Genomic DNA, 57,671 nt, shown 5'->3' on the forward strand with positions numbered 1-57,671 from the left:
TCTCGAAGTTGCCGATCGCGGTGTGACTAATGGCCGCCTGATAGCGCAGCTCTGTAGCCTGCTCGTCCTGCTCGAGGTTGGGCAGCACCTCCTCCAACACGGCGACAGCACGCGTGTGCTCTTCGGCTAGATGCAGCAATGATCCGAGCCGGAGCCTCACCTCCAAATCTGCCGCTGGCACTCCCGTCGGTCGCGCGGCAGCCTCGTCGAGCAAATCAATGGCCGCATGAAGCTGCTCTTCGGCGGCCAGTGCAGCGCTACGTTCGATGGCATCGACGGCTTCATCGATCGTCATCGGCGCACGGTGCACCTTGGGTGTGGACTTGCGTGGCCCTCGCGGTGCCAAGGGGCGCAGGAACGGACGCCGGGGATCGTCGTCGTCGAGTGCCCGAGCGACGACTTGCGCAAGTGGCAGCAAAACCTCGTAGACGGCGGCCGCGGAGGGCCGAGAGGTCGGCGTCTTGGACAGCATCGCCTGGAAGAGATCATCGAGGTCGATCGGCACGTCCGGTCGGGTGGAGCGAAGCGACGGTGGTGGGGTGTTGACGTGATGGTCCCGGTAGGACCGGCTGCTGGATTCGGTGAACGGAACCCGGCCGGTGAGCATCTCGTGCAGAACGCAGCCGAGGCCGTAGATGTCGCTCGGTGGACCGACCGGATTACCGAGAACCTGTTCACGGGACATGTACGGAGGACTGCCGACGGTCATGCCGAGCTGGGTGAGTTTCGGCAGCGCCTGCACGCCCTGAAGCAACGCGACACCGAAGTCGAGGATCTTCACCTGCCCGTCGGCGTGCACCATCATGTTGGAGGGTTTGATGTCGCGGTGGACGATATCGACCCGGTGCACCTCGGCCAACGTCGCGGCGGCCTGCGCCGCGACGGCAGCGCACCATGACAGGGGCGCCGGTTCCTCCCGGGTGAAGCCGATGATGAGGTCATCGAGCGTCGCGCCCCGGATGAGCTGCATGACCAGGAACGGTTGATCCCTCGCCGGGTCCACACCGACGTCGTACACCGCGGGAACGCCGGAGAGTTCGAGTCGGGCGGTGGTGCGGATCTCCCTGAAGAAGCGCTCGCGGTCGGTGGCAGCGGCAGCCGCGAGTTCCGCGGATTCCGGAGTACCACCAGGTACAGCCGGCTGACGCATGATTTTGACAGCGACGTCACGATCCAGTTGCAGGTCGTGCGCTTCCCACACGTGCCCCATGCCGCCGCTACCGATCGGGCTGCCGATCCGGTAGCGGTCAGCCAGAATCCAGTCCTCGTCCACGCCCGGTCTCCGCTCAACCCCAGTCACGGAGCGTCCACTGTCTCATGCCTGTCAATCACCGGCCTCGTCGACACGGCGCTGAGCCTGCGCACGGAGCTGCCGCAGCGCTTCGGTCCGCGCCGGGTTCTGGATCAGCCGGTAGGCGCGGCGCCGTGCCTCGCTGCGCACAATGTTCTGGAAGTCAGCGTCATCGAAGTACCGGTTCACGAAATCGGTGTTCCGCTCGTGGTTACGGGCCACGATGTTGTCGAGTTCCGGGTCTGCGACCTGAGCGAACTTGTCGATGTCGTTGTTGAGTGCGACCTGCTGCATCTTCTCGTCCTCGGCCAGCGTGATGATCTGCTGGGCGATGAGAATTTGATCGGAGGTGGACAGGTCGTATCCGAAACGCTCGTTGAGGTCCTGAATGACCTCGCTGAGCGGCACTTCCTCGATTTCTCGTGCCGGACCCGCTACCGCCGCGAACCCGGCGATCAGCTGCTCACCGGACGGCTCCAGCGACAGATTCTCCTCGCCGATCTTCCGGATCCGCAAATGGCTCAGGGTGGTGTCGCCGATGTCGACGCCAGCGCCAGGTTCACGAGGCAGCCGGCGAGTCAGGAACCGGCAGTACTGATAGAGCCTCTCCAGGTCGGGGTCGGCGTATCCGACGACCTGGGCCAGGAACCCGTACGCCCGCACGTAGTCGCCGGCCTCCGACCGGAACGTCTCGGCCTGGTCGCGGTCGGCCTCGGCAAGCGCCTTAAACCGGTCGACGGCAGGTTCCAGCCAGCGGTTGAGTTCGGCGTGGGACTGCTGCCGCTGCTTCTCGGTGATCGCAGGGTCCTCGGCGCTGAACAGCGCGGCCACGAAGGCGTCCATCTCGCTGTCGACGATCAACTGATGATCCATGACGTTGCGCTGCTTGTCGTAGAGCAGATTCGGGTCGGTGGGCTCGGTGATCGTGGTCTCGAAGTACGGCTTGAACGCGGCCTGCACGTCCTCAGCCTTGTTCGCGAAGTCGAGCACGAACACGTCGTCCTGAGACTTGGCCGGGTGGGTGCGGTTAAGCCGGGACAGCGTCTGCACGGCCGCGACGCCGGACAGCTGCTTGTCTACGTACATCGCCGCCAGCAACGGCTGGTCGAAGCCGGTCTGATATTTCTCGGCCACGATCAGGATGCGGTACTCGGTCTGTTTGCGAGCGGCGGCCTGTGGGTCGTCGACCTGGGTATACGCGAACGCGTCCGCAAGTCCTGCCTCCGAGATCCCGTTGAGGCGTGCTTCGGTGTAGTCGATCGGGTCCTCGCCCGGCGACTCGGCGATCGACAACGTGCCGGAGAAAGCGACCAGCGGGGCGCAGTCGATCAGCCCACGCCGGTCCACGTAGCGGCGCATCGCCTGGTAGAGCTTGAGCGCGTGCTCGCGGGAGCGGGTCACAACCATCGCTTTGGCCCGGCCGCCGATCCGGTCGGCGATTTCGTTGCGGAAGTGGTCGACGATGATCTGTGCACGCTGGTCCTGCGACTCGGGGTGCAGTTCGGCGGCACGTACCAGCTTGGCTTTGGCCTTCTTGGGGTCGACCTCCGGGTCGGCGGACTCGGCCGCTTCGACGGCCGCGTTGGCCAACCGCCATCGGGCCTCGTAGGTGATGTAGTTGCGCAGCACGTCGAGGATGTAGCCCTCCTCAATGGCTTGGCGCATCGAGTAGACGTGGAACGGCTCCATCTTTTTGGTCTCCGGGTTACGGACGCCGAAGATCTCCAGAGTCTTCTGCTTCGGCGTGGCCGTGAACGCGAAGTACGACAGGTTGGCATGCTTGCCTCGGGCCAGCGCCGACGCGGTGAGCGGGTCGCCGTCGTCGTCGATGTCGTCGGAGCCAAGCCTGCCGAGCGCCTTCTTGAGGGCGTTGGCCGACTCGCCAGACTGCGACGAGTGCGCCTCGTCGATGATCACCGCGTAGTGCCGCTCGCTCAGCTTCGACACCTTGTCGAGGATGAAGGGAAACTTCTGCAGCGTGGTGATGATGACACGGGCGGTGGCGCCGGTCAGCGCGTTCGCAAGCTGCTGCGCATCCTCGTCGATCTTCTTGACCACGCCGGCGACGTGGTCGAACTGGTAGATCGTGTTCTGCAACTGTCGGTCCAGAACCACACGGTCGGTGATGACGATGACCTTGTCGAAGACCGGCTTGTTCGCCGTGTCGTGCAGCGTGGACAGTCGGTGCGCCAGCCAGGCGATGGTGTTCGACTTGCCGGAGCCGGCCGAGTGCTCGATCAGGTAGTTGTGGCCGGCGCCCTCCCGCAGCGTGTGCTCGGTCATCTGCTTCACCGCATGCCACTGGTGGAAGCGCGGGAAGATGATCGGGTTGGTGTGTGGGCTAGCTTGGCCCCGCTTCGGCACCTCGACGTGCACGAACCGGTGCAGCAGATCGAGGAAGTTGTCCCGCTGCCACACCTGCCGCCAAAGGTAGGAAGTCTGGTAGCTGTCCTCAGACGCGGGCGGGTTACCCGCGCCGCCGGACCGCCCAGGCCCGTTCGTCCCGACGTTGAACGGCAAGAACCGGGTGTCTGTTCCGGCCAGGCGCGTCGTCAGAAACGCAACGTGCGGATCAACAGCAAAATGCACGAGGGTACGCCGAGCAAAGATCAGTTCCTTCGGATCGCGCGTCTGCTGGTACTGCGCGATAGCGTCGCTGACGTTCTGCCCGGTCAGCGTGTTCTTCAGCTCGGCTGTCGCAATCGGGATCCCATTGACGAACAGCGTGAGGTCCAACTCGCCCTGCGTCTTTGCCGAGTAACGCAATTGACGGACCAAGGTAAGCCGGTTCGCGCGGTAGTTGTCGAGCGCCCCGGCCGCTAGAGTGTGCCCCGGCTTGAAGTAGCAGAGCTGTACCGTGACCCCACGATCTTTGACTCCGTTTCGAAGCACGTCCAGCGCACCGCGCTTGTCGATCTCCGAGGCGACGCGCTTCGCCAGCTCTTCCCGGGAAGTCTCGCGATCACCATAAGCCGTCTCTAGTTTGTCTAGCGCACGCTGCTGAGTCTTGCCGAGAAACGTTTTGAGCTCCCCGACGTCTAGCCCCAACTCCGGCCGGTAGCCGTTCTGCAGCCCTCGATCCCATCCTCCGGCAGGGTTAACCATCTCCGCCTCGATGGCCGCTTCGAACACCTCTTCCTTGTGCACCGCAGAGTTCACGACAACTCAGCCTCCCGCCCTGTAGTCACGTCGAGGCGCCCCGTCACGGCCGCCGTAATAAGTGCCTGCCGCCTCTCCGTCAACACCTTAATTTGAGTGTCGATTAGGTCACGCAGCTTCTCCATCAACTGCGACTCAGCCCGAAACCGCGCCACGGTTTCCCGCTGTACATCCTCCGGCGCGATCGGAATCGGCCACTCCTTGATGTCCTGCGACTTAAGGTTTGCCATTGATGGCGAGGTGCCGTGTGACATTTGGGCACACAAAGAGCGGATGCGGCTGCCGCGGCTAATCAAAGCGATAAATTCTGGGACGACCTGCTCATGCACAGCAATGCGGAAGATCTTGTCGCAGAGCAAAAGCTTGGCTGGCGGATCATGTACGACTGCTACGGAACCAACCAGATTAGGTGTGTTTGCTCGCGTTACCAGCAGGTCGCCGTCGGCGATCTCATAGCGACGTTCGGGCGCAAGGTTTGACGGCAGCATCTTGTTCTCAGCTGGGAAAAACATGCCGTCTTTCACGGCACTTACCTTGAGCACACCCCACCGGTCGGGCTCGGCCGGAATATTCTCGCATTGCGGACTATGGCCTTGCTCGATCCCTGAAATCAGACGGCGGAACGGCATGGTCCCGTGCGCCGTGCTGAGCTTTTCGCATACCTCATCGATCAAAACCGAAAACCGCTCGCCGAGTACTCCCTTTGCCGCTTGTCGAACACTTAGCGCATCGTCAATGCGGGCCATTTCAGCATCAAGGAATTCAGCGATCCGCCGTTGCTCTTCCAGGCACGGAACCACAATGTCAATGTTCCCGATTTCGCTCGGATTGATTGCGGGGTAACTGACGCCGGTTGACCTTGCCGCAATCTCCTGGACGACTGAGTCGGACTGGCATGCGTACGAGAAGAACCTTGCATCGATGAAGTCGAGCGGCTCGATCACTGCAAAACCTGTTGAGAAAATCAACGGGACGGCCGACTCTGGGACGAACGCGATGGCTCTGAGGTAAGTGCGTACTGTCGAAATGACAGTACTTCCGGCGGGTGCGATTCTCCTGGCGCGGGAAGGCGCTTGGCCGAATCCGATCGCGTTGGCGGGAAGGTTCAGTTTTCCCGTGCTGTTAGCAGCAGAGATGTCGACGTAGTGGAACTCGAAGTTTGGATCGGTGTTCTCGGGCAGAGATCTGCCATTGATGCGGCCCAAATATTTGATCTTCACTCAGTCACCTCGGACAAGAGCGTTTGAATCTGAGACTCCAGCTTTCGAAGTTCAGCGTCGATTTCGGCGAGCGGCCTCGGCGGTTTGTATACGTAGAAGTGTCTGGTAAAGGGGATCTCGTACCCGACCTTAGTTTTGGTCTCGTCGATCCATGCGTCCGGGACGTGCGGCTTGACTTCGCGCTCGAAGTAGCAGTGGATGTCCTCGTTGAGGGGGACGTTCTCGTAGTCGCGCAGGTCCGGGTCGGGGGCTGTCTCGCCCTTGAGGGTCTGCAGTTCGCCCGCGGGATCGCTGACCGAGATGCACGACCAGATGGCCTTGGTCAGCGGCGCGGCCGTGGGCCATACCGTTCCGGCTTCGACGGCGGCCGACAGCAGAGCATCCTTGGCAGCGGCTTTCGCGTGCCAAACCGTACCGGTCAAGGTCTTGAAGGCGCCGATAAGGGCGTCGCTGTGCTCGTACTTCGCGAGAGTTTTGTTCTCCACGAGCGCGGCGAGTGTGTCGTCGGTGATCTCAAACCGGAGCTTCAGCGGGCGTTCTACGGTGATTCGCTGGTAGCCGAATTCGGTAGTGTCGAAAACCTTGACCTTGGAGTGGTGCGCGTGCGTGGCATCGGAAGCGATGCTCAGGGCGTTGCTGTAGACGCTGGTGATCTGCGCGATCTGCTCTTCGTTGATCTCCTTGCGCTTGTCGCCCAGGCTCTTGCGCATCTTCTGCCACTGGTCGCGGGCGTCCAGCAAGATAACCTTGTTCTTGTGGGAAGGGTCCTTGCGGTTGGACAGGATCCAGAAGTAGGTGGAGATACCGGTGTTGTAGAAGAGCTGGTCGGGCAGGCCGACAATGCCTTCGAGCAGGTCGTTCTCGAGGATCCATCGGCGGATGTTCGACTCGCCGGACTCGGCGGCACCCGTGAACAGCGGCGAGCCGTTGAAGACGATGGCGATGCGGGAACCGCCACTCTCCTTCGGCTGCATCTTGGAGATCATGTGCTGGAGGAAGAGGAACGATCCGTCGTTGATGCGCGGCAGCCCGGCCCCGAAGCGGCCGGCGAAACCCATCAGCGCCTCGTCTTCGACCTCTGCCTTGACCTTCTTCCACTCCACGCCGAAGGGCGGGTTGGCCAGCATGTAGTCGAACCGCCGGTCGGTGTGACCGTCGTTCGTGAAGGAGTTGCCGAGATAGATGTTCGAGGGGTTCTGGTCCTTGAGCATCATGTCCGACCGGCAGATGGCATACGACTCGGGGTTGAGTTCCTGACCGAACAGATGTACCTGAGCGCCGGGATTGAGGTTGGTGATGACGTCCTCGGCGGCTGAGAGCATGCCGCCCGTGCCGCACGCCGGGTCGAGGACGTTGATAACCGGTGTCGGCTCAGTCAGATGAGCGCTGTCAGGCCCGATCAGCAGGTTCACCATGAGCTTGATGACCTCGCGCGGCGTGAAGTGCTCGCCAGCCGTCTCGTTGGAGGCCTCCGAGAAACGCCGGATGAGTTCCTCGAAGACGTAGCCCATTTCATGGGTGTCAACCACGTCTGGGCTCAGATCGAGATCCTTCTCGGTGAATCGCTTCACAACCTTGTAGATCAGCTTCGCTGTGGTGAGCCGCTCGATCTGCGCGTAGAAGTCGTACTTATCGATGATCTCGCGGGCGTTGGGCGAGAAACCGTTGATGTAGTCGATGAGGTTTTGGGCGACGTCCGACGGGGACGACACGATCGAGTCGAAGTCCTGCTGCGACGTGTTGTAGAACGGCAAGTCGGCCGCGAGCCGGAGCATCTGGTCTTTGTTGCTCATCGTCAGCTTCGCGTCGGTGTCCCAGACGGCCTGCCTGGTCGGCGCCATCACGCAGTCGAGACGGCGCAGCACGGTGAGCGGCAGAATCACCTTGCCGTACTCCGAGCGCTTGTAGTCGCCGCGCAGCAACTCGGCGATGTCCCAGATGAGACCTGGCAGGTTTTGAGGTGTGGTCAACTCAGGGCTCACTTTTCTCGCGAAGGTGGTGCGAAGGTTCCGTTGGTCAGGCCTTGGATGGTGGTGCGGGTGACCTCCTGGGCCGTGTGTGCGACCGCGGTGGCTGCGGCGTCGAAGGCCATCAACTCGCGGAACGCAACACCGTATCGGTGTTGGTCAGGCAGTGGCATGCGCGGCACGCGGGCACGTTTGACGTCCAGCCGGTAGGTGCCGCCGGAGGTACCGGCCGCATGACGCCGGTTGACATCTGACCGGAGGAATCCGGCCAGGAAGTAAGGGTCTAGGACGTCTGGCTGGCAGCGCAGCACCGTTGCGCCGGCCGTGTCACCAACCGCTTCGGTGGCCACCGTGGGCATGAACTCTCCATGTTCGGACCGGACCAAGACGTCGCCGGGTTCCGCTTCCCCACGCGAGATGGTGACCATTCCGGTACGCATGAGTTCGACAACGGTGACCAGTGGCCACGACGGTGCGCCGGTGGCGTCGGTCGACGTGGGCGCTTCTCGCGCCAGCCCGTTGACCGCACGGGCGTAGGAGACGCGGGCCGTGTCGAGGTGACGCCGGACGTCAACGGTTTCACCGGCGACGTGCCCGGACGGCACCAGCAATACCTCCTCATCCAGCAGTTCGATTGAGGGCACGGTTCGAGTGCACAGCTCATCCGCATAGATGGCGTCCCAATCGGCTGGCGAGTTCGGCAGTTGCCCAGCTGTACGGTCGAAGAGGTCGACCATCCGCACCTGGTATGTCGGCCGTCCGCTGGGCCGGGTGAGCACCCAGATCTGCCATAGCCCACCAGGGAGCTCCGGCAGTCCGACGACCTGGCGAAGCACACCAGCCCGCAGCAGTTCGGCGCGGATGCGGCGGCCTGTCGTGCGTACAGCCGCCGAGAACGGCACGGCCACGACAGCGGTGCCGCCCTTTGGGGTGTACGCGAGACAGACTTGCACCCACGCCAGGGCGACATCGTTGCGTCCCGGCAAGCCGAACTCGCCGATGGGAGCATCTGGAGGCGGCGCCTCCTGCGGGGCGATACACGCCACCACTTCGGCGCTGCCCGGCCGGTGCGACGGCAGCCCTGCCGGGCCGGCCGGATCGAGGATCGTCCGGCCGTCGGGTATCAGCGAGCGGAGGACCTGTGCAAGGACGTCGTCGCCTTCCCCTGTAGGTGCTGGCTTGGAGGCGGGCTGGCCGCTGATGGCCCGGCCGTTCGCGGCGAGCCATTGCTCAACTTCTCTCCGGCTGAAGGTAGGACTGTTTGCCGATCCGCCGACCGGCTGCGGGAAGTCGGCGTGGCGCTTACGCCAGTTCGATACCGCAGCTCGGCCTACGTCGGCGAGCCGAGCTATCTCAACTGCTGTCAGTTCGTCGCCGCTCACCGTCACCTGCTCTCTGCACTAGTTCACAAGAGCGTACACACTTGCCCGTTTTCACGGAAGGGGCAACACTGTCACTGTGAACACGTGAACTGTGTACTGTGTTCACGACGCTAACCGAAGGAGCACTGTGGACAACACCCCCGGAGTGCAGCAGTTGACGCTGCCGTTCGTACCGCTTCAGGTGACGCCGGCCAAGGCAGGCCGCGCCGTGGAGGTACACCGCACAACCGTCTACCGCCTCACCACGCCCGCGAACCGTGACGGATTGCGGGCTGCGCTGAACTGGGATTACCTCGATGAGAAGGACTTCACCGTCGAGGACGACGTGATGATCGCGGGACTTCCTGCCCTGCTCGTCCACGGCACCGTGCCGTGCGAATCCGCCGATTGGTGCCATGTCGTCACCAGCCTGACCAGTGTCGAGGTCGCCATCGGCTACAGCAGCGCGGGCAGCGCCATCCTGCTTGCCCTCGACGACAACGTGTACGGGCTCGCCTTTGGTCACGTCGGCCGTCATCTCTTCCGCTCCGACCTCGTCGAGCCCGGCTTCGGGATTCACTTCGCGATCCGCAGCATCGATCCCCGCACGATCAAGGCCCTCCAGCGCCGCGTCTTCGACGCGAGAGGGCGCGTCGACCACAGCACCGTGCTTGGCGGCCAGCCGATTCGTGCCTTCGCGGTGGAGACCTTCGGCGAGATGATCGGCCAGATCAAGGGTGGGCTCACCGAGGCTTCCACCCTGGCCGCAGTCCGTTCGGGCCGGCGGCTGCCGACCGTTACCGGTAGCGACTCGTTGCAGGTACCGCTGAGCACCGATCCGGATGGGCTCGTCGCAGACTTGCGCAGCATCGGCTGTGTCTGTGCCACGGCCTCCCCCGACCCCGAACTCGAATTCATCGCCCAGGTGCAGCCGGTCAAAGCCGGACTCCGCACTGAGCGCCTGAACAAGGCGCTCGACGAGTTGCTCGGCCAGGACGATCCGGTACGGGCTGGCTTGTCGCTGCCCTCCGGCCTGGCCGAGTACGTCGCCTCGGCGGATGCTTTCCGGATCGCCATCCCCGGATTCCGTCCGGCTATCGTCGACGACATCGACCTCGACGATGTGCTGCGTACGGTTCGCACACGCGGCGACGGAAGGCGCCTGAACACGCTCAAGACCGGAACGATTGGCATCGCGATCGACGGCCAGCCGGAGCCTGTCGAGGTGTCCGCGCACCGGTGGCTGACAGCGGAGATCCCGTCGGGCGCATCCCGCATGATCTACCTTGACGGGCAGTGGTACGAGATCGGCGAACGGTACCTTGATTTCCTCCGCGCTGAGATCAACACGCTCTTGACCACGCCGTCCTCCATCACGCTGCCGCCCTGGGACTCGACCGTCTCTGAAGAGGTCTACAACAAGATTGCCGCCGCACAGCCCGGCTACCTGTGCCTCGACCAGAAGTTCGTACGCTCCGGGCTGCACAGTTGGGGCCAGGGCATAGAGGTGTGCGACCTGCTCGGTCCCGCCGACGAGTTAATCCACGTCAAACGCGCCGATCGTTCGTCCCTGCTCAGTCACCTCTTCGCCCAGGGCGTCGTCTCGGCGGACACGCTGCAGACCGAGCCGCAGGCACGTGAGCGGTTCGCGGCGCGTGTCGAGGAAGTCTCCGATGGCAAGCGCACGGTTCCGCTCAATTTCATGCCTACGAAGGTCGTATACGCGATCGCGTTGAAGTCCGGTGACCCTCTGACGCCGCAGACACTGTTCACCTTTGCCCAGGTCGCTATGCGGCGGGCGGTACGTCATCTGCGCGCCTCGATGATCGACGTTGAGGTCGTGGCCATCCCCTCGGCATAGAGGAGACAACGAACACCCATAGAGATCCTCCGATGACGCGGCGTGCCTTCGTCCGATAGGGTGACGGCCGGTTGATGCCGCATCGCTACGGGAGGGCCGCGATGGGTTCGATCGCGCAGTTTCTTGGGCGAGCGGTGGATTTGCATCGGCAGGCCGCGTCGTTGCTACTTGACGCGGAAGCGGCGGTCGGAGGGCTGGAGAATGACCAGTTCGCGGGTGCGGCGGCCGATGGTGAACTGCGGCGACTGGTAGCTCAGTTGCAGGCCGTGGCCCAAGCCGGTCTGCCCGGCTGGCTCGGCATGCCACTCGACGGGCGGATCGTCAGCATCCTTCGGGCGTCGGCTCGATCAACGCCTTGCTGTGGCTAGTTTCCGCAGGTGGCGAGCGGCTTCGGTGAGGTCGGCGAAGGTCGCGGCGGGGAGCAGCCGGTCGCAGAACCCGAGGGCGGCGGCCATGCCGCCCACACTCGGGGCGAATCCCGGCACGCCGGCGCGAGGGTTCAACCACAGGATTCGGTACGCGCGGCGGCGCAACCGAGCCATCGCGGCGGTCATCGCGGCGGGTGGATCGCTGTCCCAGCCGTCCGAGGCGATCAGGACCACGCCGCCGCGGACCGCGTTGCCGTGGTGGGAGTCCAGCAGGGCGGCGATGTTGGCGGCTATCCGGGTGCCGCCGAAACGGTCGGCGACCGCGGCGCCGGCCTGGTCGACGGCCTCCCGGGGGGACGTGTGGCGCAGTGGGACGGTCAGGCGGGTGAGGCGGGTGGCGAACGCGAACACCTCGGCGTCGGCGACCGTCGTGAACGCGCGCATCATCTGCAGGTAGGCGGCCGCCTGGGCGCGCATCGACTCGCTCACGTCGCAGAGCAGGACCACCCGGCGAGGGCGGGCGACCGGGCGCTCCCGTACCACCGTGATCGCCTCCCAGCCGGTGCGGCGGGCCCGGGCGATGGTAGGACGCAACGCCACCCGGCGGCCGGTGGGATCGGGACTGTGGCGGCGGCTGCGGCGCTGGGGCCAGTGGGTCAGGGCGGCCCGCAACGCCTCGCCGAGGGCTGCGGTCTGGGCCTGGTCGAGGTCCTCGAACGGGCTTGCGGCGAGGGCCGCGAGGGCGCTGGGGCGCGGCTCGGGCAGGTGGGTCTCATCGTCGCCGGTGGATGGCCCGCCGGCGGACACGATGGTGGGCAGGGTGGCCCAGGGCAGGCCTTCGCCTCCGGCGGCGGGCTCGTCGCCGGTTCCCGGGACGGTGACATGCACGCCGTCGTCACGGCGATTCGGGGGTACGGCGGAACGGGTCAACGGCAACGGCGGGCCACCGTCGAAGACCGTCGCGAAGACGCGGTCGAAGATTGCCAGGTCGGCGTGGCGGCGGACCACTGCCACCCGGGCCGTCCAGTACAGAATGCTCCGGGACGCCGGCGGGCTGACCGCCAAGGCCCGGACCAGGTCGTCGGTTTCGGTGAGGCCGGCCGGCAGGCCCGCACGGCGCAGCCGGGCCACGAACGCTACGGCGAACGCGGCCCGGTCGGTGCCCCGGAGCAGTCCCGGGGCGGGCTCAGTCGCGGGCAACGAACCAGACGATGACAGCGGCGGCGGCCACCACGACACCGACGGCTACCGGGATGACCCGCTTGTAGATCGAACCGCCGGCGATGTCGAGCAGATCGAGCGGCTCCGGCTCCTCGCTCCGCACGAACCGCCCGGTGGACGCGGTAGCCGCGTCCACCGGGGCGGCGGCCACCGGAGCAGCAGCCGTCGAGGCGCCGACAGCGGCAGGTGCGGCGGCATCGCCCCGTGCAGTGGCAGCCTCGGCAGCGGCCGCCGGCAGATCGGCAATCGGGGTGCGCAGCGGCGCGACCGGCTCCGGCGTGCCCTCCGCCACCTCGATCCTGCCTGCCGCCGGCTCCACCTCGCCCGCGGAAGGATCCGGCACGACCGGTGGGGCAGGAGCGGCGCCGGGCTCGAGGGCAGACGCCGGAGCGGCCGCGGCCAGCGGCACCGCACTGCCCGGCGCGGTGCCGACAGCGGCGGTGCCGGATGTCGCGGAAACATCAGCGGCAGCGGCGGGCAGGTCCGCATTCGGGGTACGGAGCGGCGCGACCGGCTCCGGCGTGCCCACCGCCGTCTCGATCCGGCCCGCCGCCTGCTCCACCTCACCTGCGGATGGATCCGGAACGACCGGCGAAGCCGAAGCAGCCGGCGAAGCTGGAGCGGCCGGAGCCGCGCCCGGCTCCATCACGGCGGCGAGGGCCGGATCCGGATCGGTAACGGGAGTGGGTTCGGGGTGGGGAACGGCAGCGGGACCAGACGTGGAGGTGGAGGTGGAGGCAGCAGCGGGAGCCGGGTTCGAGGCGGAACCTGGATCGCCGGCAGGAGCGGGGTCGGCGGCGAGCTTGGCTTCGAGGTTGGTGACGAACTGGGCCAGCAGCTTCGCCGACACCTCCTTGATCATGCCGCTGCCGAACTGGGCCAGCTTGCCGCTGATCTTCAGGTCGGTGTCGACGGCGACCTTGGTGCTGTTCTCGCCGTCGGCCGTCAGGGCGGCGCTGATCACGGCGGCCGCGTTGCCGGCGGAGCGGGCGTCGCGGCCCTTGGCGTCGATGACCGCACGGTAAGCGGTGGGGTCCTTCTCGACGAAGCGGGCGGTTCCGGAGAAGTCCGAGATCACCGGGCCGACCTTGACCTTCACTCTGCCCTGGTAGATCTCGCCGTCGACGCCGGTGAGCCGGGCGCCGGGCATGCACCGGGCGACGCCTTCGAGGTCGGTCAGCACCCTCCAGGCCTGGTCGATCGGGATCGGCACGGTGAACTCGTTGGTGATCTTCAATGGACTCTCCTGACTTGCGGCCGCAACGACGGTTGCGGCATCAGCGAGGAATCGCGGCGAAAGCGAGGGGTCACAGCGGAGGCGGAGATGCAGCGGAAGCGAGTGTGCGGCGACAGCGGACATCCAGGCGGAAGGGATGTGGGGCGGGAGCGTTGGGTCACGGCGTCGGCGGAGCCATCGGCCCACCGGCCGGCGATCCGACACCCGCGGACGACGACGCGGACGACGGGGCGGACGGCGAAGCGGACGGCAGGGCGCCGCCGATCAGATCGCGGTCGTCGGGGGTCTTGGCGATGGCGCCGATCGTGCGCAGCACATCCCCGGCCACCAGTTCGGTGACGCCGAGCGCCGCCAGCGCCGAGACCCAGTCGATCGTCTCCGCCAGCCCGGGCGCCTTGTCCAGGTCGAGCCCCCGCACCCGGCCGATGAACTCGCACGCGTCGCGGATGAGCGGGTCGGAGGCGCCCTCGACCGCGCGACGCACGATCGACGCCGCACGGTCCGGGGTGGGAAAGGGAATCCAGTGGTAGAGGCATCGGCGGCGCAGCGCGTCGTGCAGGTCGCGGCTGCGGTTGGAGGTCAGCACGACGACCGGCGGCCGGGTCGCGGCGAAGGTGCCGAGCTCGGGGATGGTGACGGCGGCCTCGCCGAGGAACTCGAAGAGCAGTGCCTCGAACTCGTCGTCAGCCCGGTCGATCTCGTCGATCAGCAGGACGGGCGCGGTCGGCCCGTCGTGTCGGACAGCGCGCAGGATGGGCCGTTCCTGCAGGAACTCGGTGGTGAACAGGGAACTGTCATCCAGTGCGGCGCCGTGGGACTCGGCGAGCCGGATGTGCAGGAGCTGGCGCTGGTAGTTCCACTCGTACAGGGCTTCGCCGGCGGTCAGCCCCTCGTAGCACTGCAGCCGGAGGAACGGGGTGTCGAGGGCCTGGGCGAGGGCTTTGGCGGCCGCGGTCTTGCCGACTCCGGGTTCGCCCTCGAGCAGCAGCGGCTTGCCGAGCCGCAGGGCCAGGAAGATCGCCATGGCGAGGCCGTCGTCGGCCAGGTAGTCGACGGCGTCCAGGCGCTGGATGACCTCTTCAGGATTGTTCACTCGACAGCAGCCGTTCGTAGTCGTCGATGGTGTCCACGTCGATCGGCACGGCGCCGGCGGCGTCCATCTCGGTCACCGGGTGCCGGCCGGAGTGCAGCAGTCTCCACACCGCCTTGTCGCCGTGCGGGTTCGCCAGTTCATGGAAGACCGAGCGGTGGAACAGGAACGGGTGCCCGAGGCCGTCGGCATAGCGGCACACCCCGAGGGGCGCGGAGAGCAGAGAAAGGCGGCGGACGTCGTACGGGCGGACCAGCGGCTGGTCGCCGAGGAGCAGAACGAGCCGTTCCGATGAGACGAAAGGAATCGCCGAACTGATCGACGAGCCGCAGCCGGTGGAGAACGAAGGGTTCTCGATCACCCGTACCCCGGAAAGGTCGACGGTGGCCCGGATCTCCTCGGCCGAAGCGCCGACGGTGACCAGCAGTTCGTCGAAGCCGCAGGCCCGGGCCATGTCGAGGGTCGCGTCGAGCAGCGTGCGGCCGCGGAACGGCAACAGCTGCTTGGCCCGGCCGAGCCGCCGCGAGCCACCCGCGGCCAGCACCAGACCCCTGACCGTCATGACCGACCGCACCGCGGCGAAGCAAGGGCCAGGAGGTCATGACCGGAAGGCCCGGTCATGACGTTCGGCCGCGTGTGTGCTTCTCGAGGCAGCCGGGGCAGCAGAACCAGAAGTCCTCGCCGTCGACGACGCCGTGCGGCGTCTCCGGGCCGATGACCACGGTCATTCCGCAGGCGGGATCGACGGCGGTGGCCGCGGGGACTTCCGGAGGAGCAGTGGTGGCCGGCCCGACGGGCAGGGTCGGGCCGGCCACGAATTCGGGCCCGGTTTTCGCGAGGGCGGCGGCCTCGGCATGGGCCGCGGCCTTCGGCGCGGGCGTCACCGCGGGCGCGGCGAGGCCGCCGGTCCGCATTTCCCGGACCACTTCCGCCAGCACCGACAGGGCGATCTCCTTGGGAGTACGGGCACCGATGTCGATTCCGGCGTGCGGGCGGATCCGGGCGCGCTCGTCGGCGGTCAGGCCCATCGCGTCGAGCAGGAGCGCTGCCCGGCGGTAGCCGGCGACCAGCGCGATGTGGGCGACCGACGCGTCCAGGGCTGCCCGGATGGCCTGTTCCTCGTCGCGGCCGAGCCCGGCCACGACCACCGCCGTGGCGCCCGGACAGGTGGACGTCACCGTGAAGTCGAGGAATTCGGCGAGGGCGGCGACGGCCGTACCGATGGGGGTGTCTCCGGTGACCGCGATCAGCGGTTTCGGCAGCACCGGCCGCAGGAAGATCTCGATGGCCCCGCCGGAGTGGCAGGGGTTGACGACGACGCGCGCGCCGGGGGTGTCCGGGAATGCGGCCGAGTCCTCGGGCAGCACCCGCAGCAGGACGGTGTTGCCGTCGCGCAGCGTGTCCATGGCCGCGGCCCGCACCGACGTCTCCGCGCAGACGCCGCCGACGAAGCCCTCGATGGATCCGTCGGCGAGGATCACGGCGTCGTCGCCGGCCCGGGCGGAGGTGGGTTCCTGTGCGCGGACGACGGTGGCGTGCACGAACGGCCGGCGCGCGACGGTCAGCTCATGCGCCCGATCGGCGATCGGCGTCATCGCGTACTCCTCATGAAGGTCTGCGGGGGGGCGGCGGGGGGCCCGGGGGGGGGGGGGGGCCCCCCGGGGGGGTGGGGGGGGGGGGGGGGGGGGGGGGGCGCGGCCGGCCGTTCGGGGAGGGGCGTCAGCGCTTACCCCTCTTTCCGGCCTGGGGGGGGCCGCCGGGGGCCACGGGTGGGGCGTGGCCCCCGGCGGGGGAATGCCTAGATCGGCGGGGTGGCCTGGCCGCGCATGGCGTCCCACACCCGGCTGGGGGTGAGCGGCATGTCGGCGTGCCGGACGCCGAACGGTTTGAGCGCGTCGACGACCGCGTTGACGATCGCCGGCGGCGATCCGACGGTGGCCGACTCGCCGACGCCCTTGGCGCCGATCGGGTGGTGCGGCGACGGGGTGACCGTGAAGCCGGTCTCCCAGTCGGGCACCTCCAGGGCGGTGGGGAGGAGGTAGTCCATCAGCGAGGCGCCGAGGCAGTTGCCGTCTTCGTCGAAGGAGATCATCTCCATCAGGGCCATCCCGACGCCGTCGGTGAGACCGCCGTGGACCTGCCCCTCGATGATCATCGGGTTGATCCGGGTGCCGCAGTCGTCGACCGCGATGAACCGGCGGACCTTGACCTCGGCGGTGCCGGGGTCGACGTCGACGACGCAGATGTACGCCCCGTGCGGGTAGGTCAGGTTCGACGGGTTGTAGCAGATCTGCGCCTCGAGACCGCCCTCGACACCGTCCGGCAGGTCGCCCGCGCCGTGCGCCCGGAACGCGATGTCCTGGATCGTGACCGACATGCCGGGGTCGCCCTTGACCTGGAACGAGCCTTTGACCCAGTCCAGGTCGGCGACCGACACCTCGAGCATCGCCGAGGCGATCAGTTTCGCCTTGTCGCGCACTTTGCGGGCCACCAGGGCGGCCGCGGCGCCGGAGACCGGGGTGGACCGGCTGCCGTAGGTGCCGAGACCGAAGGGGGTGTTGTCGGTGTCGCCGTGCACCACGTCGATGTCGGCCGGCGGGATGCCCAGCTCCTCGGCGATGATCTGGGCGAACGTGGTCTCGTGTCCCTGGCCCTGTGTCTTCACCGAGAGCCGCACGACGGCCTTGCCGGTCGGGTGGACCCGCAGCTCGCAGCCGTCGGCCATGCCCAGGCCGAGGATGTCCATATTCTTGCGCGGGCCGGCGCCGACCGCCTCGGTGAAGAACGAGATGCCGATGCCCATCAACTCGCCCCGGGCACGCTTCTCGGCCTGCTCCTTGCGCAGCTCGTCGTAACCGGCCATCTCCATGGCGAGGCGCATGGTGGGCTCGTAGTTCCCGGAGTCGTACACCCAGCCGGTCTTGGTGGTGTAGGGGAACTGCTCGGGCTGGATGAAGTTCTTCAGCCGCAGCTCGGCCGGGTCCATCTGCAGCTCGTAGGCGAGCACGTCGACGATCCGCTCGACCAGGTAGACGGCCTCGGTGATGCGGAACGAGCAGGCGTACGCGACACCGCCCGGCGCCTTGTTGGTGTAGACGGCGGTCATCTTGCAGTGCGCGGCCTGCAGGTCGTAACTGCCGGTGAAGACGCCGAAGAAGCCGGCCGGGTACTTCACCGGGGCGGCCGTGCCGTTGAAGGCGCCGTGGTCGGCCAGCACGTTCGTACGAATCGCGAGGATCTTGCCCTCGTTCGTCGCCGCGATCTCCGCGCGCATGATGTAGTCGCGGGCGAAGCCGGTGCTGATCAGGTTCTCCGAGCGGTCCTCCATCCACTTCACCGGTTTGCCGGTGACGATGGAGCCGACGATGGAGTGCACGTAACCGGGGTAGATCGGCACCTTGTTGCCGAAGCCGCCGCCGATGTCCGGCGCGATCACCTGGATCTTGTGCTCCGGGATGCCGGCGACGATGGCGTAGAGGGTGCGGTGCGCGTGCGGGGCCTGGGTGGTCGACCAGAGCTTGAGCTTGCCCTCGACCGGGTCGAAGTCGGCGACCGAGCCGCACGTCTCCATCGGGGCCGGGTGCACACGCGGGTAGACGATGTCCTCGGTGACGATGACGTCGGCGGAGGCGAAGACCCGGTCGGTCTCGGCCTCGTCGCCGGTCTCCCAGTCGAAGACGTGGTTGTTCGTCTTGCCTTCGAGGTCGGTGCGGATGATCGGGGCGTCCGGCTCCAGCGCCTTGCGGACGTCGATGACCGGATCGAGCACGTCGTACTCGACGTCGATCAGTTCGAGCGCGTCGCGGGCCTGGTACCGGTCCTCGGCGACGACGAACGCGACCTCCTGGCCCTGGAAGCGCACCTTGTCGGTGGCCAGCACGGCCTGCACGTCGTTGGACAGGGTCGGCATCCAGGCCAGGCCGAGGCCCTTCAGGGTCTCGCCGGTGACGACGGCCTTCACACCGGGCGACGCCTCGGCCGCGCTGGTGTCGATGCTGACGATGGTGGCGTGCGCGAACGGCGACCGCAGGATCGCCAGGTGCAGCATGCCGGGCAGTTGCACGTCGTCGACGAACCGGCCCCGGCCGCGCAGCAGGCGGGCGTCCTCCTTGCGGAGCATCCGGCCGAAACCGATCGGCTTCTGGTCGTTGTCGTCGAACTCGGTGAGTTTGGCGTCCTGTGTCGTGCTCACTGGGCCGCCACCTCCTGCTGTTCCCGGGCCGAAGTAGCCTCGTGGACCGCGGCCCAGCGGACCGAGCGGATGATCGAGGAGTAACCGGTGCAGCGGCAGATCTGGCCGGAGATGGCCTCGCGGATCTCGCCCTCGGTCGGGTCCGGGTTCTTGTCGAGCAGCGCCCGGCAGGTCATCAGCATGCCCGGCGTGCAGAAACCGCACTGCAGACCGTGGCACTGCCGGAAGCCCTCCTGGATCGGGTCCAGCTCGGCGCCGTCGGCCAGGTCCTCGACGGTGCGCACCTCGTGGCCGCCGGCCATCGCGGCGAGCACGGTGCACGACTTGACGGGCTCACCGTCCATCCACACCACGCACACGCCGCAGTTGCTGGTGTCGCAGCCCCAGTGGGTGCCGGTCAGGCCGAGCACGTCGCGCAGGAAGTGCACGAGCAGCATGCGGCCTTCGATCTCACGGGAGTACTCGACCCCGTTGACGGTCATCGTGACCTGCATGAGTTCAGCTCCTCGCCCGTTCCACGGCCTTACGGAGGGTGCGCCGGGTCAGCTCGTCCGCCAGGTGCCGCTTGTAGCCGGCGCTGCCGCGGGAGTCGGTGACCGGGTCGCAGCTGCGCGCGGCGATCGCGCCGGCCAGCTCGTACAGGCTCTCGTCGGGCTCGTGCCCGCGCAGCGCCGCCGAGATCTCCGGGAGGCCGGTGGTGTTCGGGCCGACCGCGGCCAGCCCCACCCGGGCGTCGCGGATGCGGCCGCCGTCCAGCCACACGGCGGCGCCCGCGGAGACCACGGCCCAGTCGCCGGCACGGCGCTCGACCTTGGCGTACGCGCTGCCGACCGGGAGGTTCTTGCGGGGGATCCGGATCTCGGTGAGGATCTCGTTGTCCGCGACGGCCGTCTCATAGGGCCCGACGTAGAACTGCTCCATGGTGACGAGCCGCTCGGAGCCGCCCGGGCCCCGGATGACACAGCTCGCGTCCAGGGTCGTGCAGACCGCCGACAGGTCCTCCGACGGGTCGGCCTGGCAGAGCGAGCCGCCGAGCGTGCCACGGTTGCGCACGACCGGGTCGGCGATCACCTTCTCCGCGTCCGCGAAGATCGGGAACACATCGGCCAGGACATCCGATTCCAGCAGCTCACGATGCCGGGTCATGGCCCCGATCCGCACCTCATCGTCGCTGAGCCTGATGTAGCCGAGCTCGGTGTGCAGATCGTTGATGTCGATGAGGTATTCGAAGTTGGCGAGCCGGAGCTTCATCATCGGCAGCAGACTGTGGCCACCGGCTACCAGCCGCGCCGAACCACCCAGACGTTCCAGCAGCCCAATGGCTTGATCCACGCTTGTGGCACGTTCGTATTCGAATGGAGCCGGCACCTGCACCCTGCACCTCCAGCGAGTCGCGCAGACCCTCCCGCCCTCGGCGTCCAATGTCAACAGCGACCTAAGGGATGTCTTAAGTCGCCGTTGACTACCGAAAGATGATCACGGAAGGTGCTGGGATGCGCGAGATCGTGGACGGCCTGCTGGCCTGGCGGGCCGCCGGTGTCGATTTCGCCGTGGCCACGGTGGTGCGCACCTGGCGGTCGGCGCCCCGGCAGCCGGGCGCGGCCATGGCCGTCAACGAGCACGGCGAGGTCATCGGCAGCGTCTCCGGCGGCTGCGTCGAAGGCGCCGTCTACGCGGCGGCGCAGGACGTGCTCGCGAGCGGGAAAGCCCAGTCCCAGACGTACGGCGTCAGCGACGGTGACGCCTTCGAAGTGGGCCTGACCTGCGGCGGAACCATCGAAGTCATGATCCAGCCGTCCTCGGCCATGCCGTTGGCCGACGCCCTTCTGCCGGACATCGCCGCCGGCCGGCCGGTCGCCACCGTCTCCCTGCCCGGCGCGCAGCTGGTGGTGTGGCCCGACCGGGCCGACGGCACCCTCGGCGACCTCTCACTCGACCGCGTCGCCGCCGAGCAGGCGCGTGGGCTGCTCGCGCACGGCCGCAGCGCCGTCGTCACGGCCTGTGAGAAGGAGGTCTTCGTCCAGTCCTGGGCCGCACCCGCTCGCATGATCGTCTTCGGGGCGATCGACTTCGCGGCGGCGGTCGCCCGGATCGGCAAGTTCCTCGGCTACCAGGTCACCGTCTGCGACGCCCGGGGCGTCTTCGCCACACCGGCCCGCTTCCCCGACGCCGACGAGGTGGTGGTCGAGTGGCCGCACCGCTATCTCGAGTCGACCCACGTCGACGAGCGGACCGTGCTGTGCGTGCTGACCCACGACCCGAAGTTCGACATTCCACTGCTGCGGGTCGCTCTGCACACCTCGGCCCGCTACATCGGCGCCATGGGCAGCCGCCGCACCTGCGCGGACCGGGTGCGGCGGCTTCGCGAGGAGGGCGTCTCCGAGGCCGCCCTCTCCCGCCTGCGCGCCCCGATCGGCCTGGACCTGGGCGCTCGCACTCCGGAGGAGACCGCCGTGGCGGTGGCCGCCGAGATCGTCGCCCTGTCGTGGGGCGGCTCGGGCAGCCCGCTCACCGACCTGACCGCCCCGATCCACGGCCCCGCCTGACTCCCGGCCGGGCCTGCCGAGTCCTCCCGTCGGCCGCCCCGGCCGGCCCACGGCGCGGCCGGGCCGGTGTCAGCGGTCGGGCCGGTGTCAGCGGTCGGCGAGAACCTCGGTGATCACGTGCTCGTGCTCGGCGGCCAGATCCGCATCGCCGTCGGCGAGGGCGCCGGTGAGGACCAGCATCGCCTTCCACAGCGCCCAGCCGCGGGCGCGCGCCCACATGCCCTCGTCCTGAGCGACGGCCCGCCGGAACGCCTCGCGGCTGTCGCCGGCGAACGTGGTCCAGGCGATGACCAGGTCGCAGGCGGGGTCGCCGACGCCGGCCGTGCCGAAGTCGATCACCGCGGCCAGCCGGCCGTCCACCACCAGCAGGTTTCCCGGGGCGATGTCGCCGTGGAACCACACCGGGCGCCCACGCCAGGGCGCCTCCAGCGCCGCCGCCCACACCCGGGCGGCGTGAGCGGTGTCGATCCGGCCGGTCAGCGCCGTCAGGCAACGGCGGGTCTCCTCGTCATAGGAGGCCGGGGAACAGCCGCGGTGGAAACTGTGCGCGCCCGCGCCTGGCCCTCCGGTGGCGTCACACCGCTGCAGCGCCCGGATGAACCCGGCCACCTGCCGGGCGAACCCCGGCATGTCGGGGATCCGCTCGGGCGCGGCGGTCTCGCCGGGCAGCCAGCCACGCACCGACCAGGGGAACGGGTAGCCCTCCCCCGGCTCGCCCGTCGCCAGGATCGACGGGATCGTGACCGGCAGGTGTGGCGCCAGTCGCGGCAGCCACGCGTTCTCCTTGGCCACCGCCGGGACGTAGCCGTCCGCGGTGGGCAGGCGCACGGTCATGTCGTCGCCGAGCCGGTAGGTGCGGTTGTCCCAGCCGTCCACCGCGACCGGTGTCACCGGCAGGCCGCTCCATCGGGGGAACTGGGCCGCGATCAGCCGCCGCACGAGAGCCGCGTCGATGCCGGCCCGTCCGTCGGCGATGTTCGTCGTCACGCCCGGATCATCGTCGCCGGGCCCGGGTCCGCCAACCGATTTAGGCGCCGTCGCGTGGGTCGCCCGAGGTCGCGGCGTGGTCCAGGCGGGCGGCCGCCGACGGGCGCCGCCCCTCGGCCACCGTCGTCCACCAGGTGAGGACGCGGTCGACGACCGGGCCGGGATGACGGGCCCAGGAGGTGTGGTCGTTGCTCGCTCCGGGCGGCACGTCGGCGTCGCGGTAGAGCCAGGTGGTGAGGCTCTGCGGCGCGACGAGGCGGGCGGCGAAACGCTTGACGGCGATCTCCGGGGCCAGCCGGTCGCCTTCCAGCGCGACCACCAGTGACGGCGTGGTGATCGGTGTGGCCGAGGGGAACGGGGTGCGGCCGGTGCGGGCCATCCGGGCCCACTCCCGCATCAGGGTCCGGGCACCCGGGCCGCCGAACGCGGGCTTGGGCAGGAAGCCGAACAGACCGGTCAGCACGGGCACGATCAGCGAGCCCATGATCAGCAGGTGCGGGCCGCCGCGCGGGTAGTCCCGGTGGAACGGCAGGCAGCCGCCCACGGTGACCAGGCCGTCCGCCGGCGGGTGGCTGTGCTGGTGTCCCACCGCGAGCTGGGCACCGAGGCTGTGGCCGAGAAGAATCACGGGCCGGTCCGGCGCCTCCGCCCGTGCCGCGGCGACCGCCCGTGCCATCTCGTCGACCTCGTCGCCGTACGACCAGTCGTGGCCGCGCGACGCCGGCGGTGAGTCCGGTTCGAACCCCCGGCGGGGCAGTGCCCGCGCGTCCCAGCCGCGGGCCCGGAACGCCTCGGCGAGCGGCCGGTAGTAGCGGGATCCGATTCCCATCGCGGACGACACCAGGACGAGAGGGGCTGGCTGCGTCATGTTCGTCCCTGTCTGCGGCGGCCGACCGCTCTGTTACCGACCGGTATCAGCAATCTTCGGGAGCGGGCGCCGGACGACAAGAGGTTATGGCGCACATCACGAAGGCGCCGAGTGGCCGAAGGTCCGGGTGGCCCGGCCGGAAAGCCGGGCCACCCGGGAGACGTCAGCCGGTGACGTCAGTCGAGAACGGCGGTGGCGGTGCCGGCCGCGACCGTGCGGTTGCCCTCACGGACGGCGAAGCCCAGGCCGGGCTCCAGCGCGACCGGACGGCCCAGCGTGACCGTCACCTCGTCCAGGGTGTCGCCCGGCATGACCAGGTCACGGTCGCCGAGGTCCATCCCGCCGGACACGTCGGTGGTGTGGAAGTAGAACTGCGGCCGGTAGTCCGCCGCGAACGGCGTGTGCCGGCCACCCTCGGCGCTCGTCAGGGCGTACATCCGCGCCGTAAAGACCCGGTGCGGCCGCACGCTGCCGGGCGCGGCGAGGACCTGGCCCCGCTGCACCTGCTCGCGCTTGACCCCGCGGAGCAGGACGGCGGCGTTGTCACCGGCCTGCGCCGACTCCAGAACCTTGCCGAACGTCTCCAGCCCGGTGGCGACGCTGGCGACGGTCGGGCCGAGGCCGACCACCTCGACGGCCTCACCGGCGCGCAGTTCGCCACGCTCGACCTTGCCGGTGACGACCGTGCCACGACCGCTGATCGACAGCACGTTCTCGATCGGCATCAGGAACGGCTCGCCCAGCTCACGCGGCGGGACCGGCACGTAGCCGTCGACCGCGTCGAGCAGTTCGACGATCGACGCCACCCAGCGCGGGTCGCCTTCGAGCGCCTTGAGAGCGCTGACCCGGACCACCGGCACCTCGTCGCCGGGGAATCCGTAGGCCGACAGCAGCTCGCGGACCTCCAGCTCGACCAGGTCGAGCAGCTCCGGGTCGTCGACGGCGTCGCTCTTGTTGAGCGCGACCACCAGGTGCGGCACGCCGACCCGCTGGGCGAGCAGCACGTGCTCGCGGGTCTGCGGCATCGACCCGTCCTGCGCCGACACGACCAGGATCGCGCCGTCCACCTGCGCCGCCCCCGTGATCATGTTCTTCACGTAGTCGGCGTGGCCGGGCATGTCGACGTGGGCGTAGTGGCGGTGGGCGGTCTCGTACTCGACGTGGGCGATGGTGATGGTGATGCCGCGGGCGGCCTCTTCCGGGGCCTTGTCGATCCCCTCGAACGCGACGTACCGGTTGGAGACCGGGTCGCGGTCGGCGAGGACCTTGGTGATCGCGGCGGTCAGGGTCGTCTTGCCGTGGTCGACGTGACCCATCGTGCCGATGTTCAGGTGCGGCTTCGTACGGATGAACTGGCTCTTGGCCATGGTTGATCAATCCTCACTGGATGCGAGGCGTGGGGGTGGTGCACGTCCCGATGCCAGCCGGGCCGCGCCAGAACCGCGCACGGAGCAGCCACCCCTCCCCTGGGTTCTGCTGCTGGTGGGGAGGGGTCAGAGTCGCGAATCAGCGCCCGGAAGAACGCACACGGGAGCCACCACGAGAGGCAGCTGCAAACCGGGCGCGAACATGAACAGCACGGTAGGCCCCCACCCTCGGCCGCGCTACCGGTTTTCCGCTCCCACGCCGGTCTCGGCGAACCGGCGGCTCGGCCGGCGCGCCGGATGTCCCCGGCCGGCTCCGACCCACCGGTTCGTCGATTTAAGGATCTTTAAGGTTCCCGCCCGATCCAGGCCTGCGGGAGGTCCCGTAGTTCTCGGTACTGCATCGAGGCAGCACTGACGGCGAAGGAGCGGAGCATGTATCGCACCCGGCGGAACAAGATGTCCGGCACCACCCGCAAGGTGATCATCGGACTGTCCACGGTGACTCTGGCAGGGGGCGCGTTCGCCGTCAGCACGGGACTGAGCAGCGCGGCGGAGAGCTGCGCCGGTCTGGACCAGGCACTGCGCCAGAACCTCCAGTTCATCGCGGCTCAGCAGGCGAACCCGGACGCGCAGTCCGCGGCGCGGATCGCCAACCGGCAGGCGGTCGTCGATCTGATCAACCAGCGACGCGGGGCCGCCGGGTGCACCGCGGACGTAGCCGGCGAGGTGGCACAGCCGGCTCCCGCCCAGCCGGAGCAGAAGCAGCCGGAGGCCGCGCCGACGACGGCCGCGCCCGCGGCTGAGGCCGGCGCGGCCGGCGACGTGGTCTGCGCGGGCTCGACCGTCACGCTCTCCGGCGAGGGCGGCGCGCCGGCCGCATCGAGCGGCGACTTCCCGATCGGCACCGTCCTGAAGGTCACCAACCTGGACAACAGCAAGAGCATCACCGTCGAGGTGGCCTCGGCGTCGGGCAGCTGCATCCTGCTCAACAACGCCGCGTTCGAGCAGGTGCGCGAGCCGGGCAAGTTCCTGATCCGGCGCGCGGTCATCGAACGCGTCGGATGACGTCCGGGCCGGGCCACCGCCGGGCGGCCCGGCCCCGACCCCGGTCACGCCGACCCCGGTCACGCCGGCCGGGGGATCGCCGGCCGGGGGATCGCCGGCCGGGTGAGGCCGGATGCCGTCGAGGACGACCGGGTCGCTTCTGACGGTGGCGCGGGATCGGTCATGCGGCCACGATCTTCTTGGCGACCTCCACCCGGTTGCGCCCTCGGCGCTTGGCCGTGTAGAGGGCCGCATCGGCCGCCGCCAGCAGAGCGCCCGGATCCTGTTCGCCGCTGGAGTCGGCCAGGCCCGCGCTGAAGGTCACCGAGAAGCAGGCGTCGCCGACGGCCACGGGCGTATTCGCCAACTGTTGCCGCAGCGCGTCGACGCGCTGCCCAGCGCTGTGCGGCTCGGCGTCGAAGAAGACCATGACGAACTCCTCGCCGCCGTACCGGGCGACGATGTCGTCACCGATGTCCTCGGTGAGAAGGCGGCCGACGTGGCAGAGAACCTCGTCGCCGACGTGGTGCCCGTACGTGTCGTTGATGTTCTTGAAGTGATCGATGTCGAGAATGGCGAGGGCGAACGGGGGTCGGCCGCCGTCCATCGCCTGGCGCATCGCGGTCATGAGGAACCGCCGGTTGTGCAGACCGGTCAGTGGGTCTCGCAAGGCCTGCTCGGCGAGGTCGGCCCGGAGCAGCTCAATGGTGTGAAGCTGACTGCGCAGTTGTGTATTCACCCGCTCCAGCTCGTCGCGCTGCCGGTCGGACGCACGCTGTCGCCGATTGGCCTCCGTGCTGTCGCGGACGACGAACGTCCAGCCGAGGTGACCCGCCTGCGGGTCGTCGAGCACACTGACCCGCACGTTGAGATCGATGCCGCTGCCGAGGGCGTCCACCACGTCGTTCTCGGGCCCGATGTCGCCGAGTCGCTGCACGCCCGGGAACGTGTTGACCGGCAGGCCGACGAGAGTCTTCGGAAGCCCCGCGATCAGCCGCCGGGCCAGCCGGTCCGCTGTCCGGTTCAGGTCGATGACGCGACCGGTGACATCCACCACGATCACCGCGTCGTCGATGGTGTCGAGCACCCACTGCCGCGCCACGGGAACGAGGTCCACGAACACCCGCCGGGCCAGGCCCCAGAGAAGCAGAGCGGTGGAGAAGGAGAACAGCACGGGGGTGGGATCGACGACGGGGACGGGTGCGACGTTCACCAGGATGTTGACGATGGGCGCGGGCAGCACCACGGCGAGCACCAGGTCGAGCACCCGCCGGTGGGTATGCGACGCATGCCGGCGCGCAGCGATCAGGCGCGCCAGCGTCGTGATGACAAGGACGTTGGAATAGGCCACATGCACCCAGAACAGCGGACCGAACGTCGTCGCCGGCAAGCCCGCCGGCCCGGGCCGCACCTCGGCCAGGACGAACTGGTGGTGCCACGGATTCGTCACGACCGCCGCCACCACCAGCACGGGTTCGACGGCGAGTAGCGCGACGAGGCGCCGCGACGGTTTCCATCGCCGGTCGATCACCGCGCTGCAGAAGCAGTACAGGCCGGCGACGGCCGCGCAGACACCCGGGAAGATCGCCGCCTTGAACAGCACGATGAGCGCCGGGTCGTCGGACAACAGGCCGCACAGATCGGCGGCCGACCAGAGCAGCGTCCCGCCGCATGCGACCACGAGGACGCGCACCGCCACGCCGGAGTGCCGCCGACGCCAGCTCGCGGCGGTCGCGGCCGCGGCGACGAGGGTGGAGAGAGCGAACATGACCTCCATCGCGTACCGCCACATCACCGAGCTCTCGCCTCCCCTCCCGTCCTCTTTCGTCTCTATCGGCAGCGCTTCACGGGGAATGAGGGAGATCGGCCGGGCGCCGCCTCAGGGCAGGAGGGGACGGCTCACATCCCAGTGCTCGACGATCAGGCCCTCCTCGAAGCGCCAGATGTCGACCACCGTCTCGGACGGGCCCTCGACCGGGACCAGGGTGTAGTGGGCCACCACGAACCGGGCGTCCGCGATGACGTGCTGGAGATCGAGCCGGGCGCCGGCGATCGGCGAGTTGACGATGAACGCGATCCAGGCGTCCCGGCCGGCCGGCGCGCCCGGGCTGTGCGACACGAAATCCTCTCGGATGATCTCGCGGAGCACTTCGATCTCCCCGGCCGCGAAACGACCGAACGCATCGAGGAACCTTCTCTTGTTCTCTTCAGCGACGTCGATGTCAGTCATGTGCCCACCGTCGCATCGCCCCGGCCCGGTGTCGAGGCGCCTAGCATTGATCGAATCGATCTGTGCCGGGTTGGCGCAAAGTCTGCCCGGACGGCCGGGCGCGGAGCGCCCGGATGGGCAATAAACGATCCCGGGCACCACCGGCAGGCGTTTCCATCGCGCTATCTCCTGCGGCGTCCAACCGCCGAAAGTACGTTTCTCTGCGGCGCCCCTTCCACGCAGGCGACTGGCCGGGCGCGCAATTGACGTGCGAATTCCCAGCAATTTCCAGGAGGCCTACGATGCTGAACGCGATCACCGCCGGAACCATGATGCTGTCGTCCCTGGGCGCGCCGGTCACCGGCGTGCATACCGTTGCGCCGCCACCGGAACACATGACCATCCAGGTGGTGTCGGCGAACGGGTCCGGCTGCCCGGAGGGCTCCGCCGAGGTGAGCGTGTCCCCGGACAACAAGGCGTTCACCATCGCGTACAGCAAGTTCCTCGCGCAAGTGGGGCCGGAGGCGAAGGCCCTGGACTTCCGGAAGCAGTGTCAGCTCTCGCTGAACGTCAACGTGCCGTCGGGCTACACCTACGCGATCGCGCGCGCCGACTACCGCGGGTACGCCCGCCTGGAAGAGGGGGCCAGCGCGACCGAGACGGCGTACTACTACTTCCAGGGCATGCCGACGAACACCCGCAGGCAGCACTACTTCAAGGGATTCATGGACAAGCAGTGGCAGGTCACCGACCAGGTCGCGGTGGAGTCGTTGTCGTTCCTGCCGTGCGGCGATAAAAGGTATCTGAACGTGAACACCGAACTGAAGGTCGACGCCGGCTGGGCCCCGAAGACAACAACCAATTTCATGACCATGGACTCGGCCGACGGCAATCTGGAAACCATCTACCGGGTGTCCTGGCAGGCGTGCCCCGCCTAGGGCCGGTCAGCGTGGGCGGACCAGGCCCGCGTTGAAGGCGGCGATGACCAGTTGAGCGCGGTCACGGGCGGCCAGCTTGGCGAGCAGATGCGTGATGTGGGTCTTCACCGTCTTGGTGGAGATGACCAGAGAGGCCGCGATCTCATCATTCGCGAGACCGTTTCCGATCAGTGCGAGCACCTCCACTTCGCGGGGGGTGAGCCGCCGCAGGGCCCCGGCCGGGCGTTCCGGCCGGGGCGCTGCCACGTAGTGCGCCACCAGCCTGGTCAGGATCGACGGCGCGAACAGCGACTCGCCCCGGCCGGTGCGCCGGACCGCGTCGACCAGATCCTCCGGGCGGGCGTCCTTGAGCAGGAACCCGGACGCCCCGGCCGTCAGCGCCTCGTAGACGTACTCGTCCAGCTCGAACATGCTGAGCACCAGCACCCGGGTGCCGGCCAGGGCCGGATCGGCGCAGATCCGGCGGGTCGCCTCCAAGCCGTCGAGGCCCGGCATCCGCACGTCCATCAGCACCACGTCGGGCCGGGTGGTCCGGGCCCGCAGCACCGCCGCGGCGCCGTCACCGGCCTGCCCGACCACCTCCAGGTCCGGTTCGTGACCGAGGATCACCGCCAGGCTCTGCCGCAGCAGCGGCTGATCATCAACGACCAGGACCTTCATCGGTACGGCCACCCCGCCGGCAACCGCACCATCGGCGTGCCCGGCTGCGCCGCTGCCGCGCGTCATCGTGCCGTCCCGTCGGGGATGCGGGCCACCAGGCGGAACCCGCCGTCCACCGGCTCAGCCGTCAGCGTGCCGCCCAGGCTGCCGACCCGTTCCCGCAGCCCGGCCAGGCCGTGCCCGGCGCCCGGTGTGGGCCGCCAGGCCCCGGCGGGACCGTTGTCGGCGACGCTGACCACCACGACCGGGCCGTCCCGGCGCACCCGCAGCGCCACGTCGGCGGGCCCGGCGTGGCGGGCCGTGTTGGCGAGCCCTTCCCGCACGGTCCGGCAGATCGCGACCTGAACGCCGGACGACACCACGCCGAGCGGCTCGACCGTGAGCCGTGGCCGCAGCCCGGCCCTCTCCGCGGCCCGCACGATGTCCGGCAGCGCCTCCAGGCCCTCCACCGGAGCACGGGGCCCGGGGACGCGCGGGCCGGGCGACGCCGGCTCGCGCAGCACGGTCAGCATCCGGCGCAGCTCGCCGGTCGCGTCCCGGCTGGTCCGCTCGATGTCGTCGAGGGCCGCCCGCATCTCGTCCGACGTGGGCAGGTGCCGGGTCGCCGCCGCCCGCACGGTGATCAGCCCCAGCCCGTGCGACACCAGGTCGTGCAGGTCCCGCGCGATCCGCAGCCGTTCGGCCAGCACCGCCTCGGTGGCCGCCCACTCGGTGAGCCGCCGCTCGTACGCCGCCCGGTCGGTCCGCCACCGCCGCACCGCCCAGACCGCGGCGGTGGCCGCGCCGCCGCCGATCGCCACCGGGATCATCCGGGCCAGTGGTCCCGACGTGCCGACCGTGCACATCGCCATGATCACCACGACGGCGACCACCGCGATGACCGGGACCGCCCGGTTGCGCCATGCGGGGCGCGGATGCGCGTTCACGGGGCCGACTGTATTCCTACGACCTGGGTCCTAGACGGGCCGCGGAAGCCCGAGCACGGTCCGATGTCCGCGGCGCGGTCCGGCGGTTGACTGCCCCTATGATCACGATCGATGGCGTCACCAAGATCCGCGGGCGCACCCGGATCCTGCACGAGGTGAGTTTCACCGCCCGGCCCGGCCGGGTCACCGGATTCCTCGGCCCGAACGGGGCCGGCAAGACCTCCACCCTGCGGGTGCTTCTCGGCCTGGATCGCCCACAGGCCGGCACCGCCCTGATCGACGGCCGCCGGTACGCCGACCACGACCGCCCGCTCACCGTGGCCGGAGCGCTGCTCGACGGCAGCGGGGCCCACCGGTCCCGGTCGGCGCGGGCCCACCTGCGCTGGGTCGCCGCCAGCAACGGCCTGCCCCGGGCGCGGGTGGAGGAGGTGCTCGACCTGGTGGGACTGAGCGCCGACGCCGGCAAGCGGGCCGGGCGGTTCTCGCTCGGGATGGGCCGCCGCCTCGGGCTGGCCACGGCGCTGCTCGGCGATCCGCCGGTGCTGATCCTGGACGAGCCGGTGAACGGCCTGGACCCGGCCGGGATCCGGTGGATGCGCACGTTCCTGCGGGACAGCGCCGCGACGGGCCGGACCGTGCTGCTGTCCAGTCACCTGATGGGCGAACTCGCCGAGACCGCCGACGACGTGGTGATCATCGACCGCGGGCGGGTGGTCGCGGCCGGGACGCTGGCCGAGGTGGTCGGCGAGCACGCGACGCTGGAGGACGCGTTCCTGGACCGCACCGCGAGCGAGGGGGTGTCGTGGTGAGCCTCGTCCGCGCCGAACTGCGCAAGCTCCTCGGGCTGCGTACCGCTTGGGTGGGCATGGTGGCGGGTCTGGTGGCCGCGCCGGCGCTGGTGTTCGTCAACGCGCCGGCGACCCGGCGCGCGCTCGCGGACGGCACCTGGGGCGACCCGTCCGACCTCGGGTTCCAGAGCCTGGGGATCGGCCTGCTCGGCGCGATGATCCTCGGGGTGGTGGCGGTGAGCAGCGAGTACACCTCGACCGGGGAGGACTCGCCGGACGGGCGGCAGCTCATCACCACGCTCACCGCGGCGCCCCGGCGGCACCGGCTGCTGGCCGCGAAGGGCGCGGCGCTGACGCTGGTGGTGGCGGTGCAGGGCACGCTGACGGCGGTGGCGACCCTGGGCCTGGTCGAGATGGTGCACGGCGCGGCCATCCCGTCGCCCGCGCCGGCCCGGGTGGCCGGCGCGGTCCTCTACTGGGTGCTGCTGGGCCTGCTCGCCTACGCCATCACGCTGATCTTCCGGAACGGCGTCGTGACGCTGACCGTCCTGATCGTGAACAGCTCGATGGTGTCGGTGTCGTATCTGCTGACGAAGGTGACGCCGCTGGCCGCCTATCTGCCGGACATCGTAGGAGCGCACATGTTCCTGCGCGATGTCGGCGACGTCAGGATCGCCCCGGTGACCGCCGGCCTGGTGATGACCGCATGGGTGGCCGCTCTGCTCGGCCTGGCCGCCTGGCTCTTCCAACGGCGCGACGCGTGACCGGGCCGCGACGCGTGGCCGGCGCCGTCCATGCCGAGGCGATCAAGCTGATCACCCTGCCGTCGCTGGCCCTGACCGTGGCGCTGACCTGGGCGCTGACCGCTCTGCTGGGCCTGACCGGCCGGCCCGGCGGGGTGCTGGTCTACACCCAGGTGGGCTTCCTGGTGCTGGGCGTGCTGGCGGCGACCCACGAGTACCAGGGCGGCGGCCAGATCCGGGCCAGCCTACTGGCCGTCCCCCGGCGGCCGCTGCTGGCCGTGGCGAAGATCGTCGCCCTGGCCGGCATCGCCGCCCCGTTCGCCCTGGTCGCGGCGGTGCTGGCGGGGCGGCCGGGGGCCACCGGCGGTCTCCTGCTCGACCTGGTTCTGGCCGCGGGAGTGGGAATGCTGGTGAAGCACTCGGTGGGAGCCACGGGGCTGGTGCTCACGGCGTACGAAATCGTGTCGCCCCTGGTCCGCACGCACCTGCCGGAAGTCGCCCGGCTGCCGTCGTCGGCATGGACCGCCGCCGTCCTCCTGGTCGCGATCGCGATCTTCGCTCGCCGGGAGGCGTGAGGCCCGCGGGCGCTTGACGGCCCGTTGTTGAATGCCGCATGGCGCGGGGGCGCCTCCATTGTGCACGTGCCGTTCACGGGTGACCTCCGCGCTGGACACCTCAAGGAGAAGCAGCGATGGTAGAGCGCCCCCCTCTCGCGGAGATCCGTGAGCGTACGTACAAGCGACGGGATGCCTGGTGGACGGTGTGGCTGGTCGATCCGCTCGCGTCCCGGCTGGTACGGCTCGTGGCGCCGTGGAGCTGGGCCACCCCGAACCGGTTGTCACTCGCCGCGTTCGCGATCGGCCTGGGCGCGGCGGCCTGTTTCTGGCAGGGCGACTACGCCTGGCTGCTGGCCGGCGCGCTGCTGTTCCACCTGGGTTTCGTGCTCGACTGCATGGACGGCAAGATCGCCCGCCTGAACGGGACGGGCTCCGTGTTCGGCTCCTGGCTCGACTACGTCTTCGACCGCCTGCGGGTGGTGACGTGCGCGATCGCGATGTTCGGCGGGCAGTGGCAGCGGACCGGGGAGACCTATTTCCTCTGGCTGGCCACGTTCGTGGTCTTCCTGGACATGTTCCGCTACCTGAACGCGCTCCAGATGCAGAAGGTCAAGGAGACCATGAAGGGCCGCCTGCTGGAGGCCGCCGGGATCAGCGTCGCGGCGTACGCGGCGAGCAAGGACGACGTGGTGGGCGCGCCGGAGGAGTCCCCGGTCGACGTGCACGGTGACTTCCGGTCGCGGTTCGGCGCGTTCCTGCGGCTGCGGCACTTCCTGCAGGGCCAGCGGATCCGCCCGCACCTGTTCAGCGGCATCGAGTTCATGATGTTCGTCTTCATCATCGGCCCGGTGGCCGGCCAGATCGAGGTGGTCACGGTGGCGTCCGGGCTGCTGCTGCTCGCGTTCGAGGCGCTGCTGATCTACAAGCTCTGGACCACCACACAGACCTTCCAGAGGCGGCTCGCCGCCCTTGGTGCCTCCCAGGCCCCGGCGGTCGCCTGACCGCGGCGCAGCACACGGCGGCCGTCCCCCCGGCGGGCGCCGGCGGACCGCGCCCCGGGCAGCTGATCCGCACCGGGACCACCTCGGGAGCGCCGAGACGGGCAGCGTCGGCCGTCTCGTCGTCCTGCTGCTCCTGGGAGGCGCGTTCGGCTTCGACGCGCAGGCGGTAGTTCTCGATCTCCCGCTCACGCTGTGAGGGGGTCCAGCCGAGGACCCGGCCCATCAGTTCGGCGGCGTGCGGGGCGGCCACGACACCCCGGTCGAAGGTCTCGATGGAGATCCGGGTCCGCCTGGTCAGCACGTCCACCAGGTGGCGGGCGCCCTCGGCCGCGGCCGCGTAGACGAACTCGGCCCGCAGGTAGTCGTCGGCGCCCTCGATCGGCCGGCCCAGGTCCGGGTCCTCGCGGATCAGGTCCAGGACCTCGTGGATCAGCGAGCCGTACCGGCCGAGCAGGTGCTCGACCCGGGCCACGTGCAGGCCCGACTCGGCGGCCAGGATGCCCCGGCGGTTCCACAGCGCCGCGTACCCGTCGGCGCCCAGCAGCGGAGTCCGGTCGGTGACCGACTTCGGCGCCGCCCGGGCCAGGTTGTAGACGCAGGCGTCGATCGCGTCCCGGGCCATCACCCGGTACGTCGTGTACTTGCCCCCGGCCACCACCACCAGCCCCGGGACCGGGCTGCCCACCGTATGCTCCCGGGACAGCTTCGACGTCGACTCCGACTCGCCGCTCAGCAACGGCCGGAGCCCGGCGTAGACACCCTGCACGTCGGCCCGTTCCAGCGGTGTCGCCAGCACCTTGTTAACCTCGGTGAGCAGGTAGTCGATGTCCTTCGCGGACGCGGCCGGGTGCGCCTTGTCCAGCGACCAGTCGGTGTCGGTGGTGCCGACGATCCAGTGCCGGCCCCACGGGATGACGAACAGCACGCTGCTCGCGGTCCGCAGGATCAGCCCGGTCGACGACTGGATCCGGTCGCGCGGCACGACCAGGTGGATGCCCTTGGACGCGCGGACGTGGAACTGGCCACGCTCGCCGACCAGGGACTGGGTGTCGTCGGTCCACACACCGCTCGCGTTGACCACCTGCTGGGCGCGGATCTCGAACGTCCGGTCGTGTTCGAGGTCGTGCACCCGTACCCCGGTGACTCTCTCGCCCTCCCGGAGGAAGCCGGTGACCTCCAGCCGGGAGGCGACGTGGGCGCCGTAGGCCGCCGCGGTCCGTGCCAGGAACATGGTGTGCCGGGCGTCGTCGACCTGCGCGTCGTAGTACTGCAACGCGCCGACCAGCGAATCCCTGCGCAGCGCCGGGCAGGCGCGCAGCGCGCCGCGCCGGGTCAGGTGGCGGTGCCGGGGCAGCCCGCCGGACAGGGCCATCGTGTCGTAGAGGGTGACCCCGGCGCCGGCGTAGAGCCGCTCCCAGGCGCGGTGTTTGAGCGGGTAGAGGAACCGGACCGGCCGGGCCAGGTGCGGCGCGAGCCGCTGCAGGATCAGTCCGCGCTCCCGCAGCGCCTCGCGCACCAGCCCGAAGTCCAGCATCTCCAGATATCGCAGCCCGCCGTGGATGAGCTTGCTGGACCGGCTGGACGTGCCGGAGGCGAGGTCGCGCGCCTCGACGAGGCCCACGGAGAGTCCCCGTGTCACCGCGTCGAGCGCGCAACCCGCCCCCACCACTCCCCCACCGATCACCAGCACGTCCAGCTCGCGCCCCGCGAGAGCGGCGAGGGCGGCGTCCCGGTAGGAAGGAGACAAGGCAGTCATGTCAGTCCACGTCCACCCAGTCGAGGGTCCGCTGCACCGCCTTCTTCCACTTCCCGAAGCCCTGCTCGCGCTGCTCGTGCGACCAGCTGGGCTGCCAGCGCTGCGACTCGTTCCAGTTCTCCCGCAGTTCGTCGGTGTTCTTCCAGAATCCGACCGCCAGCCCGGCGGCGTAGGCGGCGCCCAGCGCGGTGGTCTCGGCCACGACCGGGCGGCTGACCGGCACCCCGAGCACGTCGGCCTGGATCTGCATGCAGAGGTTGTTGACGGTGATGCCACCGTCGACCTTGAGCACGTCCAGGGTCACGCCGGAGTCCTGCGCCATCGCGTCGACCACGTCGCGGGTCTGGTAGCAGATCGACTCCAGGGTGGCCCGGGCGATGTGCGCGCCCGTGTTGAACCGGGACAGCCCGACGATCGCGCCGCGCGCGTCGGACCGCCAGTACGGCGCGAACAGGCCGGAGAACGCCGGCACGAAGTAGACGCCACCGTTGTCCGGCACCTGCGCCGCCAGCGATTCGCTCTCCGCCGCCGAGTTGATGATGTGGAGCTGGTCGCGCAGCCACTGCACGGCGGAGCCGGTGACCGCGATCGAGCCCTCCAGGGCGTAGACCGGGGCGGCGTCGCCGAACTTGTAACAGACCGTGGTGAGCAGGCCGTTCTCCGAGCGCACCAGTTTCGTGCCGGTGTTGAGCAGCATGAAGTTGCCCGTGCCGTAGGTGTTCTTGGCCTCGCCGGGGCTGAAGCAGACCTGGCCGACGGTGGCGGCCTGCTGGTCGCCGAGGTCGCCGGTGAGCGGCACGTCCCCGCCGAGCGGGCCGTCGATGTGCGCGACGCCGTAACCGTTCGGGTCCGACGACGGCCGGATCTCGGGCAGCATCCGCCGGGGGATGCCGAAGAACGACAGCAGTTCGTCGTCCCAGTCGAGGGTCTCCAGGTTCATCAGCATGGTGCGGCTGGCGTTGGTCACGTCGGTGACGTGGCTGCCGCCCTTCACCCCGCCGGTGATGTTCCACAGCAGCCAGCTGTCGGTGTTGCCGAAGAGGGCGTCACCGCGCTCGGCCGCCTCCCGCACCCCGTCGACGTTCTCCAGAATCCACTGGATCTTGCCGCCGGAGAAGTAGGTGGCCGGCGGCAGCCCGGCCTTGCGGCGGATCGTCTGACCGCGCTCGTCCCGGTCCAGCGCGGAGGCGATCCGGTCGGTACGGGTGTCCTGCCAGACGATCGCGTTGTAATAGGGCCGCCCGGTCCGCCGGTCCCACACCACCGTGGTCTCGCGCTGGTTGGTGATACCGACCGCGGCCAGGTCGCTCGCCGAGAGGTTGGCCTTCTGCATCGCGGTCCGCACCACGGCGACCGTGCGCTCCCAGATCTCGATCGGGTTGTGCTCCACCCAGCCGGCCCGCGGCAGGATCTGCTCGTGTTCGAGCTGGTGCCGCCCCACCTCGTTGCCACCATGGTCGAAGATCATGAAACGGGTGCTGGTGGTGCCCTGATCCACGGCGCCGACGAAGTCAGCCACGGCGAACCTCCACATTCTCGTCAGTCTGGTTTCCATCACGCGGGGTCGGGATCTCGCCCGGTTCCTGGGGCGCGTCCGACGGCAGGAAACGTCCGATCAGAGTCTGGTACAGCCCAGCCCCGACGACGCCACCGATGATCGGCCCCACGATCGGGATCCAGAAGTAGAGATACCCTGTCTGATCGCGGAACGCGCCCCCATAGCCGGTCAGGAAGCTGGCGAGTCGCGGCCCGAAGTCGCGGGCCGGGTTGATCGCGTAACCGGCGTTGGTGCCCCAGGCCATACCGATCGCCACCACGAGCAGGCCGATCACGACCGGGCCGAGGTTGGCCGCCGGCGCGGTGTTCGCCATGTCGGTCAGCGCCAGGATGACGAAGAGCAGGATCGCCGTACCGATGATCTGGTCCCGGAACGCGCCCCACTCGCCCACCGGAAGCGTCCCGTTGCCCGGCAGCGTCGAGAAGACGCCCTGCGTCTTGATCGTGAGGCCGGGGTCGGCGGCGTTGAGCACCTCGGTGTAGTTCCAGCGCACGAGCAGTGCGGCGACGAACGCGCCGAGGAACTGGGCGATCGAGTACGGGGCCACCTTCCGCCAGGAGAAGCCCTTGAAGACGGCGAGCGCGATGGTCACCGCCGGGTTGAGATGCGCGCCGCTGACCCGCGCCGCGACGTAGACGCCGAGTGTCACGCCCAGGCCCCACGCCCAGGCGATGCTGTCGTGGTCGCCGATGCCGGCGGCGGAGACCTGCGCCACCACTCCCACGCCGAAGAGGATGAGGATCATCGTGCCGGCGAACTCCGCCGCGAGCTCACCGATGAGTCCTGGAGTCTTGAATCGGGTAGCCATGCTCCCTCCAATCGATGTCCCGAAGCTAGAAGCGGGCTCGGCACGGGGCAACGAACGTCGGTCGGCATTGTCGAACATCAATCACGGCGGGTCGTCTCGCGGTGGCATAGAGTCCGAAACATGCCGGGAACAGTGCAGGCGATCGAACGAGCGGCCGCGATCCTGCGGACCCTCGCCGGCGGCCCGGGCCGGCTCGGTCTCAGCGAGATCGCCCGCACGCTCGACCTGGCGAAAGGCACCACCCACGGCATCCTGCGCACCCTCCAGCTGGTCGGCTTCGTCGAGCAGGACCGGGTGTCCGGGCAGTACCAGCTCGGCGGGGCCCTGCTGCACCTGGGCAGCAGCTATCTGGACATCAACGAGCTGCGCTCCCGCTCGATCAACTGGGCCGACCCGCTCGCCGCACGCAGCGGCGAGGCGGTCCGGATCGGCACCTGCCTCTCCGGTCAGGTGCTGGTGGTGCACCACGTCTTCCGGCCGGACGACACGTTCCAGACCCTCGACGTTGGCGCCCTGCTGCCCCTGCACGCGACCGCCCTCGGCAAGGTGCTGCTCGCCTACCGGGCCGGCGGGCCGGTGCCGGACCTGGAACCGTTCACCCGGCTCACCCTCACCGATCCGCGGGCGCTCACCGGCGCCCTGGAGGCGGTGCGGGACGCCGGCTGGGCGTACGAGGTGGAGGAGTTCCTTCTCGGGCAGGCCGCGGTGGCCGCGCCGATCCGCAGTTACGGCGGCCTGGTGGTCGGAGCGATCGGCATCTCCGGCCCGGTCGACCGGATCTGCGACAGCCGCTACCGGCCGCGTCCGGCGCTGGTGACCTACGTCCGCGACGCCGCACGCGCGATCTCGCGGGATCTGGGGGCAGGCCGATGACCGAGAAGTACGTCGTCGCGATCGACCAAGGCACCACCTCCACCCGGTGCATCGTGTTCGACCGCCGGGGCCAGCTCGTCTCGCTCGCCCAGCAGGAGCACAAGCAGTACTTCCCGAGACCCGGCTGGGTCGAGCACGACGCCACGGAGATCTGGCGCAATGTGGAACGGCTCGCTCCCCGGGTGCTGAGCCGGGCCGGGATCGGACTCGACCAGGTGGCCGCGCTGGGCATCACCAACCAGCGGGAGACCACCGTCATCTGGGACCGCGTCACCGGCGTCCCGGTCGGCCGGGCGATCATCTGGCAGGACACCCGGACCGACGCGCTGGTGCACTCGCTCGCGGCCGGAACCGGCGCCTCGGAGGTCTCCGCGATATCCGGCCTGCCGTTCTCCACCTACTTCTCCGGGCCGCGCCTGCGCTGGATGCTCGACCACACGCCCGGCCTGCGGGAGCGGGCCGAACGCGGCGAGGTCATCTGCGGAACCATGGAGACCTGGCTGATCTGGAACCTCACCGGCCGGGCCCAGCACGTCACCGACGTGACCAACGCCAGCCGCACCATGCTCCTCGACGTGCGCACCCTCGACTGGTCACCGACGGCCCTCGACTTCTTCGGGATACCCCACGCGATGCTGCCGTCGGTCCAGCCGTCGATCGGCGGCTTCGGCACCGCCCGCGAGGCCTTCCCCGGGGTACGGATCGGCGCCGCGCTCGGCGACCAGCAGGCGGCCCTGTTCGGCCAGACCTGCTTCACCCCGGGCGAGGCCAAGTGCACCTACGGCACCGGCAGTTTCCTGCTCCTCAACACCGGCGCCGAGCTGGTCCGGTCCGAGCACGGGCTGCTCACCACGGTCGCCTACCAGATCGCCGGGGAGCCCGCGGCGTACGCCCTGGAAGGCTCCATCGCCATCACCGGGTCGCTGGTCCAGTGGTTCCGCGACCAGCTCGAACTCATCTCCACCGCACCCGAGATCGAGACGCTGGCCCGGACCGTCGCCGACAACGGCGGCTGCTACATCGTGCCCGCCTTCTCCGGCCTCTACGCCCCGCACTGGCGCAGCGAGGCCCGCGGCGTGATCGTCGGGCTCACCTCCTACATCACCAAAGGCCACCTGGCCCGGGCGGTGCTGGAGGCGACCGCCTGGCAGACCCGTGAGGTGGTGGACGCGATGAACACCGACTCGGGTCTCACCATGACGACCCTCAAGGCCGACGGCGGGATGACCGCCGACAACCTGCTCATGCAGATGATCGCCGACGTGCTGGACGTGCCGGTGGTCCGGCCGCTCGCGGTGGAGACGGTGTCGCTGGGCGCGGCGTACGCGGCCGGCCTGGCCGTCGGTTACTGGCCCGACCTGGACGGTCTGCGCCGCAACTGGCACATCGCCGGCCAGTGGATACCCGCCATGGAACCCGCGGCCCGCGAACGCGAGTACGCGAACTGGCGGCGCGCCGTGACCCGCACCCTCGACTGGATTCAGCCGCCCGGTTGACCCGGTGAGCCGCCGACCGGCTCAGCGAGCCGGGACCAGGCGCGGGTCGGCCTTGCGGAAGCCCTGGCAGTGACCGCAGACCATGTAGTAGCTGCTCGGCTTGACCGGGAACAGCGGCACGAAGAACAGCGTGAACTTCGTGGTCCTCCTCAGCAACTGCTGGGGCGCCTGCCACCCGCAGATCTCACAGTTCATCACCGGCGCGCCCACCAGCTGATCCTTGCTTCGCAACCCGAACAGAAAGAACACCGGACTTCTCCCTCCACCGACCCTGGCCTCGAGGGTTTCACCCCCGCGCCATCCTCTTACCCACCGCGGCCGCCGTTGCGCGAAACTCCGGAGTATTCCGGTGATCATGACGACGTGCCGAGCGTCACGGTTTCCGGGGGCGTGGAATCGACCCGCTCGGATGGAGGTTCGCGATGACATGACGACGATCGGACTCATCGGCAGCGGGAACATCGGCAGCACCGTCGCGCGGCTGGCCGTGGCGGCCGGGCATGACGTGGTGCTCAGCAACTCCCGTGGGCCGCAGACACTGCAGGAACTGGTCGCCGGGCTGGGCCCGCGAGCCCGCGCGGCGACGCCCGCCGAGGCGGCCGCGGCCGGCGACATCGTGGTGGTGACCGTGCCGCTGCGGGCCTACCAGGACATCCCCGTCGCGCCGCTGGCCGGCAAGGTGGTCGTCGACACCAATAACTACTACCCGGACCGTGACGGCGTCTTCCCTGAGCTGGAGGACGGCTCCACCACCACCGGTGAGCTGCTCCAGAAGCACCTCGCCGAGTCTCACGTGGTGAAGGGCTTCAACAACATCTGGTTCGAGCACCTGCGGTCGCTGGCCCGCCCGGCCGGCAGCGCCGACCGGTCGGCGCTGCCGATCTCCGGAGACGACGCGGCGGCCAAGCGGGCGGTCACCGAGTTCCTGGACTCCATCGGGTACGACACGGTCGACGTCGGGCCGCTGGCCGAGAACCGGCGCACCCAGCGCGACACGCCGGTCTACGTCAACGCCTACGGCGCCTACGGCGACCCGGTGGGCTCGCCGGCGAGCGCGGAGTCCGTCCGGAAGCTGGTCGCCGCGGCCGGCTGACCGGAAGGAGGCCGGCGGACCCGGAATGGGGGGGAGTTTCTTCCGATGCCGGTGGCCGGTCGCGCTCGGTAGCGTCGTAACGGCGTTCCGAGCGGCGGGAGGACTCGTGCAGGACCCTGAGCTGGACCTCACCGTCACCGTGGAGCGGACCGGCCCGGGCGAGGCGCTGGTCCGAATCACCGGTGAGCTGGACATCCGGACCTCCTCGCCGATGCTGCGGCCACTGGGCGTGCTGATCGGCGAGCCCGGCTTCGAACTGATGCGACTGGACCTGACCGGGGTCGGCTTCTGCGATCACGCCGGGCTGCGTGCGCTGCACGCGCTGGGCATGGCCGCCGGCCCCGGCCGGGTCCGGATCGTCGCCGCGCACCCGTCGGTCGACACGATCCTGCGGCTCTGCGGGATCAGCACGTTCCTGGGCTACAACGCGGGGGCGGCGACCTGTCCCGGCTGAGCAGCCGACCCCGGGCGGGCGCGTCGGGATCACGCCACGAGGGGGCCATGATCCCGGAGGAGTTCCGCAGAGCGCGCTAGTCGGCCTTGAGGATCGCCCACACCATCTTCCCGGTACGGGTCGGCAGGGCGCCCCACCCGTGCACGGCGGCCTCGACGATGCGCAGGCCGTACCCGCGTTCGGTGAGCAGACTCGCCACCTCGGGCCGGATGTCCGGCAGTCGCGGGTCCTCGTCCATCACCGCCAGGTGCAGCTCGGTTCCCCCGTTGCGGCGGGAGATCAGTACGTCGATCGGGGTGCCGGCGTGTTCGGCCGCGTTCACCACCAGTTCGGAGACCACCAGGCGGGCCCGGGGCACGAGCCGGCCCAGCCCCCACTCCTCGCAGGCGGCGGTCACCATGAACCGGGCCCGGGCGGCGGCGGCCGTGTCCGGCGGCAGTTGCAGGCGGACCCGGTCCATCCGCGGGCGGCTGCTGGTGAGGAAGGACCGGGCCAGCGAGACGGTCGGGAAGGCGGGCACCAGCCGGCGAGCGGTCACGCTGTCGAGGCGGGCGGAGAGGTCGGTGCGGTGGTCCGGCAGGCATGCCGCGACCCGGACGGCCGGTTCCATCCGTTCCCCGTGGGTGGCGGCGGTGAGCCACAGCGGCGCGCTGATTCCGCCGGGGTCGTGCAGGCCGCGCAGGTCGAGCAGCAGGCCGGCCGGGTGGTGGGCCACGGATTTCTTGAGCAGGCCGATGGTGTGCTGCCAGAGCGGGCGGCCCCAGGAGCCGCTCACAGTGAACTCGACGAGCCAGGACTCGTCGTCGATTACCGCGGTGACTGCTGGGCCGGGCATGCCCTCTATACGCCTCGCCGTGATCTCGCGCCTCGCCGTGATTTTCCGAGTGCTTCCAGAAACGTATAACCGGCGATGGACCCCTGACAATCACCGGCAGGGGTGGCCACCCCGTTGCCGGACGGGATGGCCACGACTGACCTGCGGAGCCGAGGGTCAGTACCCCCCGGGGATCAGTGCGCCCCGAACGTGTCGTGCGTGATGTAGGTGCCGGACGGCGGAGTCACCGTGGTGCGGTTGGCGCCCGGCTCCCAGGTGACCGTCCCGTCCGGATCCTTCTTCAGGTACTTGAACTCGACGGCCGTGTTCGGCGGCAGGGTCACACCGCCCGACCACACCGGATAGCCGGCGGCGCCGAGGGCGACGGCCCGCGCCGGGTCCCAGGCGCCCAGTTCGGGCAGGTTGCCGGCGACGAACACGTTCTGGCCGAACCAGGTCTCGGCGGTGACGTTGAAGGTCGCCGCGATCCGGTTCGCGGGGCCGGACCGGAAGGTCACGCCCAGCCCTTCGGTCACCGCGGCGGCATCGACCGAGTAGGCGAGTCCGGCCGTTCCCGCCGCGTTCTCCAGACCGATGGTGGCGCCGAGGCCGGGCGCCCGATCTCCGGACAGATCCTGGTATCGGTAGGTGACGGTGCCGTCGGAGTGCAGGATCGCACTGATCGAGATCCGTCCGCCGTACCCGAAGAACCGCACGTTGCGCCACTCCACCACGAAGGTGTCCGCGCCGGCCGAGGTCCAGACGCCGGCCTCCTCGTCGACGACCAGGTCGTCCCAGAAGGCGTAGAACGCGTCGTTGGGTTCCGCGCTGTTCGGCAGGGCCGTGTTCTGGTAGGCACTGGTCGGGCTCGCGAAACCGATCACCCCGTTGGTGCTGATCCAGGCGCGGTCGCGGGCGACGCCGTAGAGCGGCACCGCGAACGGCAGCGTCACCTCGGTGTGCGCGTCGTCGCCGCTGAGCGCCAGCCGCTCGGTTCCGGCACGGTAGGCCTCGGTCGCGGGGGCGCAGGCGTACCCGTACCCGTCCGTGATCTGCCGCAACGCGAGGTCGAGGGTGACGTCACGGCTGACGGTGAGTGAGCGGGTCTCGGCGGCGAAGCAGCCGCCGAGCGGGCGTGCGGTGAGCTCGTAGGCGCCGGTCGGCGCCGCCAGCCGGAAACGGCCGTCCGCACCGGTGGTGACCGACACCGGGGTTCCGGTCAGCGCCACCGTCACTCCCGGCAACGCCGCGCCCGCGCCGGTGACCTGGCCGGTGATGATCCCGGAGTTGCTGGCCGTCAATGCCGCGTCGAGCACGGCGCCGGCGCCCGCGGTGACGGTCACGTCGGTCTCGAACGTGTCGTAACCGAAGGCGGCCACCCGGACCCGGTAGGCGCCGGCCGGCAGGCGGGCGAAGCGGTAGGCGCCGTCGGCGGCGGTGGTCACCGTCCGCGACGCGGCTCCGGTCACCGACACGGCCACCCCACCGAGGGGCACACCATCCGCGCGCACCGTTCCGGTGAGGCTTCCGGCCGGGCTCACCGCCGACTGCACGGCGGCGTACGCGTCCAGCCGACCCTGCCCGAACACGTTGTTGTCGTCTGCCGTCCCGCCGCAGCTGGTGTCGGACGTGTCGATCGCCGTCGCGTCCAGGATCTCCCTGGTGGCGGTGATGTCCCGGCGCAGCGAGGGCGCCGCGGACCAGATCAGCGCCACGGCCGCCGCGGTGTGCGGGGAGGCCATCGAGGTGCCGCTGAAGGAGGCGTACCCGCCCGGGATGCTGGACCGCACGTCCACGCCCGGCGCCGTGATGTCCGGCTTGACGCCGCCGGCCTGCCCGGTGCCGCGGCTGGAGAACGGGGCGATCACGTCGTTGACGTCGGTCGCGCCGGACGCGTAGGTGTCGGTGTACGACCCCGGCGTGCCCGAGGTGTTGCAGCCGGGGCCGGCGTTGCCGTTGGAGAACGCCGGGAAGATGCCCGCCGCCACCCAGGACCGGACCACGTCGGAGTACCACGGGTCGAAGCCGGGCGCGCCGCCCCACGAGTTGTTCACGATGTCCGGCGCCAGCTCCGGCCGCGGGTTCTGTCCGTTGCGGTCGGTCGGCGCGACGATCCACTGCCCGGCCGCGAGCAGCGCCTCCACCGAGCAGGAGTTGGACTCGCAGCCCTTCGCCGCGATCCAGGTGGCGCCCGGCGCGACGCCGATGCCCTCGGCGCCGGCCATGGTGCCCATGGTGTGCGTGCCGTGGCCGTTGTTGTCGCACGGGTTCGCGTCGGCGCAGATCCGCGCCGGGTCGAACCAGTGGTAGTCGTGCGAGACGCTGCCGTCCGCCTGCCGCCCGCGGTAGTTCGCGGCCAGCGCCGGGTGGTCGAACTGCACACCGGTGTCGATATTGGCGATCACGATGCCCTGGCCTCGGCTGCCGCGTTCGTTCCACAGCCGGGGCGCGCCGATCCGGTCCACGTTCCACTCGACGGCGTCGACGGCGGCCCGCACCGCGCCGGCCGCCGGCGCCGGCAGGGTGACCGGGGTGTCCGGCAGCACCGCCTTGACCTCGGGCCGTTTCGCCACCTCGGCGAGCAGCTTCGCGTCACCGGTCACTTTGATCGTGTCGGCGATCCAGAACGTCGTGAAGTCGGCCTTGCGGCTGGTCAGAAGTTTGCGCAAGCCCTGCTGGCTGCGGGAGGCGCTGTCTCGCGCGGCCTGATGAACCGCCTTGGCGCGGGCCTTGCCCTTCGCCTTCGCCGCCGGGGCGAGGTCGGTCTCGCCGCGCAGCAGCACCCAGAAGGAGGCTTCGCGCCCGCCTTCCACGGCCGCGGTCACCGCGTCGTCGATCTTCGGGTCGCCAGTGGGCTCGGCCGCCACCGCGGGCGCGCTCAGCAGAGTGGACAGTGCGAGTGCGAGGGCCGTCAGGGCGGCTGATCCGCGCCGCCTGAGTCCGCTCGGGTCCTGCCTCATGGGGGTCTTCCTCCGGTCGTTCCACGGTTCGGGTTGCTCGGGTCACTCCGCCGCGACGGAGTTCACCTCGACAGCTCTGGCGAGGACATGGGCCGGCCGGACCACGGAACTGAACGCTATTTATCTCCTTCTCTTTGTGCAAGTTCTTGCAGATCTTTCATATGTTTCAGGGGCGTGACAATATCGGCGATCCGTACCGGGCTCCGCAGGTGGAAAGCCTGAAGGGGGCGAATGTCCCGAGTGCGTAAAGCGCGCCCAGACGCGAATGGCGAACATCCCGGCCGTCGATTCAGGCCGGGACCGCGCACCCAATATTTCGGCAAGAAGTTGTGAATGTTTCAGGAGCTTGCACGCTCACTTGGCGGCGCTGGTGAACCGGGCGACGGTGCGCTGCTTGAAGGCGAAACCCTGTTTGGCGGCGTCCCGCAGATGGGCGACCAGCGGTGACCGCGACCGTCGCGCCCACGGCACCGCGACCTCGGTGGTGCCGTACTTGGTCTTGTAGGCGTTGCCGCCGACGAAGTCGAACTCGGTGACGCCGCGCTCCCGGGCCCATCGCAGGGCGTGCCAGATGAGCGTCTCGTTGGGGCGCAGGTGCTGGTGCTCGCGGTAACTCGCGCCGCCCCAGAAGTACATCGTGCGGTGGTACCAGGGCAGGACCGCGGTGGCGATGCCGCGCCCCTCGGCGTCACGGGCGCGCAGCAGGAGGAGATTGCCGGCCGGGCCGATGTGACGGATCAACGACCGAACCCTTTCCACTGAATAGGTGGGTACCAGATTCTGTTTGGCGAATACGTCCCGCAATTGATCGTAGAATTCGTCGGCGAATGCGGGACCGGGGGTCACCTCCTCGACGGTGACCCCCGACTTCGCGGCCTTCCGGATGTTCCGGCGGCACGCGCTCGCCATCGCGCCGAAGAGCGCGTCCTCGGGCGGATTCAGATCGATCACGGCGGTCGGGGCGTCGTCCCAGCGCAGTCCCAGCCCGGTCAGATCGGCGGGCACCAGGCCACGGTCGCGGATCTCCAGGTGAGCGGCGCCGGCCTCGCCGAAGGCGAACGGGATCAGGGCTTCCAGCGCGGCGCGGCGGGACACCCCGGGCCGCAGATTGAAGCCGACGTACGAGGTGGTCCACCCGGCCATCGGGCTGCCCAGGATGCGCATACCGAACCGCCTGGTCAGCAGACCCGTGAAGTGGCCGACCACCTGACCCGAGTCGGTGACCGTGGCGAGCAGCGGCTCGGCGTTCTGACACTCGGCGACGAAGTTCAGCCACTCGGGAGTGTGAAAGATCAGTCGATCCGGGTAGGTGGCCCGGTCCGCCCGGAGGGCGGCGTCCGGTTCCACCCGGTGCAGTCGCAGCATGAGGGGTCCCCGATCGAATTGTGGCCCGGCGGGCACGATGATGCTCAACCCTAAGCGCATTCCGCAAGGAGCCGATCGGGCTATTCTTAATTGACGCGAATAATACTCGCGTTCCTTATGACAATTGCTACTGCCACACCCGTCACGCATTTGCAAAGGTTGGTGTGAGCCGCGGGGCGAAGCACCGTGGCCCCGGCCTGTCGGACGAGCGGGAGGGTGCCGGTCGCATGCAGACGGCGATCAAACGACGCCTGAACGAGATGGGGCTGCGCAGCCGGTTGCGCGCCCGTCCCCGGCTTCAGGGCCGGATCCTGGCGCCGGCCGGGCTCCGGCGCAGGCTTCCCACCGCTCCCGGCCTCTACTTCCCCTTCTACCACGACGTCCTGCCGGAGTACGCCGGCGATCTGCGCCGCCATCTGCGCGCCCTGCAGCGGGTCGGCCCGATGGTCTCCTGGGCCGAGGCGCTCGCGATCCTGGCTGGTGAGCGCCCGCTCACCGGGCCGGTCTTCTGCCTGTCCTTCGACGACGCACACCTGTCCTGGCGGGACGTGGCCGCCCCGGTGCTGCTGGAGATGAAGGTTCCGGCGATGTTCTTCCTGACCTCCGGGATGGTCGGGCAGCCGGGCAACCTGACCTGGCACGACTGCCGGGGCCTGGTGGCGGCCGGCTTCGACTTCGGGTCGCACACGGTCACCCACCACCGGCTCGCCGACCAGGACGACGAGACCGCGGCCCGGGAGATCACCGGCTCCAAACAGGAGATCGAGGACCAGCTGCAGGTGGAGATCCGGGACTTCGCGGCGCCGTACGGCCACCCCGCGGTCGACTTCCACGAGCGGGACGTCCGGTGCGCCCGCGACGCCGGCTACCGCAGCTTCTCCACCACCCTGCGCCCGGCCATGCACCCGGGCGACTCCCCGATGTTCATCCACCGGCAGGGGCTGCACCCGGCCTGGCCGATCATGGCAGTGAGGACCCGGGTCCATGACTGACACCGACGCGCGCATCTGGCTCTCCCCGCCGGACGTCGGCGATCTGGAGCGCAAGCTGCTGCTGGCCGCCTTCGACTCGAACTGGGTGGCCCCGGTCGGCCCCGACCTGGACGCCTTCGAGGCTCAGGTGGCGGAGCTGGTCGGTGTGCGGCACGCGGTGGCGCTGAGCAGCGGCACGGCGGCCCTGCACCTGGCCCTGATCGCGGCGGGGGTGCGGCGTGGCGACACCGTGCTGGTGCCGTCGTTCACCTTCGCCGCGACCGCGAACGCGGTGGTCTACCTGGGCGCCCGGCCGGTCTTCCTGGACAGCACCCCGGACAGCTGGAACGTCGACCCGGCCCTGGTCGCCGAGGAACTGCGGGCGCGAGCCGAGCGCGGCGCCCTGCCGCGCGCGGTGATCGCCGTGGACATGTACGGCCAGTGCGCCGACTACGACCCCCTGCTCGACGCCTGCGACCGGTACGGCGTGGCGCTGATCGAGGACGCCGCCGAGGCCCTGGGCGCCACCTACCGGGGCCGGGCGGCCGGGTCGTTCGGCCTGGCCGGGGTGCTCTCCTTCAACGGCAACAAGATCATCACCACGGGGGGCGGCGGCATGCTCCTCACCGACGACAGCCGGGTCGCCAAGCAGACCCGGCACCTGTCCACGCAGGCCCGCGAGCCGGTCCCGCACTACGAGCACCGCACGGTCGGCTACAACTACCGGCTCAGCAACCTGCTGGCCGCGGTCGGCCGGGGCCAGGTGCAGCGGCTGGAGCAGATGATCGCGGCCCGGAAGGCCACCTTCGAGTACTACCGATCCGAACTCGACGGCATGACGTTCATGCCGATCGCCGACTACGGCGCCCCCAACTACTGGCTGACCTGCGCGCTCGTGGACGGCGACCGGGACCGCCTGCTCGCCGCGCTCAACGCGAAGAACATCGAGGCCCGCCCCGCCTGGAAACCGATGCACCTGCAGCCCGTCTTCGCCGACTGCGTGATGCGCGGCGGCGACGTGTCGGCCGACCTGTTCCGCCGCGGGGTGTGCCTGCCCAGTGGATCCGCTCTGACCGAACACGACCGGAAACGCGTCGTGGACGCGATTCGGGAGGGCTGAGACGTGCGCGTCGTCTACATCCATCAGTACTACTGCAATCCAGGCATGGCCGGCGGAATCCGCTCCTACGAGCAGGCCCGCCGGCTGGTCGCGCGGGGCCACACCGTCGACGTGATCACCACCGACATCACCCCGGGCACCCGCGAGCTCGGCTGGCGGACGACGGTGGAGGACGGGGTGACCGTCCACTGGTTCCGGGTCCCCTACAACAACAACATGTCGTACGCCCGCCGGCTGCGCGCCTTCGCCGAGTTCATGGTGCTGGCCGGGGTGAAGGCCGCCAGGCTGAAGGCCGACCTGGTCTTCGCCACCAGCACCCCGCTGACCGTCGCGGTGCCCGGCGTGTTCGCCGCGAAGCTGCGCCGGGCCCCGTTCGTCTTCGAGGTCCGCGATCTGTGGCCCGAGGTGCCGATCGAACTGGGCGCGCTGCGCAACCCGATCGCCCGCAGACTGGCCGGCGGCCTGGCGAACTTCGCCTACCGCAACGCCTCCGAGGTGATCGCTCTCTCCCCCGGCATGGCCGCCGGCGTCGCCGCCCGCCGCCCGGGAACCCCGACCACGGTCATCCCGAACGCCGCCGACCTCGACCTGTTCGCCGTCGATCCCGAGGAGGTCCGGCGGTTCCGGGACTCCCACGACTGGCTCGGCGACCGGCCACTACTGGTCTACACCGGCGCGCTGGGCGTGGTCAACGGCGTGGAATACCTGGTCCGGGCCATACACACGGCCGCGACGGTCGACCCTGACCTTCGGTTGCTGATCGTCGGGCACGGCAAGGAGTGGGAGCAGACGTCGGCGCTCGCCGCCGGCCTCGGGCTGCTCGGCAGCGTGGTGCACATGTGGGAGAAGGTCCCCAAGTCGGAGCTTCCGGTGATCCTCGGCGCGGCCACCATGTCGAGCAGCACGGTCCGGCCGGTCCGCGGGCTGTGGGACAACTCGGCCAACAAGTTCTTCGACGCCCTCGCCGCGTCCCGGCCGATCGCCATCAACTACGGCGGATGGCAGGCCGACCTGCTGCGCGAGACCGGGGCGGGCCTGGTCCTCGACCCGGTCGACACCGACACCGCCGGGCTCGAACTGGCCCGGCACCTGCGTGACGAGCTGTGGCTGAAACAGGCCCGGGACGCCGCGCACCGGCTGGCCGTGGAGCAGTTCTCCCGCGACCTGCTCTTCGAGAGGTTCGAAGCCGTGCTGAACCGGTCGGCCCGGCTGGACACCCAGCCCGCCCGTCTCTGACAACAAATCGGGGGAAGTCAGCGTGGAACTGCGTGCCTATGTGCGGGCGTGCCGCCGCCGATGGCTCTGGCTCGTGGTGCCGGTGCTGGTGGCGACCGTCGTCGCGGCCGGCCTGACCCTGGCCGGCGCACCGGGTCACAAGTCGTCGATGGTGCTCTTCGTGAGCTCCGGCACCGGGGATCCGGATGCCGGGGCGCGACGGCTCAACTCGTACATCGCGCTGCTCACCGGGCCGCGGGTGGCGCAGGCCGTGGTCGACCGGATGGGCCCGGACATCACCGGAGAAGAAGTGCGCAAGAGCCTGTCCGCGCAGATGCGCGAGGGCACCGACCTGCTGGAGATCTCGGCGACCGACCCGTCCGCCGAACGCAGCCGGCAGATCGTCACCACCGCCGCGTCGGTCCTGGTCGGGCTGGCCCGCCAGATCGGCGCGCCCGCCGACCCGGACGACGGCCCTCCCCCGGCGGTCTCCATCGTGCAGGACGCGGTCACCGTCGCCGAACCGGACAACCTGGCCCGCAACACCGGATTCGCCGCCGTGCTGGGGCTGCTCCTGGGCGCGGCCGCCGTCGCGGTCAAGGAGGCCACCGGGCGCACCGTCGGCGAGGAGGACGACCTGCGCCGCCTCGGGCTGGAAGCGGTCGGCGCGATCTCGATCGGCGGCCGGTCCCGCTCCGGGCACCCCGACCAGGCGCTCGCCGAGGCGTTCCGGCGGCTGCGCAGCCTGCTGCCGGTGCTGGGCGAGCCGCAGGCCGCCGCCCGGTCGGGCCGCGGCCGGTCGGTGCTGCTCACCGGGGCGAGCCGCAAGGAGGGCACCACGGCCGTCACCTGCGGCCTGGCCATCGCGATGGCCGAGACGGGCGCACGGGTCGTGCTGGTGGACGCGAACATGCGCACGCCGGGAATCGGGCGTTACCTGTCCCTGGACACCTCGCCCGGCCTGGCCGAGGTGCTGGCCGGCACGGCCAGAGTGCCGGACGTGCTGCAGGACTCGCTCGGCGGCCGGGTCACCGTGCTGCCGGCCGGCGAACACGCGCCGGACCCCGGCGAGTTGCTGGCCTCGCCCCGGCTGGGCGCCACCGTCCGCACGCTGACCGAACGCTACGACATAGTGCTGGTGGACTCGCCGGCCCTGAACGGGGTCGCCGACGCGGCCGTGCTCGGGCAGGTCACCGACAGCGCACTGCTCGTGGTCCGGGCCGGGCGGACCCGGGCGGCGGACGTGGAGAAGTCGATCGACCTGCTCCAGCGGGTCGGGGCCAAGCTGGCCGGAGCGGTGCTGAACGCGCTGCCGCGCAAACTGCCGGCCAACGGCTCCTGGCACGGCCCGGCCGAGATGAGCACCGGAGTGGACAGCCCCGATCTGATCTTCGGGTTGGCCCCTGATCAGCCCACCGCCCGCATGGACGACACCTTCGTCTCGCTGCCGGTGGTCGGGCCGGCTCGCGGCCGGGCCCGGGTGATCGCCCCGGACATCGAGGCGCACGACCCCGGCGAGCCCGCGGGTGCGGAGAAGGCCGAGGACAAGGTGCCGGCACAGCGTAGCGGCGAGGACGAGGATGTCGCGGAGACCGCGCCCGCCGGAACCGACGAGGAGCAGCGGCGCGGTGAGTGAACTGCGAGTCGGCGGCACGGAGGCCGGTGAGGTCGGACCGCCACGGCGGGGCGACCCGTTCGCCCTCGCCGGGAAGGTGGTGCGCGAGCCGTCCGTCCAGTTGCTCGCCTCGCAGGTGCTGACCGGTGTGGTGGCGATGGCCGCGAACATCCTGATGGTCCGCTCGCTCAGCCCCACTCATCGTGGTGAGGTCGCGCTGATGCTCCAGGTGGTCTACCTGGCCACCCAGGTGCTGCTGCTCGGCACCGAGCGCAGCTTCGTCGCGAGCTACCACAACGTGTCACCGGCGCCGGCCGTCCGCGCGTACGCCCGGCTGCTCGCCGTACCGTGCGTGCTGTTTCTCGCCGGCGCGGTGATCTGGCAGGTGGCGGCGCCGGACCGCCTGACGCCGGGCCCGGTGATCGTCGCGATGCTCGCCTGGTTCGCGCTGATCGAGGCGATCAGCCTGGCCACCCGGTCGATCGCGATCGCGGTGGGCCGGGTCCGGGACTTCCTGCTGGCCCGGGTGATCGAGGCGCTGCTGCTGCTCGGCATGCTGGTCGGTCTCTATGTCACCGGAGCGGCACGGCCGGAGATGTGGTTCCTGGCCTACCTGTTCGCCGGGGCCACGCCGACGGTGATCTACCTGATCATCTGGCTGCGGCTGCCGGTCCCGGCGGGTTCGAGCCCGGCCGGCCCGGCACAGAACCGTCAGGTGCGGCGGGAGGGTCTGTCGCTCTTCCCGGCCGCGCTGTCCAACATGGCGATGCTGCGGGTGGACCGGCTGGTCATCCCGGCCCTCGCGTCGACCGCGGCCCTGGGCCACTACACCGCGGTGGCCACGATGACCGAGCTGCTGGCATGGCCGGTCCGCGCCTACGCCGACTCCCGTCTCGGCAGGTGGCGGGCCTCGCACAACGACGGCGGCCTGAAAGCGTCGCCGATCCTGGTGGTGGCCGCCGTCTACGTGCTGGTCGTCGTCCCGCTCGTGGCCGGTGGCCTGTATCTGCTGGTCGAGCCGCTGTTCGGCCACGAGTACGCGGACGCCAAGGTGGTCGTGCTGCCGCTGGTGGTCGCGGCCGGCCTCTACGCGGTGTCCCGGATCAGCCTGGGCCTGCTGATCGCCAAGGGCCACGGCGGCCTGGTGTCGGCCGCCGAGATCACCGGTTTCGTGGTGAGCTTCGCCGTCTACCTGCTGCTCATCCCCCGGCTCGGGATACTCGGCGCCGCTTACGGGTCGCTCGCCGGTTACGGGGCCTGCCTCGTCTTCGCGATGGTGGCCACCCGGATCGTGAGAGCCAGGTGAACCGCGCGTTCCTGGCTCCCGGCCTGCTGCTGATCCTGGTCGCGATCGGCGGCCGGTACACGCTGGACCGGGCCGGGCTGCTGGACCTGGCCTGGGTCGACCTGCGGGTGATCGGCCTCGTCGTCGCCCTGGTGGCGCTGGCCGTCGACGCCTCGTACCGGCCGCGTTCCCTCACCCGGCCGCGAGAGGGCTGGCTGCTGGCGGCTCTGCTGTTCTTCCTGTTCCAGATCGCGTCGGCGCTGTGGGCGCCGCCGGCCGCGCGGATCGGTCCGCAGACTCTCGACCTGGTGCTGCTGGGCGTGCTGGTGATCGCCTTCTACCAGTACTCGATCGGCGATCCGGAAACCGTCACCCGCTTCACGTTCCATCTGTTGTTCATCACCGCGATCGTCTACGCCCTGGCCGCGATCTTCATCAGCGGTCCCGGTGAGCAGGGCCGTTACTCGGCGTTCGGCGGCGGGCCGAACGTGTTCGCCCGGATCGAGGTGCTCGGGGTGATCAGCGCGGTCGCCCTGTTCATGCTGACCGGCCGGGTCCTGCCGCTGCTGGTGATCCCGCTCTTCCTGCTGGCCACGGTGCTGTCCGGCTCGCGGGGAACCCTGGTGGCCGGTGCGGTTGTCGGTTTCGCGGCCCTGCTGAAGCTGCGGCACCGGCTGCGTGCCGGGGCGATCGTCGCCGCCGCGGTGGTGTCGGTCGTCGCGGTGGGCGCGATCTGGGCCTTCGCCCCGCCGGCGTTCACCGACCTGTTCCAGGAGCGGTTCGTTGAACAGACCGTGCAGGAACAATATCTCTCCGGGCGTACCGACATCTGGATGGCCGCCCTTCAGCTTTTCGCCGACCATCCGATCGGCGGCTCCGGCCTCGACGGCTTCTACGGCCTGATCGGGGTGAACCAGGCCGTCGAGTACCCGCACAACTATGTGCTCGCGGTCGCCGCCGAGGGCGGGCTGGCCGGGCTCGGCCTGCTCACCGCCTCGATCGTGCTGTGGACCAGGATCGTGCGGGGCGGCGGCGTCCGTCCCCAGGCCACCGGCCTGGCCGTGGCGGCGGCCGTCTTCGTGGCGCTGAGCGGTCTGTTCTCCGGCGACTACTACGACTCCCGGCTGGCGTGGATGTTCGCCGCGCTGGCCGCCGCCTCCGCGTCGGTGCGGGCGCCGGCCGTCTCGAAGGAACTGGCGGTGGCCCGGTGAAGCGGCGCACGGTACTGGTCGCCGGGATCGGCGGCGCGGTGGCGGCCGCCGCGGCCGGGCTGCACGCCGTCCGCGGCACCGCCGACGACGTTCCCGAGGTCCGCGAGCCGGTGCCGGCCGCCCCGCCGGCGGTCGAGGACGCCGCCCGGATCAGGACGGTGGAGTACTGGACCGGCGTCTTCATGAAGAGCTGGGACTTCGCCGACTCCAACGCCACCCCGCTGAGCCGGTCCAAGGACAGCCGGGACCACTACGACCTGGCGTACGACGTCGACGCGTGCACGGCCATGTTCCGCGCAACCGGCCAGAACCGGTACCTGGACCGGGCCCTGACCTGGATGGAGAACGTGGCCGCCGCCGCGGTCCCGTCCACCTCGCTGAAGGACAGCTCGTTCAAGGACCGCTTCCGGGGCTGGCCGTCGAGCAAGTCCGGCGAGGGCGGCAACGAGGTGCCGCTCTACGAGAGCTACCTCTGGCGGTACGGCACCACCCTGCTCGTGGCCATGAAGGACCTCAAGGATCCCGGCTACCAGGACCGCTATGCCAGGCTGCTCGCCTTCGCCGAGACGGACGTCTTCGACAAGTGGTACTCGCGCGGCGCCGGCGACAACATCTACCGCGAGCGCACCCACATGGCGTCGCACTGGGCGCTGATCGCGATGAACCTCGCCCACCTCACCGCCGACCAGGCCCGCAAAGCGCGCTGCAACGCGGTCGTCGACGAGATCAGCAGCCGGCTGCGCGGGCAGTTGCGCCGCAACCCGGCGGAGCCGACCGCGTGGTTCTGGAGCGACGTCTGGGAGTCGGCGAAACGGCCCGGACAGGACGTGGGGCACGGCAACGCGGTCATCACCTATGTGGTGGAGGCCCGTGATCGTGGCCAGGGATGGTCGGACACCGACATGGCGGCGTTCTCCGCCCTGCTCACCAAGGTGATCTGGCCGGGTGACACGACCTATCGCAAGTTCGTCGACGGCACCGGCGCCGACAACGGCTGGTGGTCCGACGGTTTCGTGAAATTGGGCCGCTACGACCCGGCCGTGCAACTGCGGCTGGAGAAACACCAGGTGGTGAACGATCAGTTCGCCGCGAACATGGCGCTCAACGCCCGGCTCCTGCGCCCCTAGGCGGGCCGGGACCGTCGCAGCGCGGAAGGAGACATGCGAGATGACGGCAACGCTGCTGGATCCGGCGGCACGGGAGTGGAAGGAGACTCTCCAGCACGTCGGGCACGACATGTATCACGTGCCGGACTACGTCGTCCTCGACGCCCGGTTGTACGGCGGCACGCCCGCCGCCTTCCATTTCGAGCAGGGTGGGCGACGGTTGCTGATCCCGCTCATCCTGCGGGAGATCCCGGATTCGGATCTCCAGGACGCGATCTCACCGTACGGCTACCCCGGCCCGGTCAGTTCCTCGGACGACGCCGTCTTCTGGGAGGCGGCCTGCGCGGCGTTCGTCCGGACGCTACGTGACGAGGGCGTCGTCTCCGCGTTCGTGCGGATGCATCCGCTGTTCAGCGCCCCCTCGCCGGTCCTTGCCGGGCAGGGCGCGCTGGTCCATCACGGCGAGACCGTGTCGATGGACCTGACCGTCTCGGAGGACGAGATGTGGAAGCAGACCCGCAGCGACCACCGCAACCACATCAACCGGGCGAAGCGGGCCGGCACCACCATCGTGTTCGACGACTGGGACCGGCTCGGTGAGTGGGTCGAGGTCTACCACGACAACATGCGACGGGTCGGTGCGACGTCGTACTACTTCTTCACCCGGGAACACCTCGCGGCGCTGCACGACGCGGTCGGCGACCGCATGCACCTCGCGGTCGCCCTGGAGGGCGACGAGGTGGTCGGCGGCAACACCTTCTTCGAGTACGACGGGATCGCCACCGGGTACGTGTCGTCCACCCGCCGCGCGCCGAAGCGGTACGCCGACGAGCTGCTCTACGACCAGGTGCGGCGCTGGTGCAAGAACCGGGGCGCCGAGGTGTTCCACCTGGGCGGCGGCAAGGGCGGAGCCAACGACTCGCTGTTCTCGTACAAGGCGGGGTTCTCGCCGAGCCGGCACCCGTTCCACACCTGGCGGGTGGTCGCCGACCCGCCCGCCTACGAGCGGCTGGTGCGCGAGCGCCGCCCGGAGGCCGACCCGGCCGACCTGACCGCCACCTTCCCGTCCTACCGCTGAGGAGTACGCCATGCGGATCACCTGTGTCGGCGGCGGCCCCGCCGGCCTGTACTTCGCGACGCTGGCCAAGCTCGCCGACCCGTCGAACGACGTGACCGTGCTGGAACGCAACCCGGCCGGCGTCACCTGGGGCTGGGGCGTGGTGTTCTGGGACGACCTGCTCGACGACCTGTTCAGGTACGACCCGGTCAGCGCGCGGCGGATCTGGGACGCCGCCTACAAGTGGGACGAGTACGAGGTGCGCGCCACCGGAAAGCCGGTCACCCACCTGGCCGGGTACGGCTTCAGCCTGGGCCGGCACCGGCTGCTGCAGATCCTGGCCGAGCGGGCAGCCGAGGTCGGCGTGCGCATCGAGTACTCCGACGAGGTGGCCGACCTCGCCGATCTGCCGCCGTCCGACCTGGTGGTGGCATGCGACGGGGCGCGCAGCCGGATCCGCGACGCGCACGCCGAACACTTCGGCGCCGAGGTGGAGACGGCCCGCAACAAGTACATCTGGCTGGGCACGCCGAAGGTGTTCGACACCTTCACCTTCGGGTTCGAGCAGACCCCGGCCGGCTGGATCTGGTTCCACGCCTACCCGTTCGACGCGCACACCAGCACGTTCATCGTCGAGTGCACCCCGGCGACCTGGGAGGCGCTGGAGTTCGACCGGCTCGACGCTCGCAGCGGGGCGCTGAAACTGCAGGCGATCTTCGCGTCGCATCTGGACGGCGCGCCCCTGATCGATCACCGGGCCGAGGTCGGCGGCACCGGCTGGCTGAACTTCCGGCGGGTCACCGCGCAGCGCTGGGACCACGGCAACGTGGTGCTGATGGGCGACTCGGCGCACACCACCCACTTCGCGATCGGCTCCGGCACCAAGCTGGCGATACAGGACGCGATGGCTCTGGCGGACGCGGTCGCCTCGGGCGACGATCTACCGGTGGCCCTGGAACGCTACGAGCATCGCCGCAAGGCGGCGCTGGCTCCGCTGCAACGCGCGGCACGGGCGAGCAGCGCCTGGTTCGAGCACATGCCGGAGTACGCCCACCTGCCGGCCAGGCGTTTCTCCTACGCGCTGTCGAACCGGCGGGGCGAGTATCCGGCCTGGCGTTATGCGCTGCACATGGCGACGCAGAGCACGATCCCGCGGATGTTGCTGCGGTGGACTCTGCAGGCGCGCCGGTCGAGCCGGGCCCGGCGCCGGACCGAGACGACCCCGATGGGCACGGCACAGGCGATCCCCCACACCGCGTGATCCAACTGAAGGGATGACCGATGACCGAAGGCGCCCTGCTCGAACCCGGCGA

Annotated in this window: 49 protein-coding genes and 1 pseudogene (2 of these 50 only partly in view); 23 read left to right on the top strand and 27 right to left on the bottom strand. The window is 69.8% G+C overall.

Annotated elements, in window-relative coordinates; translation table 11 throughout:
• The 5 genes in view from QLQ12_RS01335 to QLQ12_RS01355 are tightly spaced (at most 51 nt apart) and all read right to left on the bottom strand, a layout consistent with a single transcriptional unit that may run on beyond the window.
• On the bottom strand, positions 1-1,273 hold the 5' portion of the coding sequence (locus QLQ12_RS01335; protein ID WP_282756544.1) for a protein kinase domain-containing protein. Its footprint begins 230 nt before the window's first position; the window shows 1,273 of its 1,503 coding nt (coding positions 1-1,273); its start codon is at positions 1,271-1,273; its stop codon lies off the left edge, out of view.
• Between the two features lie 51 nt (positions 1,274-1,324).
• Positions 1,325-4,450: a type I restriction endonuclease subunit R gene (locus QLQ12_RS01340; protein ID WP_282756546.1), complete on the bottom strand. Its 3,126-nt coding sequence runs from the start codon at positions 4,448-4,450 to the stop codon at positions 1,325-1,327.
• Positions 4,447-5,670, bottom strand: a complete 1,224-nt coding sequence (locus QLQ12_RS01345) for a restriction endonuclease subunit S (protein ID WP_282756548.1) — start codon at positions 5,668-5,670, stop codon at positions 4,447-4,449. Before QLQ12_RS01345 ends, QLQ12_RS01340 begins: the two co-directional genes overlap by 4 nt.
• Positions 5,667-7,652 (bottom strand): type I restriction-modification system subunit M, encoded by a 1,986-nt coding sequence (locus QLQ12_RS01350; RefSeq protein ID WP_282756550.1) that lies wholly within the window; start codon positions 7,650-7,652, stop codon positions 5,667-5,669. Before QLQ12_RS01350 ends, QLQ12_RS01345 begins: the two co-directional genes overlap by 4 nt.
• On the bottom strand, positions 7,649-9,019 hold the full coding sequence (locus QLQ12_RS01355) for a hypothetical protein (RefSeq protein WP_282756552.1): 1,371 nt from the start codon (positions 9,017-9,019) through the stop codon (positions 7,649-7,651). Before QLQ12_RS01355 ends, QLQ12_RS01350 begins: the two co-directional genes overlap by 4 nt.
• 127 nt (positions 9,020-9,146) lie before the next feature.
• On the opposite strand from QLQ12_RS01355, the gene QLQ12_RS01360 reads away from it, so the two are divergent.
• Both QLQ12_RS01360 and QLQ12_RS01365 read left to right on the top strand, forming a co-directional pair.
• Positions 9,147-10,859, top strand: coding sequence for a DUF6119 family protein (locus QLQ12_RS01360; RefSeq protein ID WP_282756554.1), 1,713 nt, complete (start codon positions 9,147-9,149; stop codon positions 10,857-10,859).
• Positions 10,860-10,960: 101 nt separating this feature from the next.
• Positions 10,961-11,227: a hypothetical protein gene (locus QLQ12_RS01365; protein ID WP_282756556.1), complete on the top strand. Its 267-nt coding sequence runs from the start codon at positions 10,961-10,963 to the stop codon at positions 11,225-11,227.
• Here the strand turns inward: QLQ12_RS01365 and QLQ12_RS01370 are convergent.
• The 8 genes from QLQ12_RS01370 to QLQ12_RS01405 all read right to left on the bottom strand — a co-directional run bounded on the left by QLQ12_RS01370 (position 11,207) and on the right by QLQ12_RS01405 (position 20,341).
• Entirely contained in the window at positions 11,207-12,427 is a 1,221-nt protein-coding gene (locus tag QLQ12_RS01370; RefSeq protein WP_282756558.1) for a vWA domain-containing protein, read from the bottom strand. The genes QLQ12_RS01365 and QLQ12_RS01370 overlap by 21 nt on opposite strands.
• Positions 12,414-13,685, bottom strand: coding sequence for an SRPBCC family protein (locus QLQ12_RS01375; RefSeq protein WP_282756560.1), 1,272 nt, complete (start codon positions 13,683-13,685; stop codon positions 12,414-12,416). Before QLQ12_RS01375 ends, QLQ12_RS01370 begins: the two co-directional genes overlap by 14 nt.
• A gap of 157 nt (positions 13,686-13,842) precedes the next feature.
• Positions 13,843-14,778 (bottom strand): AAA family ATPase, encoded by a 936-nt coding sequence (locus QLQ12_RS01380; protein ID WP_282756562.1) that lies wholly within the window; start codon positions 14,776-14,778, stop codon positions 13,843-13,845.
• On the bottom strand, positions 14,765-15,337 hold the full coding sequence (locus tag QLQ12_RS01385) for a nucleotidyltransferase family protein (RefSeq protein ID WP_282756564.1): 573 nt from the start codon (positions 15,335-15,337) through the stop codon (positions 14,765-14,767). The genes QLQ12_RS01380 and QLQ12_RS01385 overlap by 14 nt, the downstream gene beginning before the upstream one ends.
• A 55-nt stretch (positions 15,338-15,392) precedes the next feature.
• On the bottom strand, positions 15,393-16,370 hold the full coding sequence (locus QLQ12_RS01390; RefSeq protein ID WP_282756566.1) for an XdhC family protein: 978 nt from the start codon (positions 16,368-16,370) through the stop codon (positions 15,393-15,395).
• Between the two features lie 203 nt (positions 16,371-16,573).
• Positions 16,574-18,967 (bottom strand): aerobic carbon-monoxide dehydrogenase large subunit, encoded by a 2,394-nt coding sequence (locus tag QLQ12_RS01395; RefSeq protein WP_282756568.1) that lies wholly within the window; start codon positions 18,965-18,967, stop codon positions 16,574-16,576.
• Positions 18,964-19,461: a (2Fe-2S)-binding protein gene (locus QLQ12_RS01400; RefSeq protein ID WP_282756570.1), complete on the bottom strand. Its 498-nt coding sequence runs from the start codon at positions 19,459-19,461 to the stop codon at positions 18,964-18,966. Before QLQ12_RS01400 ends, QLQ12_RS01395 begins: the two co-directional genes overlap by 4 nt.
• 4 nt (positions 19,462-19,465) lie before the next feature.
• Positions 19,466-20,341: an FAD binding domain-containing protein gene (locus tag QLQ12_RS01405; RefSeq protein WP_282756572.1), complete on the bottom strand. Its 876-nt coding sequence runs from the start codon at positions 20,339-20,341 to the stop codon at positions 19,466-19,468.
• 119 nt (positions 20,342-20,460) lie between these two features.
• On the opposite strand from QLQ12_RS01405, the gene QLQ12_RS01410 reads away from it, so the two are divergent.
• On the top strand, positions 20,461-21,513 hold the full coding sequence (locus QLQ12_RS01410; protein WP_282756574.1) for an XdhC family protein: 1,053 nt from the start codon (positions 20,461-20,463) through the stop codon (positions 21,511-21,513).
• An 87-nt stretch (positions 21,514-21,600) separates the two neighbouring features.
• Here the strand turns inward: QLQ12_RS01410 and QLQ12_RS01415 are convergent, their stop codons facing one another.
• The 3 genes from QLQ12_RS01415 to tuf form a co-directional block, all read right to left on the bottom strand.
• Positions 21,601-22,500, bottom strand: a complete 900-nt coding sequence (locus QLQ12_RS01415) for an aminoglycoside phosphotransferase family protein (protein ID WP_282756576.1) — start codon at positions 22,498-22,500, stop codon at positions 21,601-21,603.
• Between the two features lie 40 nt (positions 22,501-22,540).
• Positions 22,541-23,368 (bottom strand): alpha/beta fold hydrolase, encoded by an 828-nt coding sequence (locus QLQ12_RS01420; protein WP_282756578.1) that lies wholly within the window; start codon positions 23,366-23,368, stop codon positions 22,541-22,543.
• 176 nt (positions 23,369-23,544) lie between these two features.
• Entirely contained in the window at positions 23,545-24,735 is a 1,191-nt protein-coding gene (gene tuf, locus QLQ12_RS01425; protein ID WP_282756580.1) for an elongation factor Tu, read from the bottom strand.
• Positions 24,736-25,167: 432 nt separating this feature from the next.
• On the opposite strand from tuf, the gene QLQ12_RS01430 reads away from it, so the two are divergent.
• Positions 25,168-25,800: an RlpA-like double-psi beta-barrel domain-containing protein gene (locus QLQ12_RS01430; protein ID WP_282756582.1), complete on the top strand. Its 633-nt coding sequence runs from the start codon at positions 25,168-25,170 to the stop codon at positions 25,798-25,800.
• A gap of 160 nt (positions 25,801-25,960) precedes the next feature.
• Here QLQ12_RS01430 and QLQ12_RS01435 read toward each other — a convergent pair whose 3' ends face one another.
• Complete coding sequence (locus QLQ12_RS01435) at positions 25,961-27,547, bottom strand: sensor domain-containing diguanylate cyclase (RefSeq protein ID WP_282756583.1); 1,587 nt, start codon at positions 27,545-27,547, stop codon at positions 25,961-25,963.
• A gap of 111 nt (positions 27,548-27,658) precedes the next feature.
• The gene (locus QLQ12_RS01440) at positions 27,659-28,009 is read right to left on the bottom strand and encodes a nuclear transport factor 2 family protein (protein WP_282756585.1); all 351 of its coding nucleotides are present in this window, start codon (positions 28,007-28,009) and stop codon (positions 27,659-27,661) included.
• Positions 28,010-28,290: 281 nt separating this feature from the next.
• Between QLQ12_RS01440 and QLQ12_RS01445 the strand changes: the two genes are divergently transcribed.
• The gene (locus tag QLQ12_RS01445; RefSeq protein WP_282756587.1) at positions 28,291-28,926 is read left to right on the top strand and encodes a DUF4360 domain-containing protein; all 636 of its coding nucleotides are present in this window, start codon (positions 28,291-28,293) and stop codon (positions 28,924-28,926) included.
• Between the two features lie 6 nt (positions 28,927-28,932).
• Here the strand turns inward: QLQ12_RS01445 and QLQ12_RS01450 are convergent, their stop codons facing one another.
• Positions 28,933-29,586: a response regulator gene (locus QLQ12_RS01450; RefSeq protein WP_282756902.1), complete on the bottom strand. Its 654-nt coding sequence runs from the start codon at positions 29,584-29,586 to the stop codon at positions 28,933-28,935.
• 62 nt (positions 29,587-29,648) lie between these two features.
• Entirely contained in the window at positions 29,649-30,512 is an 864-nt protein-coding gene (locus tag QLQ12_RS01455) for a sensor histidine kinase (RefSeq protein WP_282756589.1), read from the bottom strand.
• Positions 30,513-30,610: 98 nt separating this feature from the next.
• Between QLQ12_RS01455 and QLQ12_RS01460 the strand changes: the two genes are divergently transcribed.
• The 4 genes and pseudogenes from QLQ12_RS01460 to QLQ12_RS46850 form a co-directional block, all read left to right on the top strand.
• Positions 30,611-31,321: an ABC transporter ATP-binding protein gene (locus QLQ12_RS01460; protein ID WP_282756591.1), complete on the top strand. Its 711-nt coding sequence runs from the start codon at positions 30,611-30,613 to the stop codon at positions 31,319-31,321.
• Positions 31,318-32,064, top strand: coding sequence for a hypothetical protein (locus QLQ12_RS01465; RefSeq protein WP_282756593.1), 747 nt, complete (start codon positions 31,318-31,320; stop codon positions 32,062-32,064). The genes QLQ12_RS01460 and QLQ12_RS01465 overlap by 4 nt, the downstream gene beginning before the upstream one ends.
• Positions 32,061-32,618 (top strand): hypothetical protein, encoded by a 558-nt coding sequence (locus QLQ12_RS01470; RefSeq protein WP_282756595.1) that lies wholly within the window; start codon positions 32,061-32,063, stop codon positions 32,616-32,618. The genes QLQ12_RS01465 and QLQ12_RS01470 overlap by 4 nt, the downstream gene beginning before the upstream one ends.
• A 116-nt stretch (positions 32,619-32,734) precedes the next feature.
• Positions 32,735-33,178: pseudogene (locus QLQ12_RS46850) on the top strand (CDP-alcohol phosphatidyltransferase family protein); the annotation flags it as partial.
• A 292-nt stretch (positions 33,179-33,470) separates the two neighbouring features.
• Here QLQ12_RS46850 and QLQ12_RS01480 read toward each other — a convergent pair.
• The 3 genes from QLQ12_RS01480 to QLQ12_RS01490 are packed head-to-tail and all read right to left on the bottom strand — an operon-like array spanning position 33,471 to position 37,723.
• Entirely contained in the window at positions 33,471-35,357 is a 1,887-nt protein-coding gene (locus QLQ12_RS01480; RefSeq protein WP_282756597.1) for a glycerol-3-phosphate dehydrogenase/oxidase, read from the bottom strand.
• Between the two features lies 1 nt (position 35,358).
• Positions 35,359-36,876 (bottom strand): glycerol kinase GlpK, encoded by a 1,518-nt coding sequence (glpK, locus tag QLQ12_RS01485; RefSeq protein ID WP_282756599.1) that lies wholly within the window; start codon positions 36,874-36,876, stop codon positions 35,359-35,361.
• A complete protein-coding gene (locus QLQ12_RS01490) occupies positions 36,869-37,723 on the bottom strand; it encodes an MIP/aquaporin family protein (RefSeq protein WP_282756601.1) in 855 nt (284 codons plus the stop codon). Before QLQ12_RS01490 ends, glpK (QLQ12_RS01485) begins: the two co-directional genes overlap by 8 nt.
• A 120-nt stretch (positions 37,724-37,843) precedes the next feature.
• Between QLQ12_RS01490 and QLQ12_RS01495 the strand changes: the two genes are divergently transcribed.
• Positions 37,844-38,596 carry an IclR family transcriptional regulator gene (locus QLQ12_RS01495; RefSeq protein ID WP_282756603.1) on the top strand — a complete coding sequence of 251 codons (753 nt, stop codon included), beginning with the start codon at positions 37,844-37,846 and terminating at the stop codon, positions 38,594-38,596.
• Positions 38,593-40,092 carry a glycerol kinase GlpK gene (gene glpK / locus QLQ12_RS01500; RefSeq protein WP_282756605.1) on the top strand — a complete coding sequence of 500 codons (1,500 nt, stop codon included), beginning with the start codon at positions 38,593-38,595 and terminating at the stop codon, positions 40,090-40,092. The genes QLQ12_RS01495 and glpK (QLQ12_RS01500) overlap by 4 nt, the downstream gene beginning before the upstream one ends.
• 21 nt (positions 40,093-40,113) lie before the next feature.
• Here the strand turns inward: glpK (QLQ12_RS01500) and QLQ12_RS01505 are convergent, their stop codons facing one another.
• A complete protein-coding gene (locus QLQ12_RS01505) occupies positions 40,114-40,341 on the bottom strand; it encodes a zinc ribbon domain-containing protein (RefSeq protein WP_282756607.1) in 228 nt (75 codons plus the stop codon).
• Positions 40,342-40,441: 100 nt separating this feature from the next.
• Here QLQ12_RS01505 and QLQ12_RS01510 point away from each other — a divergent pair, with 100 nt between their 5' ends.
• Both QLQ12_RS01510 and QLQ12_RS01515 read left to right on the top strand, forming a co-directional pair.
• On the top strand, positions 40,442-41,185 hold the full coding sequence (locus QLQ12_RS01510) for an NADPH-dependent F420 reductase (protein WP_282756609.1): 744 nt from the start codon (positions 40,442-40,444) through the stop codon (positions 41,183-41,185).
• 106 nt (positions 41,186-41,291) lie between these two features.
• Positions 41,292-41,639: an STAS domain-containing protein gene (locus QLQ12_RS01515; protein ID WP_282756611.1), complete on the top strand. Its 348-nt coding sequence runs from the start codon at positions 41,292-41,294 to the stop codon at positions 41,637-41,639.
• A gap of 76 nt (positions 41,640-41,715) precedes the next feature.
• Here QLQ12_RS01515 and QLQ12_RS01520 read toward each other — a convergent pair whose 3' ends face one another.
• The 3 genes from QLQ12_RS01520 to QLQ12_RS01530 form a co-directional block, all read right to left on the bottom strand.
• The gene (locus tag QLQ12_RS01520) at positions 41,716-42,474 is read right to left on the bottom strand and encodes an ATP-binding protein (RefSeq protein ID WP_282756613.1); all 759 of its coding nucleotides are present in this window, start codon (positions 42,472-42,474) and stop codon (positions 41,716-41,718) included.
• 173 nt (positions 42,475-42,647) lie between these two features.
• Positions 42,648-45,413 (bottom strand): S8 family serine peptidase, encoded by a 2,766-nt coding sequence (locus QLQ12_RS01525; protein WP_282756615.1) that lies wholly within the window; start codon positions 45,411-45,413, stop codon positions 42,648-42,650.
• Between the two features lie 354 nt (positions 45,414-45,767).
• The gene (locus tag QLQ12_RS01530; RefSeq protein WP_282756617.1) at positions 45,768-46,778 is read right to left on the bottom strand and encodes a lipid II:glycine glycyltransferase FemX; all 1,011 of its coding nucleotides are present in this window, start codon (positions 46,776-46,778) and stop codon (positions 45,768-45,770) included.
• A 227-nt stretch (positions 46,779-47,005) separates the two neighbouring features.
• Between QLQ12_RS01530 and QLQ12_RS01535 the strand changes: the two genes are divergently transcribed.
• The 10 genes in view from QLQ12_RS01535 to QLQ12_RS01580 are tightly spaced (at most 40 nt apart) and all read left to right on the top strand, a layout consistent with a single transcriptional unit that may run on beyond the window.
• Positions 47,006-47,770, top strand: a complete 765-nt coding sequence (locus QLQ12_RS01535) for a polysaccharide deacetylase family protein (protein WP_282756619.1) — start codon at positions 47,006-47,008, stop codon at positions 47,768-47,770.
• Positions 47,763-48,869 carry a DegT/DnrJ/EryC1/StrS family aminotransferase gene (locus QLQ12_RS01540; RefSeq protein WP_282756621.1) on the top strand — a complete coding sequence of 369 codons (1,107 nt, stop codon included), beginning with the start codon at positions 47,763-47,765 and terminating at the stop codon, positions 48,867-48,869. Before QLQ12_RS01535 ends, QLQ12_RS01540 begins: the two co-directional genes overlap by 8 nt.
• A 3-nt stretch (positions 48,870-48,872) precedes the next feature.
• Positions 48,873-50,105: a glycosyltransferase family 4 protein gene (locus tag QLQ12_RS01545; protein ID WP_282756623.1), complete on the top strand. Its 1,233-nt coding sequence runs from the start codon at positions 48,873-48,875 to the stop codon at positions 50,103-50,105.
• A 22-nt stretch (positions 50,106-50,127) separates the two neighbouring features.
• The gene (locus QLQ12_RS01550; protein ID WP_282756625.1) at positions 50,128-51,720 is read left to right on the top strand and encodes a polysaccharide biosynthesis tyrosine autokinase; all 1,593 of its coding nucleotides are present in this window, start codon (positions 50,128-50,130) and stop codon (positions 51,718-51,720) included.
• Positions 51,713-53,005, top strand: coding sequence for a lipopolysaccharide biosynthesis protein (locus tag QLQ12_RS01555; RefSeq protein WP_282756627.1), 1,293 nt, complete (start codon positions 51,713-51,715; stop codon positions 53,003-53,005). The genes QLQ12_RS01550 and QLQ12_RS01555 overlap by 8 nt, the downstream gene beginning before the upstream one ends.
• Positions 53,002-54,195 (top strand): O-antigen ligase family protein, encoded by a 1,194-nt coding sequence (locus QLQ12_RS01560; RefSeq protein ID WP_282756628.1) that lies wholly within the window; start codon positions 53,002-53,004, stop codon positions 54,193-54,195. The genes QLQ12_RS01555 and QLQ12_RS01560 overlap by 4 nt, the downstream gene beginning before the upstream one ends.
• Entirely contained in the window at positions 54,192-55,322 is a 1,131-nt protein-coding gene (locus QLQ12_RS01565) for a hypothetical protein (RefSeq protein WP_282756630.1), read from the top strand. Before QLQ12_RS01560 ends, QLQ12_RS01565 begins: the two co-directional genes overlap by 4 nt.
• 40 nt (positions 55,323-55,362) lie before the next feature.
• Positions 55,363-56,379: a GNAT family N-acetyltransferase gene (locus QLQ12_RS01570; RefSeq protein ID WP_282756631.1), complete on the top strand. Its 1,017-nt coding sequence runs from the start codon at positions 55,363-55,365 to the stop codon at positions 56,377-56,379.
• A 10-nt stretch (positions 56,380-56,389) separates the two neighbouring features.
• A complete protein-coding gene (locus QLQ12_RS01575; protein ID WP_282756633.1) occupies positions 56,390-57,619 on the top strand; it encodes an FAD-dependent monooxygenase in 1,230 nt (409 codons plus the stop codon).
• Positions 57,620-57,639: 20 nt separating this feature from the next.
• A protein-coding gene (locus QLQ12_RS01580; RefSeq protein WP_282756634.1) for a GNAT family protein crosses the window boundary here: on the top strand, positions 57,640-57,671 show its 5' portion. The gene runs 982 nt beyond the window's last position; the window shows 32 of its 1,014 coding nt (coding positions 1-32); it begins with the start codon at positions 57,640-57,642; the stop codon falls past the right edge of the window.

The sequence above is a fragment of the Actinoplanes sandaracinus genome, from assembly GCF_030009775.1.
In the GTDB taxonomy this organism is placed as follows: Bacteria; Actinomycetota; Actinomycetes; order Mycobacteriales; family Micromonosporaceae; genus Actinoplanes; species Actinoplanes sandaracinus.

Coding starts and splice junctions, on each gene's coding strand:
- QLQ12_RS01365 (WP_282756556.1), top strand. CDS start 10,961: ATGGGTTCGATCGCGCAGTTTCTTGGGCGAGCGGTGGATTTGCATCGG.
- QLQ12_RS01385 (WP_282756564.1), bottom strand. CDS start 15,337: ATGACGGTCAGGGGTCTGGTGCTGGCCGCGGGTGGCTCGCGGCGGCTC.
- QLQ12_RS01390 (WP_282756566.1), bottom strand. CDS start 16,370: ATGACGCCGATCGCCGATCGGGCGCATGAGCTGACCGTCGCGCGCCGG.
- QLQ12_RS01400 (WP_282756570.1), bottom strand. CDS start 19,461: ATGCAGGTCACGATGACCGTCAACGGGGTCGAGTACTCCCGTGAGATC.
- QLQ12_RS01410 (WP_282756574.1), top strand. CDS start 20,461: ATGCGCGAGATCGTGGACGGCCTGCTGGCCTGGCGGGCCGCCGGTGTC.
- QLQ12_RS01420 (WP_282756578.1), bottom strand. CDS start 23,368: ATGACGCAGCCAGCCCCTCTCGTCCTGGTGTCGTCCGCGATGGGAATC.
- tuf (WP_282756580.1), bottom strand. CDS start 24,735: ATGGCCAAGAGCCAGTTCATCCGTACGAAGCCGCACCTGAACATCGGC.
- QLQ12_RS01430 (WP_282756582.1), top strand. CDS start 25,168: ATGTATCGCACCCGGCGGAACAAGATGTCCGGCACCACCCGCAAGGTG.
- QLQ12_RS01435 (WP_282756583.1), bottom strand. CDS start 27,547: ATGTTCGCTCTCTCCACCCTCGTCGCCGCGGCCGCGACCGCCGCGAGC.
- QLQ12_RS01440 (WP_282756585.1), bottom strand. CDS start 28,009: ATGACTGACATCGACGTCGCTGAAGAGAACAAGAGAAGGTTCCTCGAT.
- QLQ12_RS01445 (WP_282756587.1), top strand. CDS start 28,291: ATGCTGAACGCGATCACCGCCGGAACCATGATGCTGTCGTCCCTGGGC.
- QLQ12_RS01450 (WP_282756902.1), bottom strand. CDS start 29,586: ATGAAGGTCCTGGTCGTTGATGATCAGCCGCTGCTGCGGCAGAGCCTG.
- QLQ12_RS01460 (WP_282756591.1), top strand. CDS start 30,611: ATGATCACGATCGATGGCGTCACCAAGATCCGCGGGCGCACCCGGATC.
- QLQ12_RS01480 (WP_282756597.1), bottom strand. CDS start 35,357: ATGACTGCCTTGTCTCCTTCCTACCGGGACGCCGCCCTCGCCGCTCTC.
- QLQ12_RS01490 (WP_282756601.1), bottom strand. CDS start 37,723: ATGGCTACCCGATTCAAGACTCCAGGACTCATCGGTGAGCTCGCGGCG.
- QLQ12_RS01495 (WP_282756603.1), top strand. CDS start 37,844: ATGCCGGGAACAGTGCAGGCGATCGAACGAGCGGCCGCGATCCTGCGG.
- glpK (WP_282756605.1), top strand. CDS start 38,593: ATGACCGAGAAGTACGTCGTCGCGATCGACCAAGGCACCACCTCCACC.
- QLQ12_RS01520 (WP_282756613.1), bottom strand. CDS start 42,474: ATGCCCGGCCCAGCAGTCACCGCGGTAATCGACGACGAGTCCTGGCTC.
- QLQ12_RS01525 (WP_282756615.1), bottom strand. CDS start 45,413: ATGAGGCAGGACCCGAGCGGACTCAGGCGGCGCGGATCAGCCGCCCTG.
- QLQ12_RS01530 (WP_282756617.1), bottom strand. CDS start 46,778: ATGCTGCGACTGCACCGGGTGGAACCGGACGCCGCCCTCCGGGCGGAC.
- QLQ12_RS01535 (WP_282756619.1), top strand. CDS start 47,006: ATGCAGACGGCGATCAAACGACGCCTGAACGAGATGGGGCTGCGCAGC.
- QLQ12_RS01540 (WP_282756621.1), top strand. CDS start 47,763: ATGACTGACACCGACGCGCGCATCTGGCTCTCCCCGCCGGACGTCGGC.
- QLQ12_RS01570 (WP_282756631.1), top strand. CDS start 55,363: ATGACGGCAACGCTGCTGGATCCGGCGGCACGGGAGTGGAAGGAGACT.
- QLQ12_RS01575 (WP_282756633.1), top strand. CDS start 56,390: ATGCGGATCACCTGTGTCGGCGGCGGCCCCGCCGGCCTGTACTTCGCG.